Below are 56054 nucleotides of genomic sequence, written 5' to 3'. Positions count from 1 at the left end.
GTCGTGTTCAACACCTGCGCCGTGCGGGAGAACGCGGACAACCGCCTCTACGGCAACCTCGGCCAGCTGCGCGAGACCAAGGAGCGCCGGCCGGGCATGCAGATCGCGGTGGGCGGGTGCATGGCCCAGAAGGACCGCGACACGATCGTCAGGCGCGCCCCCTACGTCGACGTCGTCTTCGGCACCCACAACATGGGGTCCCTGCCGGTCCTGCTCGAGCGCGCCCGCCACAACCACGAGGCGCAGGTCGAGATCAAGGAGAGCCTGGAGGTCTTCCCCTCCACGCTGCCCACGAAGCGCGAATCGACCCACTCCGGCTGGGTGTCCATCAGCGTGGGGTGCAACAACACCTGCACCTTCTGCATCGTGCCGGCGCTGCGCGGCAAGGAGAAGGACCGGCGCCCCGGCGACATCCTCGCCGAAGTGGAGGCGCTTGCGGCCCAGGGCGTCATCGAGGTCACCCTGCTCGGCCAGAACGTCAACTCCTACGGGGCGGAGTTCCGCGACCGCGGCGCCTTCGCCAAGCTCCTGAGGGCCGTGGGGGCCGTCCAGGGCATCGAGCGCGTGCGCTTCACCAGCCCGCACCCCGCGGCGTTCTCCGCCGACGTCATCGATGCGATGGCCGAGACGCCCACGGTGATGCCGCAGCTGCACATGCCGCTGCAGTCGGGCTCCGACGCCGTGCTCAAGGCCATGCGGCGGTCCTACCGGACGAGCCGCTTCATGCGCATCCTCGACGCCGTGCGCGAGCGCATCCCCCAAGCCGCGATCACGACCGACATCATCGTGGGCTTCCCCGGCGAGACGGAGGAGGACTTCGAGGGCACCCTCGACATCGTGCGCCGGGCACGGTTCTCACAGGCCTTCACCTTCCAGTACTCGATCCGGCCGGGCACGCCCGCGGCGACGATGCCCGACCAGCTGCCCAAGGCCGTCGTCCAGGAGCGGTTCGAGCGCCTCACCGCGCTGCAGGACGAGATCTCCTGGGGGCTCAACCGCGAGCTCGTCGGTACCGAGGCCGAGGTGCTCATCACCGGCGCGGCCGATGCGCGGCACGGGCGCATGCCCGGCCGCGCCCGCGACAACCGCCTCGTGCACGTGATCGCCCAGGGCGCCGCGGCCGGGGCCCGGCCGGGCGACATCGTCACCACGTCGGTGACGGAGGCCAAGCCCTACTTCCTCATCGCCGATGCGCCCGCGGCGCTGCGGCGCACCCCGTCCGGCGATGCGTGGGATCTCGCGCAGGCCGCGTCGTGCGGCACGGGGGCGGGTGTCGGCGCGCCCGGGGCCACCGTCCTCGGCATGCCCACGATCCGCGTGGGCGCCTGAGCCCGGGATGAGCCCGGAGCCCGCCGCGGCGCCGGACGGCGATCGCGCAGTCCCGGCGGCCGGTTCGGCCGCGGCCCCTGAAGCCGCGGCAGCGTCTGCGGGCACCGCGGTGCGCATCGACATCGTCCCCGCCGCACCCTACTGGGCGCTCTGCGCCGCCAGTGCCGCGAGCCCTCCCGCCGAGGCCGTCCACCGCCGGCGCATCCGGGCGGCCTTCGCCCGCCCGGCCGTGCTGCCGGTGCCCGCCCTGCCTCCGGTGGCGGGCCTGGGCGCCTTCGGCATCGACGCCGGCGTTGACCTGCGCACCGGCCAGCGGCTCACCGGGCGTGAGTGGGAGCATCGCTGCGCACAGCTGACCGGCGATGAGCGCAGCGCGGCGCTCGCCGCCCATCCCGCCGTCGGCGTCGCCGCCGTCCTCGCCGCGCGCTCCGGCGGAGCACTCCGCCCGTGGCCGGTCAGCGCATCACCGGCCCGGCCGGGAGGGGCACCGCAGACCCATCCGGGCGGAGCGCCGGACCACCTCGTCCTCCCCATCGACCTGTCCGCGGCGAGCACCGCCGATGGCCCGCTGGCGGCGGTTCCCGGAGCGGAGGAGTTCGACGCCGCGGTGCTGGCCGCCCTCGCCCGCCGCGACGCGGCCGGCCTGCGGCGCTGCGCTGCGCAGGCCGAGCGGTTCGCCGCCGATCTCACCCTCCTGCTCGCCGCCCTCGAGCTGGCAGCGGCGGCAGGCCTGCGGTTCGCCGCCGAGCGCGGCGCGGCCGCGGAGGCGAGCTGCGAGCCCGTGCACGGTTCCCGCGTGTGCACCGCGACGGTGCATGGGCACTGGGAGGCCGCATGAGCCTCCCGGCCATCAGCGTGGTGGGCGCCACGGCCACCGGCAAGTCCGAACTCGCAATCGGGCTCGCCCGCGCGCTCGGCGGGGAGATCATCAACGCCGACGCCATGCAGTTCTACCGGGGCATGGACATCGGCACGGCCAAGCTCGCGCCGCACGAGCGCGGCGGAGTGCCCCACCACCTCATCGACATCCTCGACGTGCGCGAGGAGGCCACAGTGCAGGCGTTCCAGGCCGCGGCCCGCGCGCACATCGCGGACATCCGCGAGCGCGGCGGCGTGCCCATCCTCGTGGGCGGCTCCGGCCTGTACGTGCGGGCGGCCACGGACGACATCGCCTTCCCCGGCACCGACCCGGCTCTGCGCGCGCGGCTCGAGGCGATCGCCGCGACCGGCGGCGCCGCGCCTATGCACGCCCAGCTCAGCGAGCTCGACCCAGCCGCCGCGGCGAAGATCGCGCCCGCGGATGCTCGGCGCATCGTGCGCGCCCTCGAGGTCATCGCCCTCACCGGCGAGGAGTTCTCCGCGACCCTGCCCGCCTACCGCAGCGCCGTCCCCGCCGTCCAGCTCGGACTCGCCCTGGAACGCCCGGCCCTCCACGGGCGCATCGCCGGCCGGGTGCGCCGGATGTGGGGCGCCGGGTGGGTCGACGAGGTGCGCGGGCTGCGCCGCCTGGGCCTCGAAGAGGGCAGGACCGCCCCGCGGGCGATCGGCTACGCGCAGATCCTGGCCCACCTCGACGGGCGCCTGAGCCCGGAGGAGGCGCAGGAGCTCACGACCGTGCGCACCCGCCAGTTCGCCAAGCGCCAGGAGACCTGGTTCCGCCGAGACCCTCGCATCCGCTGGCTGCCCGCCGATGATCCGGGCCTGCTGCCCGCGGCGCTCGCGGCGATCTGCGCGGCCGCGGGCGAGTGAGCGTCCCCGGCGGGTGCCAACGCCGGCCGGCGTCTACACTGGGCGGCGTGATCACCCAGGCCAGCACCGGGCACGGCACCGGCAACGACTTCGTCCTCGTGCTCGACCCGCAGGGTGCGAACGACCCCACCGAGCTGCAGACCGCGCTGCTGGCCGACCGGCGCCGGGGCATCGGGGGCGATGGGGTGATCCGGGTGGTGCGCAGTGCGGACTCCGGCATCCCCGGTGCCGAGCAGGCCGCCGCCGCCGGCGCGGAGTGGTTCATGGACTACCGCAACGCCGACGGCTCGCTCGCGGAGATGTGCGGCAACGGCGTGCGGGTCTTCGCCCACTACCTCATGGAGCGCGGCCTCGTCGACGCGCACGACTTCCCTGTGGGCACCCGCGACGGGACGAAGCGGGTGGAGCGCATCGCGGACCCGCGCGGCGGCCCCGAGGCTTGGTACCGCGTCGACATGGGCGAATACCGCTTCCCGCGGGGCTCGGACGGTGCGGACTCCCTGGTCGAAACCGATGGGATCGCGGTGGCCCGGCCCGCGCTCAGCGTCGACCTGGGCAACCCCCACACGGTCCTCGCGCTTGCCAGCCGCGCCGAGCTCGACGCGGCGGACCTGCGGCGCCCGCCGCGGGTCGATCCGGTTCCGCCGGAGGGCACGAACATCGAGTACATCGTCGTCGATCCCGCCGCCGGCCACGAGCCGACGGGCGCCCAGGAGACGGGTGCCCAGGCGGCGGGCGCGGTGCGGATGCGCGTCCACGAGCGGGGGGTGGGCGAGACCTTCGCCTGCGGCACCGGGGCGTGCGCCGCAGCGCTGGCCGCCCGCAGCTGGGCCGGCGCCGGGGCCCCGGACTACTGGTTCGTCGAGCAGCCCGGCGGCACGGTGCGCGTCGAGGTCGCGGGCGGCCGCGCCTACCTGTCCGGTCCCGCCGTGCTCACGGCCGAGGTCACGCCGAGCCCGGAGCTCACGGCCGCGCTCGAGGCGCTGGCCGGCTGACCGATCGCTGGCCGGCAAACTGGGCTCCGGCAGGCTGAACAGCGTCGGCCTGCCGAGCGGCGCTGGCCGGCCGCAGACGCAGACGCAGACCAGGACTCGCCCGCAAGTACCTCAGCCGGCGCGGACCGCCCGCGTGATGACGAGGACGCGGAAGCCCTTGGCGGAGGCCCGGCGCTCCACGCCGTACTCCGCGCCGAGCTGCTCGGCCAGCCAGGCCTGCAGGGAGTCCGCGCCCAGGTTCTTCGACACGACGAGCCATGCCTGCCCCCCGGGAGCCAGCCGGGGCAGCCAGGCGAGCAGGAGGGCGTGGAGCTCGTCCTTGCCGATCCGGATCGGCGGATTGGACCAGATCGCCGCGAACTCGAGGTCGGCGGGCACCTCGGCGGCGGTGACGGGGCGGATGGAATGAATGCCCAGAGCCCGGGCGTTGTCTTCCGTGAGCGCCAGGCTGCGCGCATTGACGTCGAGCGCCCACACCCGGGTGCCCGTCCCCTCGGCGGCGGCCACGAGGCCGGCGTGGAGGCTCAGCGGCCCCCACCCGCAGCCCAGGTCGAGCAGGTTGCCCGGCGGGGGAGGCGGCAGGTGGCGCAGTAGCACCTGTGTGCCCAGATCCACGCGACCGGGCGAGAACACCCCGGAATCCGTGGTCACCTCGACGGTGCGACCGCCCAGCTGCGCGGCAATGGCCCGCGGCCGGCTGGCCGCACCTGGCTCGGCGGAGAAGTAGTGATCGCCCACGGCGCCATACTCTCACGCGGGCAGCGGAGCCGGGGCGCAGTGCCCCGCCCGCCGCGGCCCCGCATCCACAGGGCGCCCGCGCGCCGCCGGCGCGCGCCGGGCCTGTGGGAGAATCGACACGGACACGACAACAGGAAGAAGCGATGCTTGTGAGCGGATCCACGCAGGATTCCCCCAACGACACCACCCCGGAAGAGCAGCGGCGCGCCATGATCGACCGCGTGCTCTCCCACCGCGGCACCGCGCTCACCGACGAGCGCCTCGCCGCCGACGACTCCGACCAGGCCGATGTCCTCGACCGCGCGGCGCTGCGCCGAGTGGGCGGCCTGTCCACCGAGCTCGAGGACATCACCGAGGTGGAGTACCGCGAGATCCGCCTCGAGAAGGTGGTGCTCGCGGGCATCTGGACCTCGGGGACCGCCGCAGAGGCGGAGAACTCGCTGCGCGAGCTCGCCGCCCTCGCCGAGACCGCGGGCTCGACGGTGCTCGACGGCGTCCTCCAGCGCCGCGACAACCCCGACCCCGCCACCTACCTGGGCAGCGGCAAGGCCCACGAGCTCAAGGACATCGTCGCCGCCGTCGGCGCGGACACCGTCATCGTCGACTCGGAGCTGGCCGCCAGCCAGCGCCGCGCGCTCGAGGACGTCGTGAAGGTCAAGGTCGTCGACCGCGTCGCGCTCATCCTCGACATCTTCGCCCAGCACGCGAAGTCGCGCGAGGGCAAGGCGCAGGTGGAGCTCGCGCAGCTCGAATACCTCCTCCCGCGCCTGCGCGGCTGGGGCGACTCCATGTCGCGCCAGGCCGGCGGCCGAGTGGCGGGCGGCGCGGGCATCGGCTCGCGCGGCCCGGGCGAGACGAAGATCGAGCTCGACCGGCGCCGGATCCGCACGCGGATGGCCAAGCTGCGCCGCCAGATCAAGGAGATGGGGCCGGCCCGCGCGGCCAAGCGCGCAAACCGCGACCGCAACCGGGTGCCCGGCGCCGCGATCGTCGGCTACACGAACGCCGGGAAGTCCTCCCTGCTCAACCGCCTGACCGACGCCGGGGCGATGGTGCAGAACGCGCTCTTCGCCACCCTCGACCCCACCGTGCGCCAGGCCGAGGCGGCCGACGGGCGGACATACACGTACACCGACACCGTGGGCTTCGTGCGCAGCCTGCCCCACCAGCTGGTCGAGGCCTTCCGCTCGACGCTCGAGGAGGCGGGGGAGGCGGACCTCCTCGTCCACATCGTCGATGCCTCCCACCCGGATCCGGAGAGCCAGATCCGGGCGGTCCACGATGTCCTCGCCGACATCGACACCTCGGACATCCCCGAGCTCATCGTGTTCAACAAGGCCGATATCGCCGTGCCCGAGGTGCTGGCGGGCCTGCTGCTCAACCACCCGGGCTCGCTGGCCGTCTCCGCGTTCACCGGTGAGGGAGTGGGCGCGCTGCGCGCTCGCATCGAGGAGCTGCTGCCGCAGCCGGCGCATGAGCTCAGCGCGCTCGTGCCCTTCGACCGCGGCTCGCTCGTCTCCCGCATCCACGACGAGGGCACCGTGCTGGGCGAGGAGTACACGCCCGAGGGCACGCTCATCCGCGCGCGGGTCAACGCCGATCTCCTCGCCGAGCTGGAGGCCCTGCGCACCGAGCGCGAGCCGGCACCGGGGCCCGCGCAGCGCCTCGGCGGCGGGCAGTGACGAAGGTCGGGGACCTCCTCGACCATGCCGTCGCCGGCCTGGGCGGCACGCGCCGCGAGGGCCAGGACACGATGGCCCAGGCCGTGGGCTCCGCGCTGGACAGCGGCGTGCACCTGCTCGTGCAGGCCGGCACCGGCACCGGCAAGTCGCTGGCCTACCTCGTGCCCAGTGTGGAGTACGCGCTGCGCACGGGGGAGCGCGTCGTCGTCTCCACCGCCACCCTGGCGCTGCAGGCCCAGATCATCGACCGCGACCTGCCGCGCCTGACGAAGTCGATCGCCGGCGAGCTGGGCCGCAGGCCCACCGCGGCGGTGCTCAAGGGCCGGCGGAACTACGCGTGCAAGCACAAGCTCGAGGGCGGCTACCCCGACGACGGCGCCGGGATGCTCTTCGACCTGGGCGCGGACGGCGCCGCCGGCCGCGGAGGCGGCAACCCCACCGCCCTCGAGGCGGAGATCGCCCGGGTGCGCAGCTGGGCGAAGTCGACGGAGACCGGCGACCGCGACGACCTCATGCCCGGGGTCTCCGACCGGGCGTGGGCCCAGGTGTCGGTGAATGCGTTCGACTGCCTGGGCGCGAAGTGCCCGCTCTACGACGAGTGCTTCGCCGAGCTCGCTCGCGGCCGGGCGGGGGCGGCTGACATCGTGGTGACCAACCACGCGCTGCTGGCGATCGACGCCTTCGGCGATTCGCAGGTCCTACCCGAGCACGCCGCCGTCGTCATCGACGAGGCCCACGAGCTGCGCGATCGCGTGACGAGCGCGCTGACCGGGTCGCTCACCGCGGCGGTCCTCGCCGCCGCGGTGGCGGCCGGGCGGCGCCACACGCAGGTGCAGGAGGGCGTACTAAACCTGCTCGAGACCGCGGCGGCCGGGTTCGAGCGCGCGCTCGAGGCGTGCGAGGAGTGCCTTGTGCGGGTGTGGCCGGAGGCCCTGCAGGCCGCGGTGGTGGCCGTGCGCGACGCGGCGCGCCAGGTCGTCGCGGACATCGGCGGCGGTTCCGAGCGCGCCTCCGAGGCCGAGGCGGGCCGGCAGATGGCCCGCGCCCGCCTGCAGGAGGTCTTCGAGCTCGCGGAGCGGATGGCCGAGCACGGCGACTGGGACGTCGTGTGGGTGGCCCGCAGCGCCTACCGCGAGCAGGAGACGGTCGCGCTCGTCGTGGCGCCGCTGAGCGTGGCGGGCACGCTGCGTCGCGGGATCTTCGAAGACGCCACCGTCATCGCGACCTCGGCCACCCTGGCGCTGGGCGGCCGCTTCGAGGCAGTGGCCGCCTCGCTGGGCCTCGTGGGCCCCGAGGCCCCCCGCTACGACGCGATCGACGTGGGATCGCCGTTCGACTACGCCGCCCAGGGCATCCTCTACGCGGCCTCCCAGCTGCCCAAGCCGGGCCGCAGCGGGCTGGGGGAGGAGGCGCTCGCGGAGCTCGTCGAACTGGTCGAGGCCTCCGGCGGCGGGGCCCTGGGACTCTTCTCCTCGCGGGCGGCCGCCGCGCAGGCGGCGCAGGCGCTGCGCGAGCGCACGGACCTCACCGTCCTCGCGCAGGGGGAGGACACGCTGTCCTCGCTCGTGCGCCGCTTCGCCGCGGACGAGGACGCGTGCCTCATGGGCACGATGAGCCTGTGGCAGGGCGTCGACGTCCCCGGGCGCACGTGCCGGCTCGTCGTCATCGACCGGATCCCGTTCCCGCGGCCCGACGATCCGCTCTCGCAGGCGCGCACGCAGGCCGCGGCGCAGCGCGGGGCCAACGGCTTCATGGCCGTGAGCGCCACGCACGCGGCGCTGCGGCTGGCACAGGGGGTGGGCAGGCTCATCCGCAGCTCGGAGGACCGCGGGGTCGTCGCGATCCTGGATTCGCGCGTGCGCACGGCCCGCTACGGCGAGTTCCTCCTGTCCTCGCTGCCGCCCATGTGGCGCACCGAGAGCCCGGCGGCGGTGCGCGGGGCCCTGCGGCGGCTGCGCGGCTGAGCGCCGCGCCCGCCGCCTCAGACCCTGCGGATGACGGCGGTGACGATGCCCATGATCGTGGCGTGGTCGCCGTCGATGGGCTCGTAGTCCTTGTTCTGCGGCAGCAGCCACTGCTTGCCGCCGGTGCGCTTGAGCGTCTTGACGGTCGCCTCGTCGTCCAGGAGGGCTGCGACGATCTCGCCGTTGTCCGCGGTGGACTGGCGGCGCACCACGACGAAGTCCCCATCGCAGATCGCCGCCTCGAGCATCGAATCGCCCACGACCTGGAGCAGGAAGAGCTCACCGGAGCCCACCACCTGGCGCGGCAGGGCGAACATGTCGTCGACCGCCTGCTCGGCGAGGATGGGCCCGCCCGCGGCGATGCGGCCGATGACGGGCACGATCGCGGTGTTCGCCGACGTGTGGGCCTGGGATTCGAGCACATCGAGCTGCTCGGCGGGGCTCACGACCTCGATGGCGCGCGGCCGCTTGGGATCCCGGCGCAGGTAGCCGAGGCGCTCGAGCTGCGAGAGCTGGTGGGCCACCGAGGACAGCGAGGCGAGCCCGGCGGCCTCGCCGATCTCCCGCATGCTCGGCGGGTAGCCGTTCGTGTAGACCGCGTGCTCGATCGTCTCGAGGACGAGCCGCTGGCGGGGGGTGAGGCGGCGGTCGCCCTCCGCCGCCGAGGCCTGCGGGATCTCCACGACATCCGCGCGGTCGGCGCGGAACTCGTTGATCTCCTCGACGACGCTGTCGTTGCGGGGGCGTCCGCGGGGGCGGCGCTGCTGGGGGCTCATATTTCCTCATTCCCTCTCTGACCTGCGATGACTCCGACGTCGCTGCCCATGTCAGTGCCTCCGGGGAGACTTCCTGCAGAACATGAAGACGGTGACTTTTCGAATCCATTTTCACACACATGTTCGATGAAGAGTAGACATCTGTTCGAATGTCGGGTTCAATAGAACGTGAGTTCGAAACAGCAGTTCGATAAGCGTCGCGGGATCGCCCCGGCGCAGCTGGCAAGGAGGACGCCATGAGCACTGCAGCACTTCCCACGGCAACGCCGTTCCTGCACCGCCGGGCCGACGCGGGGCGCGGTGCGCGCGGCACCAGCCTCGTGCACACGGCGCGCGGCCCGCGCCGTACCGCGATCGCCGTGCGCCGGCTCGCGCTGCTCGCAGTCATTGCCGCACTCGGCCTCGGACTCGCCCTCGCGGTGCGCCCGGCGGCATTCGCCGGCGCCGGCGCCGCGCCCTCCGGCTCCAGCGCCCACACGCACAGCGTCGTCGTCGGCGAGGGGCAGACACTGTGGTCGATCGCCGTGCGGAACGCCGGCGGGGAGGACCCGCGCGACGTCATCGTCGAGATCCGCGACCTCAACGGCATCGAGGGATCGGTCGTCCACCCGGGCCAGCGGCTGGAGGTGCCCGCGCGATAGAATCGCCGGGTGCCCGAGTTATCCGATCTGCCCATCCGCGCGGACCTGCGCGGCCGCTCGCCCTACGGTGCCCCGCAGCTCGATGTGCCGGTGGCGCTCAACGTCAACGAGAACTCCTACCCCGTCCCGCCGACCGTCGCAGCCGACATCGCGCGGGCTGTCTCGGACCAGGCGGCCGGGCTCAACCGGTACCCGGACCGGGAGTTCACGGCCCTGCGGGGAAAGCTGGCGTCCTATGCGACCGGGGTGCTCGAGCGCCAGCCCAGTGACGGCGCGGCCGACGGCCCCGCGCGCATCGACCCCGGCCAGGTCTGGGCGGCCAACGGCTCGAACGAGGTCCTGTCCCATATCCTCCAGGCCTTCGCAGGGGCCGGCCGCACGGTCATGGGCTTCACCCCCAGCTATTCGATGCACCCGCTCATCGCCGCCTCCACCGGTGCCGCATGGCTTGAGGTGCCCCGCACCGCGGACTTCGAGATCGACCTGCCCGCGGCCCTGGCCGCCATCGAGGCCGAACAGCCCGACGTCGTGTTCGTGTGCACGCCGAACAACCCGACGGGGGGTTCGACCCCGCTGAGCGCCATCGGGGAGATCCTGGCCGTGAGCCCCGGTATCGTCATCGTCGACGAGGCCTACGCCGAATTCGCCCGGCCGGGCTTCGCGACCGCCCTCCACCTCCTGCCGCAGCATCCGCGCCTGGTCGTCTCGCGGACGATGAGCAAGGCCTTCGCGTTCGCCGGCGCCCGGGTGGGCTACGCCGTCGCCGCTCCCGCCCTCATCGACGCCCTGCGCCTGGTGCGCCTGCCCTATCACCTCTCCGCGCTCACCCAGGCCGCCGCCTGCGCCGCGCTCGACCACGCCCCGGAGCTGCTGGACAACGTCGAGCGCCTCGTGGCCAGCCGCGATGCGATGGCCGCCGCACTGGCCGCCGCCGGCTTCGAGCCCGTGCCCAGCGATGCGAACTTCCTGCTGTTCCGCGGTGCCGCGGACCCGGCCGAGCTCTGGCAGCGCTTCCTCGACCACGGCGTGCTGCTGCGCGACATCGGCATCCCCGGCTGCCTGCGGGTCAACGCGGGCACGGAGACGGAGACCGCCGCCTTCACCGCCGCCCTGCAATCCATCGTGAGAGCCCACCCGGAGGTGCGCGCATGACGAACAGCCCCCAGCCCCCCGGCCCCGCGGGGAGCACCGCGCCGGCGCGGCGCGCCGAGCGCGCGCGCTCCACCTCCGAGTCCCAGGTCAGCGTCAGCCTCGACCTCGATGGGACGGGCGCGGCGGCGATCGCCACGCAGGTGCCGTTCTTCGACCACATGCTCACGGCGCTGGCGAAGCACTCGCTCATCGACCTGGACGTGAGCGCGCGCGGCGACACGCACATCGACGCCCACCACACGGTCGAGGACACGGCGATCGTCATCGGGCAGGCGCTGCGCGAGGCCCTCGGGGACAAGGCGGGCATCCGCCGCTACGGCGATGCCGCGGTCCCGCTCGACGAGGCGCTCGCCCGCTGCGTCGTCGATGTCAGCGGCCGGCCCTACTTCGTCCACTCGGGGGAGTCCGCCGGCCAGCTCACCCACCTCATCGGCGGGCACTTCACCGGGTCGCTGACCGGCCACGCGCTCGAGTCGCTGGCGTTCGCCGCCGGGCTGACCGTCCACCTGGAGCTCGTGACCGGGCGGGACCCCCACCACATCGCCGAAACGCAGTTCAAGGCGTTCGCCCGTGCGCTGCGCACCGCGATCGAGCCGGACCCGCGCGTGGTCGGCGTGCCGAGCACGAAGGGGTCGCTGTGAGCCGAACCGTCGTCGTCACGCCCTTCGGCCGGGCAGATCAGCTCGCCGCCGCCTGCGTGCTCTCCGGCATCGGCGGCGACGTCGTGCCGGTGGGGGACTTCACCGCGATCGTCGCCTCGGGCACGGACGTGGAGGCCGGCAACGCTGCGGCCGCGAAGATCTCCGAGCTCGCCCGCGACCACGAGGTGCTCCTCCTCGTGCGCAGCGACGAGCAGATCGACGCCGGCCACTACCGCAACGGTGCCAGGGAGGCCGATGTGCCCGCCGGGCTCGCGCTGACCAACCTGCCGGGCGAGGTCGAGTCGCTGCTGCTCGAAGCGCTCGACCCGGCCGATGTCGAGGGCCGCATCGACACCGCGTCGATGTCGCGCATGCAGGCCTCGGCCGCGGCGATGACGCCCGCGCGCGCCGCCCTCGCCCGCACCGCCCTGCTGTGGATGGTCGTCGCGCTGCTCGCCGTCATCGCGGTCGTCGCCGGCGCCCTCGTCGCGCTGGCCGGGACCGGCCCCGCGTGGTTCGCGGTCGGCCTGGGCGCGCTCGTGCTGGGCTTCTCGCTGTTCCGCGTGAGCCGGCTGCTGGCGGGCCGGGCATGAGCGCCCCCGAGATCGTGGTGCTCGACTACGGCTCGGGCAATGTGCGCTCCGCGGTGCGCGCCCTCGAAGCCGCCGGGGCGAGCGTCGAGCTGACGGCAGACCCGGTGCGTGCCGAGGCCGCGCAGGGCCTCGTCGTCCCCGGGGTGGGCGCCTTCTCCGCGGTCATGGACGGCCTGCGCGGGGTGGGCGCGGTGGAGCTCATCCGCCGGCGCCACGCCCAGCAGCGGCCGCTCCTGGGGATCTGCGTCGGCCTCCAGGTGCTCTTCTCCTCCGGCACCGAGCACGGGCTGACCGACGCCGGCGTGGGCCTGTGGCCCGGTGAGGTCACCCGGCTGCGCGCGCCGATCGTGCCCCACATGGGCTGGGACACCGTGGCCGCGCCCGCCGGCTCCCAGATGTTCGCCGGCATCGAGGACGAGCGGTTCTACTTCGTCCACTCGTTCGCCGCCCACACCCCGCCGCCGGGGGCGCCCGCCGCCCTCACCCGGGCGGGGGAGGACTTCGTCGCCGCGGTCGAGGACGGCACCACGTGGGCCGTGCAGTTCCACCCCGAGAAGTCCGCCGACGCCGGCCTCCACCTCCTGCGCAACTGGCTGGAGGCGCTGTCTAGGATGGGCGCATGAGCGAAATCGCCAGCGCACCCGCACTCACGCTGCTGCCCGCCGTGGACGTCGCCGACGGCCGGGCGGTCCGGCTCGTTCAGGGCGAGGCCGGCACCGAGACCTCCTACGGCTCCCCGCTCGACGCGGCCGGCCAGTTCGAGCAGGCCGGGGCCGAATGGATCCACCTCGTCGATCTCGACGCCGCGTTCGGCCGCGGGTCGAACTACGACCTCCTGCGCCAGGTGACGAAGTCCGTGTCGATCAGCGTGGAGCTCTCCGGCGGCATCCGCGACACCGACTCGCTCGAGCGAGCGCTCGACACCGGGGCCGAGCGCGTGAACATCGGCACCGCCGCCCTGGAGAATCCCGCCTGGACCGCCGAGGCGATCGCCACGTACGGCGACCGGATCGCCATCGGCCTGGACGTGCGCGGCACCACGCTCGCCGCCCGCGGCTGGACGGAGGAGGGCGGCGAGCTCTGGGACGTCCTCGCCCAGCTGGAGGAGGCCGGCTGCGCCCGGTATGTCGTCACCGATGTGACGAAGGACGGGACCCTGCGCGGGCCCAACACGGAGCTGCTGCGCGAGGTCTGCGCTCGCACGGACCGGCCGGTCGTCGCCTCCGGCGGGATCTCCGAACTGGCCGACCTCGCGGCTCTCCGCGAGCTCGTCCCCGAGGGCGTCGAGGCCGCGATCGTCGGCAAGGCGCTCTACGCGGGCCGCTTCACCCTGCCCGAGGCGCTCGACGTCGCCGGCGCCCAGTGAGCCGGGCCGAGCGCACCCCCGGTGCGGGCGCCGCCGCGAGCGCGCCCGCCCCGGATGCCTCGGCGGCGCACGGCGCGTCTGCGGCCAGCGCGCCGAACATCGCGGATTCGGCCGGGACCCCCTGGGCCGGGCGCACCCTGCGCCCCAACCCGTTCTCCGGCGATGACGGTCGGGCCGATCCGGCCCTGCGGTCAGCACTCGAGGCCGTGGCCGCCGCGCCGCTGGACCCGGCGGCCCACACCGGCGTGCTCACAGCCCTGCGCGCAGCGCGCCTCTATGCGCCGGTGCTGCCCACGGCGGTCGAGCACGTGAGCGACGAGCGAGGCTTCGTCCACGACAACCGCTCGGAGATGGCCATGGTGCGCCTGGCCGCGGAGGACGGGCGGGAGGCCACCCCCTGCTTCACGGACATCCCCGCGCTCACTGCCTGGGCCGATGCCGCCCGGCCGGTGCCGATCGAGGCGGAGCGCATGGCGGCCGCCGCCATCGAGGAGGGCGCCCAGCTGCTCGTGCTCGATCCGGGCACCGCGCACACGTTCGTCGTGCGCCGCCCCGCGCTGTGGGCGTTCATCCAGGGCCGCGCATGGACCCCGGCGTGGGCGGATGAGGCAGTGGCCCGCGCGTGTGCGCGCGCCACGGCTGGCCTCGACTGGATCGACGCCGCCGGCGTGGGGCCGGGCACCGCACAGGTCGGCACCGCCGGGCCCGAGGTGGCGCTGACCCTCACCTGCTCGCGCCAGCCCTCCGCCGCGGAGCTGGGCGTGGTCCAGGAGCGCCTGTCCGCGAACGAGGTGCTCGCCGAGCGCGCGGACTCCCTCACCCTCTCCCTGCGCGCCTGAGCCCCGTCCGCCGCATCGCTCCGCGCGCCTCGGCCCGGAGCCCTGCCCGGTTCCGGCCGCGGCCCGGCTGACCGCCCGGTCCCCACTTCGGCCCGGCTGACCGCACAGCGGTACAGCAGCCGAGGTGCCCGCCCGGCCCGGCTGCTCGTGCAGCTCCGAGTGCCGCGCCCGGCTGCCGCCCATTTCGCCGACCGTGCGGGCGACGCGCGCGCGGGCCCGCAGCAGCGCAAGGGGGCCCGGGCGCCGAAGCGCCCGGGCCCCCTGGGTGCGGGACGGTGTCTGCGGTTCGCTCAGCTCGGCGCGTTGAGCGTGTCCGAGGTGTGCTCGTCGGACTGCGCGCCGCGCACGACGTTCTCGATGCGCCCGCCGAGCTCGGCGTCGACGTTCTTCCAGTACTGGAAGGCGCGGCTGAGCACCGGCTCGCGCACGCCGTTGAGCAGGTGGCCGGAGATGTTGCCCACCATCCGGTCGCGGGCGGCGTCGTCGAGCACGTTGCGCACGAGCTCGCCGGCCTGGTTGAAGTCACCGTCGTCGGGCCGCAGCGTCTCCACCGAGCGCATGACCGCGCCCTCGACGTCGACGAGGTTGTCCTCCGTCGTGCGCTGCGGGTCCGCGTGCGGGCCGCCGTAGCTGTTGGGGGCGTACTCGGCCTGGTCCTTCGGATAGTTCTCGTAGGACATCGAGCCGTGCATCGAGTAGCTGTGCTTGGCCGCGTTCTTGGGCCGGTTGACCGGCAGCTGGGCGTAGTTCGCGCCGATCCGGTAGCGGTGGATGTCGGCATAGGCGAAGATCCGGCCCATGAGCATCTTGTCCGGGCTCAGGCCCGTGCCGGGCACCAGGTTCGAGGGCGCGAAGGCCGCCTGCTCGATCTCGGAGAAGAAGTCCTCCGGATTGCGGTTGAGCTCGAAGCGGCCCACGTCGATGAGCGGGTAGTCCGAGTGCGGCCAGATCTTCGTCACGTCGAACGGGTTGATGTGGTAGTCGGCGGCCTCGGCGTAGGGCATGATCTGGACCTTGACGTCCCAGCTCGGGTAGTTCCCGGCCTCGATCGCCTCGTAGAGGTCGCGCCGGTGGTAGTCGGCGTCGATTCCGGCCATCTCGTTCGCCTCGTCGGCGGAGAAGCCCTCGTGGCCGTTGGCCTCGATGAACTCCTGCTTCTGGTTCGAGTGGAAGTGGTACTTCACCCAGTAGCGCTCGCCCTCGGCGTTGATCCACTGGAAGGTGTGCGAGCCGTAGCCGTTCTGCTCGCGCCACGAGCGCGGGATGCCGCGGTCGCCCATGAGGTAGGTGACCTGGTGGGCCGAGGCCGGCACCTGGGTCCAGAAGTCCCACTGCATGTTGTGATCGCGCAGGCCCGAGCCGGTCTTGCGCTTCTGGGAGTGGATGAAGTCGGGGAACTGGATGGCGTCGCGGATGAAGAACACGGGCGTGTTGTTGCCCACAATGTCGAGGTTGCCCTCGGTCGTGTAGAACTTCAGGGCGAACCCGCGCGGGTCGCGCCACGTGTCCGGGGAGCCCTGCTCGCCGGCCACGGTCGAGAAGCGTGCGAGCATCTCGGTCTGCGTGCCGGGCTGGAAGACCGCGGCGCGGGTGTACTTCGAGACGTCGTTCGTGATCGTCAGCGTGCCGAAGGCGCCGCCGCCCTTGGCGTGGACCACGCGCTCCGGGACCCGCTCGCGGTTGAAGTGGGCGAGCTTCTCGATGAGGTAGTGGTCCTGCAGGAGGATGGGGCCGTTGGGCCCGATGGTGAGCGAGTGCTGGTCGCTGCCCACTGGGATGCCGAAGTCGTTGGTCGTGAAGCTCTCCGTCATGGGTTCTCCTTAGGACGGGTGGTCGGCGAGTCCTCCTCGCCGGATTCCTGGCACTGCGGGCACCGGCCCCAGTAGACGACCTCGGTGGCCTCGAGGGCGAAGCCGTGGTCGGCGGAGGGGTGCATGCACGGCACCGTGTCCGCACCGCACTCGACGTCGACGATCCGCCGGCACGACGTGCACACCAGGTGGTGATGGTTGTCGTGCGTCTGGAGCTCGTAGCGCGCCGCCGGGGAGCCGGCCGGGTCGATGCAGCGGACCAGGTCCGCGCGCTCGAACGCGGCGAGCACGTCGTAGACGGCCTGCTGCGAGACGCGGCCCAGCAGCGCCCGCGCGGCGGCGGTGATCTGCTCGGCGTCGGGGTGGGCGCGGTCGGCGGCCAGTGCGTCGTAGACGGCCTGCCGTGGTGCGGTGACGCGCAGGCCGGCGGCGCGGATGGCCTCCGCGGCGGGGTTCGGTGTCGTCGTCACGTTCGCTACGCTAGGTAGTTTTCTGGAATGAATCAAGAAAGGTCTGCCTCAGTGAGGCAGACCTTTCCGGGCGGGGGCGGTGAGGGGCGGCGGGGCCGGGGCTGGGCCGCGGTGCGCGGCGGCAGCGTCGTCGCGCCGTTGTGGCGCGGTGGGCGCTGCGGGCTCAGGCGACGGGGCCCGTGTACTTCTCGCCCGGTCCCATGCCGGGGCGGTCCGGGTGCGCGGAGGCCTCACGGAAGGCCAGCTGAAGGCTGCGCAGCCCATCGCGCAGCGGGCGCGCGTGGTGGTCGCCGATCTCCGTCGACCCGGCCGTCACGAGTCCGGCCAGGGCGGTGATGAGCTTGCGCGCCTCGTCGAGGTCGGCGAGGTCGGCCCCCGACCCCTCGGGCCCGTCCTCGGCGAGCCCGCACTTGACCGCGGCGGCGCTCATGAGGTGGACGGCGGCCGAGGAGATGACCTCGACGGCGGGCACCTCGGCGATATCGCGCAGCGCCTGCTGCTCGGCGGCGTGCTGCTGTGCCGCGTTATCTGCTCCGTCGGCTTCGAACCGGTGGGTGTGTTGGCTCATGCGCCCAGCTTCCCACAGCCCGGTCCTCCCAGCGCACCGGGCCGAGGCGCACCTCGGCCCGAGGAATGTGCCGGCCGAGGCGCGCCTCGGCCGGGGGGCCTGCGGGCCGCCGGGGTCCGTTCGGCCCCGGCGCGTGCGCCCATCGGCGATGCGTAGTACACTGGCAGGGTGCAAAGCGGAGCTCGCGCTCCCACCTGGATCGCCGCTGGCGATCGGGTACGGAATTCGCCTCTGTTTCACGCGGGGGCGCAGCGGTGATCGCACCGCGGTTCCTCTCGGGCTCCCTTCGCATGCGTCGCAGGGAGCCCTTTCCCATGCGGCGCGCGATCACCGCATTCGTGAGAAGGAGAGAACACATCAGCGAGCCGCGCATCAATGATCGGATCCGGGTTCCGGAAGTCCGCCTCGTGGGCCCCAATGGGGAACAGGTGGGCATCGTCGCCATCCGCAAAGCGCTCGATCTCGCCCGCGAAGCCGATCTCGACCTCGTCGAGGTGGCGCCGCAGGCCAAGCCGCCCGTGGTCAAGCTCATGGACTTCGGCAAGTTCAAGTACGAATCGGCCCAGAAGGCCCGTGAGTCGCGCCGCAACCAGGCCAACATGGCGCTCAAGGAGATCCGGTTCCGGCTCAAGATCGACGAGCACGACTACGAGACCAAGAAGGGCCACGTCACCCGGTTCCTCGCCGGCGGCGACAAGGTCAAGGTCATGATCATGTTCCGCGGTCGCGAGCAGTCCCGCCCGGAGATGGGCATGCGCCTGCTCAACAAGCTCGCCGAAGAGGTCTCCGACCTGGGCTCCGTCGAATCCGCGCCGCGGGTCGACGGCCGCAACATGGTCATGGTGATCGCCCCCAGCAAGTCGAAGGCCGACGCGAAGGCGGAGTCCCGCAAGGCGTCCGAGGGGGCCAAGGGCTCGACCGCCGAGGTCAAGTCGCGCCGTGAGCGCGAGGCCCAGGCCAAGGCCGGCAGCAAGAAGGCCCCGGCCGAATGATCCTCGCGCCGCGAGCCATCGCGGCGCTACCGCATTGCACGTCCAGCCGCGCTCGCGCGCGGCCAGGCAAGAAGGAGAACGGCACTATGCCGAAGCAGAAGACCCACAGCGGCGCCAAGAAGCGCCTGCGCCTCACCGGCAGCGGCAAGGTCATGCGCGAGCGCGTGAACAACCGCCACCTCGCCGAGCACAAGTCGTCGCGCCGCAAGCGCCGGCTCCAGCTCGATCAGGTCCTGTCCAAGGGCGATGCGGCCAAGGGGCTCAAGCTCCTCGGCAAGCGCTGAGCACCCTTCGGTCCAGCTGGCTGCCGCCAGAGACGCAATTTTCTAAGGAGTACACGTGGCACGTGTGAAGAGGGCGGTCAACGCCAAGAAGAAGCGCCGGGTCATCCTCGACCGGGCAAGCGGCTACCGCGGGCAGCGCTCGCGCCTGTACCGCAAGGCCAAAGAGCAGGTCATCCACTCGCTCGTCTACAGCTACCGCGATCGCCGCGCCCGCAAGGGCGACTTCCGCCGGCTGTGGATCCAGCGCATCAATGCCGGCGCGCGCGCCAACGGCATGACCTACAACCGGTTCATCCAGGGCCTCAAGGCCGCCGGTGTCGAGGTCGACCGCCGCATGCTCGCCGAGCTCGCGGTCAACGACCCGGCCGTCTTCGCCTCGCTCGTGGCGACGGCCAAGGCCGGTCTGCCGGCCGACGTCAACGCGCCGAAGACCTCGGCGGCGTGACCCTCGCGGCCGCCCGAGCGGCCGCACGGCCCGGCGCGCAGCCGGTCGCCGCACCCGAAGCGGGGCGGCGGGAGCACAGCTCCCGCCGCCCCGCTTCGCATGCCCGGGCGCCCGCGGCCGCTAGGGTGGCGGGCATGAGCACTCCTGCCGTCTCCGAACTCCACCCGGGCCTCCAGGGCCCCGTGGTGACCTCCGCCCAGTCCCGCCGCCTCAAGGAGGCCGCGAAGCTGCACGCGCGCACCTGGCGGGCGAAGTCGAAGCGCTTCCTCATCGAGGGGCAGCAGGCCGTGGGCGAGGCGCTCGCCCACGAGGCCGAGGTGCGCCCCGCGCGCGTGACGGTCAACGGCGCCGCCGGGGGGCGCCCGGCCGGCGCACTCGTCGACCTATGGGCCACGGCGCACGCCGCCCGGCGCCACCCGGAGCTGCTCGCGGCCGCTGCCGCGGGCGGGGTGCGCATCCGCCAGGCCGAGCCCGAGGCGCTGGCCGGGGTGGCCGACACCGTCGCCTCGCAGGGACTTGTGGGCGTCTGCGAGCACCTGGATGTTGAGCTTTCCGATGTCCTCACCCGCGACGCCCGCCTGGTCGTCGTGCTCTCCCAGGTGCGCGACCCCGGCAACCTCGGCACCGTGCTGCGCGTGGCCGATGCGGCCGGTGCCGACGCAGTCGTGTGCACGTCCTCGAGTGTCGATGTCTACAACCCGAAGGCGGTGCGGGCCACCGCTGGGTCGCTGTTCCACGTGCCGGTGGTCACAGGGGTCGGCCTGCCCGAGGTGGTCGAGCTCGGCCGCGCTCGGGGCCTGCAGGTGCTCGCGGCCGACGGCCACCCGCCGGCGCACGACCTCCATGTCCCGTGGGAGAGCGGTCTGGACCTCACCCGCCGGACGATGTGGGTCTTCGGCAACGAGGCGTGGGGGCTGCCGGAGGCCGACCGCGCGCTCGCCGATGCTGCGGTGGCCGTGCCGATCTACGGCAGGGCGGAGAGCCTCAACCTCGCGACCGCCGCGAGCGTGTGCATCTACGAGTCCGCGCGCAGCCTGGCGCCGTGAACGGCACCGCTGCGGCGCAGCGCCGCAGTGCCGCGCATGGCTGCGCGGGGGTGGGCTGGAGCGGCGGTTCCGCGTTCGCAGGAAAAGAGTGATCGTTCGCTCAGTGTGCAACGCCGCTGGTGACCGCCCCGCTGGATAGAATCTGGGGGCGGGCTGAGAGCCCGCACGGGGCGGCCGAAGTCCGAACATCCCCACCGTTCGGCCACGAAGCCGGAGTCACGCATGAGCACACACGCACAGCCCAAGAAGAACCGCCGCGCAGCCAAGGCCGTCGCCGCGGCCGCCGTGGGCATCGCCCTCCTGGCCGGCGGCGCCACGACGTTCGCCAAGTGGTACGAGGAGCAGGAGATCGGCGGGGGCAACCTCCAGTCCGGCCACCTGAACTTCACGGTCGCCAACCCCAAGTGGGTCGACTCCAACCACGGCGACAAGACCATCGACCCCACCGCGTTCAAGATGGTCCCCGGCGACAAGGTCACCTACACCGCGACGGTCACCCCGGACCTCGTGGGCGACAACCTCACCGCCACGCTCAAGGTCAACACGGCCAACACGGTCACCGGCGACCTGGCGAAGATCGTCAAGGTCACGACGAAGGTGGGAGGCGAGGACGCGGCGAAGCAGGTCAAGTCCGGCGATTCGACCGCGGTGAACGTCTCCGCCGTCATCGAATTCCCGCTCACCACCGATGGCGCGAAGCCGGCGGACGACAAGTCCAACTGGTGGAAATCCCAGGGCGAGGACGGCAGCGTCAACCTCAAGGAGACGAAGGTCGAGCTCATCCAGGACAACAACCCGGCCTGACCCTGACCGCCGTTCCACAGCCTGAGGACTCCCATGCGACTGCGCCGCATCCGGCCGTGGGCCGCCGCCTGCGCGGCCGGCTGCGCGCTGCTGCTCCTCGGGCCGACCGGCACCACGCTCGCCCGCTGGACAGCCGCGAGCCCGGTCGGCTCGGCAGACATCGGAACCGGCCACCTGAGCGCGACGTCCACGCGGGTGGGCTACGAACTCCAGAGCATGATCCCCGCCGGTCAGCGGACCGCGCTCGACACGGGCACGGCCTGCACCCCGGCCGCGGGCTACCAGGAGTGCCGGTCGTTCACCCCCGCCCAGCTGGCCGACGTGGCGCTGGTGCCCGGTGACCGGATCGTCATCGCCAACGAGTTCACGGTGAGCGCGGCGGGCGACAACCTCGCCGCCGACGTCACCCTGGACGGCGAGCCCGCCAAGGCCGGGCTGCCCCCCGAGACGACTGTCACCTCGACGCTCACCCGCGCCGGAACGGCGGTCACCCCGCCGGTGCGCGTGCGCGGCAGCGATCCGGCCAGCGCCCAGCAGGCGACCTGGCGCGCCGTCACGACCGTGACGACCCCCAAGCAGTGGCCGGCGGCCTACGCATCGAAGGCCTACAGCCTGGGCGCGCTGTCCGTCAGCGTCACCCAGGCCGGATGAGCCCCGCCCGCCCCCGCCGCACCCCCGCAGTCCCAGCAGGAAGGCACACCATGAGCAGACGCAGCTGGGTGGTCCCCGCCACCGCCGTCGCGATCCTGCTGCTCCTGTGCGCTGCGGTGCTGGGCTCCCAGGTGTGGTTCCCCCCGAATCGTGGAGGACTTCCTATGCGGCCTCGGGCAGCGTAGCCGCGTTGCTGGTCTCGTAGTCGACGGGGCTCATCATGTTTGCTGAGCTGTGCCGACGGTCGTGGTTGTAGAACCCGTAGCACCAGTCCAGTACGACGGCCTGGGCTTGGCGAGTGTCGGTGAACTGGTGGCGTGAGAGGACCTCCCACTCCAGGCTGGAGAAGAATGCCTCGGCGGCGGCGTTATCGAAGCACGAGCCGACGCGGCCCATGGACTGCCGGATGCCCATCGTGCGGCACAGCAAGGTGTGCGAGTTCGCCGTGTAGGTCGAGCCGCGGTCGGTGTGGAAGATGACCCGCTGGCTGTCGTCCTCGCGCCAGCCGGGGCCGTTGACGGCATCGACACCGCCACGGGCAGCGACGGCCATCTTGATCGCCGAACAGGCCAGCTCGGCGTCGGGATGCAGACCTGTCGCTGCTCCGAGGAGTCGGCGTGAGTAGAGGTCGATCACGCTCGCCAGGTACAGCTTCGGGCCCGGCCGGCCGTGCTCGTCGACGGTGGGGATCTCGGTCATGTCGCCCACCCAGCGGGCGTTTGCACGGTCTGCGGTGAAGTCCCGGCGCAGCAGGTTGAAGCGCCCTGGGTTTGGTTCCGACTCATCTGAAGGAGAATCGGATCATGCCCAAGAAGTACGACCAGCAGTTGCGTGAGCACGCCGTCAGGATGGTGCTCGACAAGCGCGCCGCCGAAGCATGCTCACAGCGCGTCGCGATGGACGCCGTCGGAGCCTCGCTCGGTATCGCGCCGGCGACCATCCGTAACTGGATGCCCCGTGCCGGCGAACAACTAGCCATGGCGGGCGCGGCAGCGCCGCGTGAGTCGCTCGAGGAAGAGAACCGGCGCCTTCGCCGCGAACTCGCAGAGACACGGCGCGCGAACGAGATCTTGAAGAAAGCATCGGCTTTTTTCGCAGCGGAACTCGACCGCCCCACGACGAGATGATCCGGTTCATCGACGAACACAAGGGTCAGTTCGGGGTCGAGTCCATCTGTCGCGTGCTGGGCGCGACGGAGTGTGGGTTCATCACGTCGCGCGGCTACCGGGCAGCGAAAGCCCGCCCGCGCTGCGCGCGAGCGATCCGTGACGAGGTCCTCATCGACGAGATCCGGCGCGTCCACCAGCAGAATTACGGCGTGTATGGCCACCGCAAGATGTGGCACGCGATGCGCCGCCAGGGCTGGATGATCGGACGCGACCAGACCGCCCGGCTCATGAGAGTCGCTGGGCTGCACGGTGTTCGGCGCGGGCGTCGCCCGTTCACGACCGTCGCGTCGAAGCTGCCCGATCACCGCCCGGACCTGGTCGAGCGTGACTTCCACGCGTTGGCGCCGAACGAGCTGTGGGTGGCGGACATCACGTACGTGCGCACCGTCGGTGGGTTCGCGTACACGGCGTTCATCACCGATGCGTGCACAAGGAAGATCGTCGGTTGGTCGGTCGCGTCGTCGCTGACGACGCAGGCGTTGCCGATGATCGCGTTGCAGCAGGCGATCACCACGACCCCGGCGGCGCGTCAGAGCGGACGGCTCGTGCATCACAGCGACCGCGGAGTCCAGGGTGAATTCAACTGGTCGTCGCAACACCTTGACCGTGGAGGTGTTCAGCTGTGGCGACGAGGGACTGGGCCGCGAAGACGAGCGATGTGCCCGAGGGTGCGCGTCGGCAATGGCGTGCGGATCGGGCGTTGCGTCCGCCGATGCGTTCGCCCGGGCGGCCTGAGCCCTCGCGGGCGGTGCAGCGGCAGTTCTGGCGTCTGATCGCGACGGGCATCACCTCAGCCGAAGCGGCTCTGAAGGTGGGCGTGTCTGTGCCGGTCGGGTCCCGTTGGTTTCGCCACGCTGGCGGCATGCCACCGATCTCACTTGCCGAGCCCAGCGGCCGTTACCTGTCCTTCGAGGAGCGTGAGGAGATCGCGCTCCTGCGCGCCAAGCAGGTCGGCGTGCGTGAGATCGCGCGCAGGATCGGCCGCGACCCGGGAACGATCTCCCGCGAACTGCGCCGCAACGCGGCCACGCGCAGCGGGAAGCAGGAGTACCGGGCGTTGGTAGCGCAATGGAAGGCTCAGCAGACAGCGAAGCGCCCGAAGACGGCGAAGCTCGCGACCAACGACCGGTTGCGTGAGTACGTTCAGGAGCGCCTCGCCGGAAACGTCCGTCGGCCTGACGGCAGCATCGTCGTGGGGCCGGAACCGCCGGCATGGAAGGGGCTGAACAAACCTCACCGGCAGGACCGGCGGTGGGCGACCGCGTGGAGCCCGGAGCAGATCTCGCACCGGCTGAAGGTCGACTTCCCGGATGATGAATCCATGCGCATCAGCCACGAGGCGATCTACCAGTCGCTGTTCATTGAGGGCCGTGGTGCGCTCAAACGCGAGCTCGTCACGTGCCTGCGCACCGGCCGCGCCCTCCGGCAGCCGCGGGCTCGAGCACAGAACCGCCCGCAAGGTCACGTCACCGCCGATGTCGTGTTCTCCGAACGGCCCGCAGCAGCCGCGGACCGCGCCGTGCCCGGGCATTGGGAGGGCGACTTGATCATCGGCACGGGCCGGTCCGCGATCGGCACTCTCGTCGAACGCAAGAGCCGGTCGACCCTGCTGGTGCACCTGCCGAGGCTGGACGGGTGGGGCGAGGCGCCGCCGATCAAGAACGGGCCCGCGTTGGGCGGCTACGGCGCAGTCGCGATGAACGCCGCGCTCATCGCGTCGATGATGAAGCTCCCCGAACAGCTCCGCAAGACGCTCACCTGGGACCGCGGCAAAGAACTCTCCGCGCACGCCCAGTTCGCGCTCGAGACGGGCACGAAGGTGTTCTTCGCCGACCCCCACTCGCCCTGGCAGAGGCCGACGAACGAGAACACCAACGGGTTGCTGCGGCAATACTTCCCGAAGGGCACCGACCTTTCACGATGGTCCGCTGAAGACCTCGAAGCAGTCGCCCTCGCACTGAACAACCGACCCCGCAAGAGCCTCGACTGGAAGACCCCCGCCGAAGTATTCCAGGAGCAGTTACACTCGCTCCAACAACCCGGTGTTGCAACGACCGGTTGAACCCAGGCAGTACGTTTCGCTGGCGTACACCGACACGTTGGCCGAGCACGGCGTCGCGCCTTCGGTTGGGACAGTAGGCGATTCGTATGACAACGCCTTGGCTGAGACGGTCAACGGCTTGTACAAGGCCGAGCTGATCTACTCACGCACGACGTGGCCGTCGACATCGGCGGTCGAATTGGCGACGCTGGAGTGGGTCAGCTGGTGGAACCGTCAACGCCTGCACGAAGCTCTCGACTACCGCACGCCCGCCGAGGTCGAAGCGGCCTACGATCAATCCCAGGCGAGAGCCCTCGTCACCACATAAGCGCGGAACGAAACCCAGGGCGCTTCAGGTCGGGGAACTTCGAAGCTGTCTTGTCCTGCCGTGTGAGCCCGTTCCGGCGCTTGATCCGGCGCGCGACCAGCCCCTGGCGGCGCATGGAGTCCGCGACCGTCTTCTCGCTGACCTCCCACCCGTCGTCGCGCAGGTCGGCGTGCAGCCGAGGCGAACCGTGTAGACCACGCTTCTTGGCGAACATCACCTTCACGGCCCGGTCGATGGTGTCGCGGCGTCGGTCCATCGCGGTGAACAGGCCGCTGGACGCGGCCGGGCCCAGTGCTCGGTCGCGCCATTTGTAGAACCACGCCAGGCTGACGCCGAGCAGCAGGCAGGTCACGGTGTGTGGCACCCGGTAGTTGGTCCTCTGGTCGGCGATGAAGCGTGCCACGCTCACTTCGTCGCCTCCTTGACCCACAGGACCACGGATCGCTTGAGGACATCACGCTCCATGCGGAGCTCGGCGTTCTCGGCCCGCAGGCGCTTGAGTTCGTCGGAGTCGTTCTTGGACAGGCTCGATGAGTCGTCCCGCTCCGCCCGCGCACGGTTCACCCAGTTGCCCAGGGTGCCCTCGTTCACGCCAAGGTCGCGCGCGATCTGCGCGATCGGCTTCCCGGTCTCTTCGACGATCCGGACAGCTCCCTCACGGAACTCCCGGTCGTACTTCTTCCGCTTCTCTGGCATCTCGATCCTCATTGTCGATGCCTCTACGGTCCGGGGGAACCTCACAGGGCAGCACCGCAGCGAAGTGGTTCGCCCGGCCCGGCGGCGACGGCGCCTCGGGCACCTCAGACGGTTTCACGATCTCCGCGGCGGATGCCTCGACCCAGAGAGCGAACAACGATCCCGCCGGCCGCGTGTGGAACGACACGGACTTCGCGCTCGTCAACGACTCGCGGACGCTCAGCCGCCGCGTGCTCATCCAGTCCTCGACGGTCTCCTCCCGCTACGCCTATCCGGACAAAACGCTCGATCCGGTCTTCCGCGCGAAGATCACGTACAACCTCGCGGCGCAGGGCAAGGACTGCACCGACTGGACCCGCACCGAGCTCTGGCCGATCAAGGGCGCGGACAGCGCAGCCGCCTCGGGCGGGAAGTACACCGCTCCGGCCGGCACGGCCGTCACCCTGGCACCGGGGGAGACCCGGCACGTCTGCGTCGACTTCGCGCTGGCCCTGGGCTCCGACAACGGCGCGCAGCGAGCGGAGATCCTCAAGCAGCTGGCCGGCGGCGGCATCAAGGTGCAGACCGCGTACAAGACGGAGCAGCAGTACTCCACCACCACCGGCGCCGAGTCGGGCACCGTTCCCGCGTACTACCGCATCGGGCTGCCGCAGCCGGTGCCCAATGCGGCAAAGGCGGACGCCAGTGCCGTGCCCGGGTGTGTACGAGATGGCTCGCGCAGTCGGCTCTACTGGAACGGGACTGATGCACGATCAGGTGTCAGCTTGGTTTAGGCCGCCAGGGTGACGGTCGGGTTCATGATGGTCTCGTATTCGATGGGGGTCAATCGGCCCAGGCGGGCCTGACGCCGGCGGCGGTGGTAGGTCCGTTCGATCCAGGTAATGATCGCGATCCGGAGTTCCTCACGGGTGCGCCAACGGCGCCGGTCCAGGACGTTCTTCTGGAGTAGCGAGAAGAAGGATTCCATCGCCGCGTTATCACCGGCAGCACCGACTTGGCCCATGGATCCGATGAGGTGATGCTGGTTCAGGGCGTGGACGAACTTCCGGGATCGAAACTGCTTGGGCTCAATCGGTCGTTGCAACACCGTGTTGTTGAAGCGAGCGTAACTGCTCCTCGAAGACTTCCGCGGGAGTGCGCCAGTTCAGGCTTTTCCGTGGCCGGTTGTTGAGCGCGAGAGCGACGGCTTCGAGGTCCTCGGCCGACCACCGCGAGAGGTCCGTGCCCTTCGGGAAGTACTGACGCAGCAACCCGTTTGTGTTCTCGTTCGTCGGCCGCTGCCAGGGCGAGTGGGGGTCGGCGAAGAACACCTTCGTGCCCGTCTCAAGCGCGAACTGGGCATGCGCAGAAAGCTCCTTGCCGCGATCCCAGGTGAGTGTCTTGCGAAGCTGTTCTGGAAGCTTGGTCATGGTCGCGACGAGAGCAGCATTCATCGCGACGGCGCCGTAGCCTCCCAGTGCAGGACCGTTCTTCACATATGGGTTCTCGCCCCAGCCCTCCAGGCGGGGCAGGTGCACCAGCAGAGTCGAGCGGCTCTTGCGCTCGACGACAGTGCCGATCGCCGATCGGCCCGTTCCGATGATCAGATCCCCCTCCCAGTGCCCAGGAACGGCGCGGTCCGCCGCCTCCGCAGGACGTTCGGAGAACACGACATCGGCGGTGACATGCCCTTGCGGACGGTTCTGCGCTCGAGCTCGTGGCTGCCGGAGTGCGCGACCGGTTCGCAGGCAGGTGACGAGTTCGCGTTTGAGCGCGCCACGGCCCTGGATGAACAGCGACTGGTAGATCGCCTCGTGGCTGATGCGCATGGACTCATCATCCGGGAAGTCGACCTTGAGGCGGTGTGAGATCTGCTCCGGGCTCCACGCGATCGCCCACCGCCGGTCCTGCCGATGTGGCTTGTTCCGCCCCTTCCATGCCAGCGGCTCAGGGCCGACGACCACGCTGCCATCGGGTCGGCGGACGTTGCCGGCGAGACGGTCCTGGACGTACTCGCGCAGCCTAGCGTTGGTCACCAACTTCGCCTTCTTCGGCCGCTTCGCCGCCTGCTGCGCCTTCCACTGCGCCACCAGCGCCCGGTATTCCTGCTTGCCGCTGCGCGTAGCGGCATTGCGGCGCAGCTCGCGGGAGATCGTTCCCGGGTCGCGGCCGATCCTGCGGGCGATCTCACGCACGCCGAGCTGCTTGGCGCGGAGAAGCGCGATCTCCTCGCGTTCCTCGAAGGACAGATAACGACCTGTGGGCGGGGCGAGGCTGATCGGCGGCATGCCGCCAGCGTGACGAAACCAACGGGTCCCGACCGGCACAGACACGCCCACCGTCAGCGCCGCTTCGGCGGAGGTGATACCCGTCGCGATCAGACGCCAGAACTGCCGTTGCACCTCCCGCGAAGGCTCAGGCCGCCCGGGCGAGCGCATCGGCGGACGCAACGCCCGATCCGCACGCCACTGCCGACGCGCACTCACGGGCACTTCGCTGGTCTTCTTGCTCCAATCCGCCGTCACCATCGTTGAACACCTCTCGATCGAGGTGTTGCGACAACCAGTTGAATCCGCCCTGCGACCCGCGGTCTGAGTGAACAATGCAGCCAGCAACGTCGCCGCGCCGCGTTGCCGCGTTGGCCAGGGCGTTCACCGCCAAGCGGGCCTTCATCCGGTCACTCATGGAGTAGCCGACGATCCGGCCGGAGAAGGCGTCCTTGATCGCGCAGAGGTAGAGCTTGCCCTCATCAGTCCAGTGCTCGGTGATGTCGGTCAGCCAGAGCTCGTTGACGTCATCGGCAGTGAAGTCCCTCTGGACGAGGTCATCGTGGACAGGCGGTCCCGGACGTTTCCCGTTCTTGGCGCGCTTCTTCCCGAAAACGGACCACCACTGGTTGTCGTGGCAGATCCGCCACGCGGTCCGCTCGCACATGACCTCACCAGCCTCAGCGGCTTCGCCGGCGAGGAATCGGTACCCGAACTCCGGGTCGTCGCGGTGAGCGTCCAATAGCGCGTTGGCTCGATAGGCCTCGACCAGCTCGGCCTCGGTGACCTGCTGTTTGCGCCAGCGGTAGTAGGGCTGGCGAGAGAGCTTTAGGACCCGCAAGGACACCGCAACGGGGATCCCGTCGGCGGCGAGCTCGCTCACGAGCGGGTAGAGGATTTTCCCGGCAGATTCGCCTGGGACAGGTATGCAGCAGCACGGCGGAGCACCTCGTTCTCCTGCTCCAGCAGCCGGTTCCGGCGTCGGAGCTCGCGCAGCTCGGTGGAATCCTCACGGGTCTTCCCAGGCCGGTTGCCGTCCTCGACGTCCGCTTGGCGCATCCAGTTCGTCAGGCAGGACTCGGAGATCCCGAAGTCCTTCGCGATCACGGAGAGCTTCTGGCCGGGTTCACGGTTCCTCGCGACGCGGACGACGTCCTCACGGAACTCTTGGGGATAGGGAGCGGGCATGGCGCACATCCTTCCCTGCAACGCCGCACGGCGCCACAGATCATGTGACACCTGATCGTGCATCAGTCCCAACTGGTTGGGGGAGTGGGAGAGTTCAGTTTCTGCGAGCACCGTGAGCGCTGTCGACCACTGGGAACTGTGGACGAGCGCCAACGGTCAGAGCTTCAGCAAACTGACGTCGAACCTCTACAGCTACGAGGGCAAACTCAACGGCACGAATATCCCCACCGGTGCACGCTCGATCGGGGTGGACCGCGCACAGATGAGCGGTGGGACCACCGCCAGCCCGGTGAAGCGGGCCTTCCTCGTCGTCGGCGTGCTCGCCGGTACGAACGGTGGTTCGCCGGTTCGATTCGCCGCGTCGAAGACATGAACGCTGAGCTGGAACGGCGTGAACAACGGCAACCTGTGCGCGGGCACCGCAACCGTGCCGGACGCGGTCACCGGCCAGCCGAACATGCCGGGGCCCACGTGGTGATGGCGCGCACCGGCAGGGCGGTCCTGTGGGGGCTCGCGGCTCTGCTGGCCGCCCTGCTGCTGGCCATGGTCATCGTCCCCCGCCTGTGCGGGTGGGTGCCGCTGACCGTGCTCACCGGCTCCATGGAGCCCACGATCCCGCCGGGCTCCCAGGTCTACGTCAAGCCCATCGACGAGAGCACGCAGATCTCCGCCGGGCAGGTCATCACGTTCATGCCGAACCCCGACGACCCGACGCTCGTCACCCACCGCGTCGTGGGCGTCTCGCAGGACGGCAGCGGGACCCCCTCCTACGTCACGCAGGGCGATGCGAACAACGCCGCGGACCCGGAGCCGGTGGCGCGCAAGCAGGTGCGCGGCACGCTCGTCTACCACCTGCCGTTCGTCGGGGGCCTCGCGCTGGCGATCGGCGGCAAGGCGAAGCTGGGCGGCATCATCGCGCTGGACGTGCTTGCCCTCCTCTATGCCGCGTGGCAGGTCATCCGCCTGATGGTCGAGCGCCGTTCTGCCCGCGCGCCGCGGGGGCGGCCGGGCTCAGGCGCGCCGAGCGCAGAGCCCAGGGAATCAGCCCCGAGCGATGCCCTCGGCCGGTCCGCGCACACCCCTGCCGCCAACCGGCCCGCCCGGCAGGGAGGCGGTCGTGAGAGCTAGGGGGCGCCGCGTCCAGCGCGCCGCGAGCAGCGCGGCGCTCGCCTGCCTGCTCGTCGGCGGGGCAGCGGGCGTCGGCACGGGGGGAGTGGCGATGGCGGCTTCCGGTGCCGGTGCGGCCCCTCGTGCCCGCGTCTCGGTGGACGGCACGCACTTCGCGGCGAACCTGCCGCACCCGCTCTTCTCCCGGAAGCCGCGAATGGCCCCCGGCGCTGAGGAGACGGAGACCCTGTGGGTGAAGAATGTCAGCGACCAGCCCCTCCGGGCGGCGCTCAGGATGGCCTGGAACGGCGGCCGCAATCCGCGTGGCTTCGACGACGACCTGGTGTTTCGGGCCGGCAGCCGCCACAGCACCGCGGCTGCGCTGCGCCACGAGCCGCTGACGATCGACCTCGGCACACTGGCACCCGGACATGTCGCCCGCGCCAGCGTCACGGCCGCACTGCCGCTGGGGTCCGGCAACCGCAGCGAAGACGCAGACATCCGCGTGGCGCTCTCGCTGCTGCTGTCGGGGTCTGACCAACCTGCTCCCAGCCCGAGCAGCCCCGCACCGACGTCATCGCACTCGCGCCCGCCCCAGCCGTCCTCGGACACGCCCGACCGCCGACCGTCCAGCGGGCCGAGCGCCACCGCAGCCGAACCAGGGCACCCCACCGCCACCGCCGGCCCGAATCGCCCGGCCGAGGTCGGCCCGGACCCCGGCCCCGGCTCCCCGCTGCCGCGCACGGGCGCGCAGGCGCTGTCGACCCTGCTCGCCGCGGCGGCGTGCGTGGGCGTCGGCCTGCTGCTCGTCGTCCTGGGCCGCAGGCGCCTGCGGCGCTGACTCAAAGCTCGCCGCTGAGTCCCAGCTCGCCGCGCAGGCGCCCCCCCCGCGGCCGACTCGCACACCGCCGCACCCGTGGTGCAGCCGCTCGGCCGCTCAGGGCACGGGATCGCCGATCCGGATGCCGAACTCCGCGGCCAGGGCCGGTGCGAGCAGGGCGACCTGCTGCTCGTCGAGCGTGGCGCCGGCCAGCCCGCGCAGCCCCGTGATGCGCCCGATGCTCGCGCCGCGCAGGTCGACGTCGGCCAGCGCTGCCCCCACCACCTCGAGCGCCTCGAGCTCGGACTGCGGGCACGCCGCGCGCGCGGCCGTGGCCTGGCCCAGATCGAGCTCGCCGATCCGGCACTGCTCGAAGCGCACATCGCGCAACACGGCCCCGCGCAGGTTCACATACCCCAGCCGGCACGCGGCGAACTCGACGCGCTCGAACGCGGCGCCGTAGGCCTCGAGGCTGCCCACCCGGCACCCGTCGAAGCGCACATTGGACAACCGGGAGGGCACGAGCGCCAGGCCGGCCGCGGCGCAGCGGTCGAAGGCGCAGCCCGTGAGCGCGGCGAGCTCGAGATCGAGGCCGGCGAACTCGCACGAGGCGAACCGGCAGTCGAGCACGCTGGCGGCCCGGGCGCTGCCCGGGCCCAGCTCGGGGTCGGCGAACTCGAGGCCGTCCACCCGGTCCTCGGGCCCGAGGTCGCCGGGCAGGCCGGGGCTGAGGGCAGGCAGGCTGACAAGCGGTGGCCGAGGCACGGCGGGAGCGGACATGCGCCCATTGTGCCCGGCCCGCCCGCCGCGCATCCGGCGGGGCACCGTGGCCGACGCGGACGGCGCCGCGCCCACCGGGGCGCACTCGCTAGACTGGTGCGCGGCCCGCGCCGTGCAGCCGGCGCCCGCCCGAGTCCAGCACCGCCACCGCAGCGCCCGCGCTGCAGCCAGGAGGAACACCGCGCATGTCAGAGCCCCTCAGCCCGCTCGACGAGGCGGGAGTCGGCGCAGCCGTCGACGCGGCGCTGGCGGCCTTCGCCGCGGCGCGCACCCTCGACGAGCTCAAGGCCGCGAAGATCGACCACACGGGCGACCGCTCGCCGCTGGCGCTGGCCAACCGGGCGATCGGCGGTCTCGACAAGGCGGACAAGGCGCGCGCGGGCAAGCTCGTCGGCCAGTCGCGCGGGCGCGTGAGCCAGGCCCACGCGGCCCGCCAGGGTGAGCTCGAGGCGCAGCGCGAGGCCGAGGTGCTCGTCGCCGAGGCCATCGACGTCACCCTGCCGAGCGGCCGCCGGCCCGCCGGGCACCGCCACCCGCTCCAGCTGCTCCAGGAGCAGATCGCCGACCACTTCGTCGGCCACGGCTGGGAGGTCGCCGAGGGCCCCGAGGTCGAGAACGAGTGGCTGAACTTCGACTCCCTCAACTTCGGCCCGGACCATCCCGCGCGCCAGATGCAGGACACCTTCTTCGTCGACCCGCCCGCCTCCGGCCTCGTGCTGCGCACCCACACCTCCCCGGTCCAGTCGCGCAGCCTGCTCACGCGCGGCGTGCCGCTCTACGTCGTGTGCCCGGGCAAGACCTTCCGCACCGATGAGCTCGACGCCACCCACACGCCCGTCTTCCACCAGGTGGAGGGCATCGCGATCGACCGGGGCCTGACGATGGCCGACCTCAAGGGCACGCTCGACGCGTTCGCCCGGGCCATGTTCGGCCCCGAGTCGCGCACCCGCCTGCGGCCCAGCTTCTTCCCGTTCACCGAGCCCAGCGCGGAGATGGACTTCTGGTTCCCGCAGAAGGTCGGCGGCCCCGGCTGGATCGAATGGGGCGGCTGCGGCATGGTGCACCCCAATGTGCTGCGCGCCGCCGGGGTCGACCCCGCCGAATACCAGGGCTTCGCGTTCGGCATGGGCATCGAGCGCACCCTCATGCTCAAGGAGGGCATCAACGACATGCACGACATGGTCGAAGGCGATGTCCGCTTCTCCGCCACGTTTGGAGTGATGTCCTGATGCGCGTCCCGCTGGAATGGCTCGGCCAGTACGTCGACCTGTCCCCGTACGCCGGCGACTGGCACCGCCTCGCCGCGGACCTCGCCGGCATCGGCCTGGAGGAGGAGGACTTCTTCGGCCCCGCCGTGACCGGTCCGCTCGTCGTCGCGCGCGTGCTCGCCATGGAGCCGGAGGAGCACTCGAACGGCAAGACCGTCAACTGGTGCCAGCTGGACGTGGGAGAGGACTCGCCCCGCGGTATCGTGTGCGGCGCCCACAACTTCGCCGTCGGCGATCTCGTCGCCGCCGCCCTGCCCGGTTCGGTGCTGCCCGGAGGGTTCGCGATCGCGGCCCGCAAGACCTACGGCCACGTCTCCGACGGCATGATCTGCAGCGCGCGCGAACTCGGCCTGGGCGAGGACCACGACGGCATCATCGTGCTGGCCGACTGGGGCCTGGACGCCTCGCCCGGAGACGATGCGAAGGCGCTGCTCGGACTCGACTCCACCACCCTGGACGTCAACGTCACCCCCGACCGCGGCTACCAGCTGTCCATGCGCGGGATCGGGCGGGAGTACGCGATGCTCACCGGCCAGTCCTTCGCGGACCCCGCCGACGGCGAGGCACTGGCCCCCGCCCCCGACGGCTTCCCCGTCGAGCTCGCAGACACGGCCCCCATCCACGGCACCGCCGGCTGCGATCGCTTCACCGCGCTGCGGGTCAGCGGCGTCGATCCCACCGCCCGCACCCCGTTCTGGATGGCCAAGCGCCTCCTCGACGCCGGCATGCGGCCGATATCCCTGTGCGTCGACGTCACGAACTACGTCATGCTCGAGCTCGGCCAGCCGCTGCACGCCTACGATGCGGCGAAGCTGCGCGAGCCCATCGTCGTGCGCCGTGCCCGGCCCGGGGAGAAGCTCACCACCCTGGACGGCGCCGAGCGCTCCCTCGACCCCGAGGACCTCCTCATCGCGGACGCCGGCGGCGAGCGGATCATCGGCCTCGCCGGCGTCATGGGCGGCGCCGACACGGAGGTCGAGGCGGACACCGACACCGTCATCGTCGAGGCCGCGCACTTCGATCCCATCACCGTGGCCCGCACGAGCCGCCGCCATCGCCTGCCCAGTGAGGCCGCGCGCCGGTTCGAGCGCGGCGTCGACCCCGCACTGGGCCCCGCGGCAGCTCGCCGCTGCGCGCAGCTCATCGCCGACCTCGGCGGCGGTACGATCGGCCCGGCCACCGTCGTCGGCGAGGCGCCCGCGCCGCGCACGATCGAGCTGCCCGTGGCCGCCCCGGCGCGCCGGGTGGGCGTCGCCTACACCCCTGACCAGGTCGTGGCGGCCCTCGAGGCCGTCGGCTGCCGGATCGCGGACAAGGCCGAGGCGGCGGCCCCCGACGCCGTGCTCGCCGTCACCGTCCCCACCTGGCGGCCCGACCTCACGGCAGCCGAGGACCTCATCGAGGAGGTGGCCCGGGTCTGCGGCTACGAGCAGATCCCGTCCCGGCAGCCGCAGGCGCCCGGCGGTGCCGGGCTCAGCCGTGCCCAGCGCGCCCGGCGCACTGTCTCGCAGCTGCTGGCGGCCCTGGGCCTCACCGAGGTGCTGACCTACCCCTTCACCTCCGAGGCGCGCAGCGACGCGCTGCTCATCCCGGCCGACGACCCCCGGCGGGCGAGCCTGCGCCTGGCCAACCCGCTCGCGGAGGACCAGCCCCTGCTGCGCACCTCGCTGCTGCCCACGCTCGTCGACGCTGTGGCGCGCAACACCGGTCGCGGGTTCAAGGACGTCGCGGTCTTCGAGGCGGGTCTCGTCACGCTGCCGGGCGGCGCCCTGCCCGAGGGCCTGACCTTCGAGCCGGGCTACCACCCCACGGAGGACGAGCTCTCCCGGATCTTCGCCTCGGTGCCCGCCCAGCCCTACCATTACGCGGGCGCGATCACCGGCCACTGGGACCTCCCGGGCAGCTGGGGGAGCGGCCGGCGCGCCGAGGCGGCCGACGCCATCGACGTCGTGCGCCGGGCAATCGCCGCACTGGGCCTGCGCGCCGAGGTCGAGGCGGCCGCGCACGCGCCGTTCCACCCCGGCCGGTGTGCGCGGTTCGCGCTCGCCGACGGCTCCACCGCAGGCTACGCCGGCGAGCTGCACCCCAAGGTCCTCGAGAACCTCGGCCTGCCCGCCCGCACGGTGGCGTTCGAGTTCGACCTCGACGTCCTGCTGGCGCAGGCGCCCGAGCGCGACTGGGACGGGGCGCTGTCGGCCTACCCGGTCTCGCGCCAGGACGTGGCGCTGCTCGTCGCCTCCGATGCCCCCGCCGCCGAGGTGGCGCGGGCCCTGCGCGCCGGCGCCGGCGCCGAGCTCGAGGACATCGAGCTCTTCGACGTCTACACGGGCGACCAGGTGGGCGAGGGACAGAAGTCGCTGGCGTTCCGCCTGACGTTCCGCGCCGCCGACCGCACGCTCACCGCCGCTGAGGCCTCGGCGCTGCGCGAGGCGGCCACCGCCGTCGCGGCCGAGCGCTTCGGCGCGACGGTGAGGAGCTGAGCATGGACCACGGGCAGGACCTCGCCGTCATCACCGGTGGTGCGCGCGGCATCGGCCGCCACCTCGCGGACGCCTTCGCCCGGGCCGGCTATGCGGTCCTCCTCACGGCCACCGACGGCCAGCGCGCCTCGGCGGCCGCGGCCGAGCTGGCCGCGGACACGGCCGGGCGGGTGAGCGGCGCCGCGCTCGATGCGGGCGACCCGGCCTCCGTCGCGGCCCTGGCCGCGCGGGTCGACGAGGCGCAGGAGGCCCTGGGCGCGCGGCTGCGGGTGCTCGTCAACAACGCCGGGCGCATCGAGTCCACGGAGGGCCCCGTCTGGGAGGCCGATCCCGCGTCCTTGGCCGCGGTCGTCGCGGCCAATGTGGCCGGCCCGCTGCTGGTCGTCAACGCCCTGGCGCCGCTTTTGCTGGCCACGGCCGAGGCCACCGGCCGGCCCGCGCGCATCATCGACCTCAACTCCGGGTCCGGGGCGCAGGGCACGAACGCCTACGCGGCGTACTCGGCCTCGAAGCTCGCGCTCTTCCGGCTCGCGGACTCCGTCCAGCACTACGGGTTCGACCGCGGCCTGCGGATCTTCGAGCTCAGCCCCGGCGTCATCCGCTCCGACATGACAGGATCGATGCCCGTCCACGCCGAGCGCACCGAGTGGACGGACCCGGCGGAGGTCGCGGCGCTCGCGCTCGCCCTGGCGGGCGGAGAGCTCGACGCGTGGTCCGGCCGCTATGTGCGCGCCGGCCTCGACACACCGGAGTCGCTGGCGCGCCGCGCGACCGCCGGGCCCCTGCCCGCCGGCCTGCGCCGGGCCACCGTGGAGATGTGACCCGCCGGGCGCGCCCGGTGCGTGCCGTAGGCTGGGCGTGGCCGCGAGCTGAGAAGAGGGAGCCTGCGTGAACCTGCTCTGGACGATCCTGCTGGGCCTCATCAACGCCGTCGTCGTGGGGGTGCTGGTCCGCCGGGTCATCACGGTGGGCACGGGCTGGGTGCGCAACACCGTCGTCTCCCTCGTCATCGGCCTGTCGCTGTGGCCCATCACGCTGCAGGCGTTCTCGATCCTCGGCATCACCGATCACGGCGCCGTGCCCTGGGTGGGCCTGGGCTTCCAGGCGGCGATGGTCTTCCTCCTGCTCTACGGCTGGTTCATCGTCGTCCAGATGTTCGTCCTCCTGGCCATCGAGCTCGTGGTGCCCTCGGGGTCGTTCACGACCGTCGCGCGCTCGGCCAGCCGGCTGCCCACCTGGTACCGGCGGGTCCGGCGGCTCATCCAGATCCAGCGGATCCTGCTGAAGTTCGGGCTGGGCCGCTACCTGCGCCCGCGCCTGCCCTCCCTGCGCCTCAACCGCCGCGAGATCGCGAAGACGACCGCGGAGGCGTTCGCCGCCGCGGGCGTGACGTTCGTCAAGCTCGGCCAATTCATCGCCACCCGCGCGGACATGGTGCCCATCGAGTTCGTCGAGGAGTTCTCCAAGCTGCAGTCCGAGGTGCCCCCGGTGCCGTTCTCCCAGCTCGAGCCCGAGCTCGTGCGCGCGTGGGGCAGGCCCGTCGACGAGGTCTTCGCGGAGTTCGACACGGTCCCGCTGGCCGCTGCCTCCGTCGCCCAGGTCCACCGGGCCGTCATGTTCGACGGTGCCGAGGTGGTGGTCAAGGTCCAGCGGCCCAAGCTGCGCCGGCAGGTGCGCGCGGACTCGGACATCGTGCTCACGCTCGCCCAGCAGGTCGAGCGGCGCGCGGGCTGGGCGCGCAAGGTCGGCATCGTCAAGCTCGCCGCCGCGTTCGTCGATTCCCTGGCCGCGGAGCTCGACTACCGGGGCGAGGCCGCGCAGACGATCGCACTGCGCCGGGCCGACATCGCCCACGACGACTCGCTCGTGCGCATCCCGGAGGTCTACACCGAGCTCTCCGGGCCCACGGTGCTCGTCCTCGAGCGGATCGAGGGCGTGCCGCTCGCCCGGGCGGGCGCCCGCCTGGACAGGCTCTCGGCGCTGGCCCGCCGCGACCTCGCCGAGCAGCTGTTCGAGATCGTCGCGCGCCAGGTGCTCACGACCGGGATCTTCCACGCGGACCTGCATGCCGGCAACATCATCATCGACGGGGGCGGCCGCGCCGGCCTCATCGACTTCGGGGCGGTGGGCCGCCTCGACAAGCGCGACCGGCGCGATGTCGCGATCCTCCTCGTCGCCTTCGAGCAGCAGAACTCGCAGGCCGCGACCTCCGCGGTGCTCGACATGCTGGGCGCCCCCGTGGGCGTCGACGTGCGCGAGCTGCAGCGCGATGTCGGGCAGATCATGATGCAGTTCCAGACCGCGCCGGGCGGCTACTCCGCGCTGTTCAGCCAGCTCATCGAGTTCTTCGTCGACCACGGCTTCGCGATGCCCTCGACGATCGCCACCGCGTTCCGCGCGATCAGCACGCTCGAGGGCAGCCTCAAGCTCCTCGACCCCCAGCTCGACCTCCTCGACCTCGTCCGCGAGCACGGGGAGGGCCTCCTCGCGGAGACCCGCAGCATGAGCGGGACCATCGAGGACGCCAAGCTCTACGCCGCGACGACGGCCCCGCTCTTCGCGGAATTCCCCGCCCGCGTCTCCCGCGTCGTTCAGCACCTCGAGGACGGCACGCTCGACATCGGCACGAGCGGCCTGGGCCTCGACTCCATCAAGGAGCTCGTCCGCTCGCTCGTCGACAGCCTCGTCCAGGTGGTCCTGTCCACCGCGCTCATCCTGGGCGGCGTCGTCATGATGGCCGCGAACTTCGGCCCACAGCTCACGAGCGAGCTCAAGCTCTTCACGTACTTCGGCGGCTGGATCCTGCTGGGCGGCTGCACCCTCGCCGCGATCGTGCTGGCGCCGTCGCTGAAGAACCGGTCGCTCTAGACCGGGCCGCCGCCCCCACTCCACGGCCGCAGGCGGCTGTGTTGGACAGAAGCTGTGCTGGACAGAAGGAGAACGAGATGGTCGCGCGCACGTCGGTCAGCAGGGCCGCCGGAATCGCGTTCATCGGGGCCAGCTCGCTGCAGTGCGCCAAGCGCGAGGTGTTCGTCGAGCTCGTGCCCGTGCGGTCGCCGGCTGCGGCGCGCCGCATCCAGGCGGCGATGGCGGCCGCGCTCGGCGCCATCGGGGTGGCGCTGGTGGTGCCCGCACTGCGCCGGCGCGCCCGCTGGCCGGCCGTGGCCGTCCTCGCCGGCTCGCTGCCGGCGGCGGTGCGGCAGGTCGTCCGCCCCGCGCAGCTCCAGGGCGCGGGCCTGCCGCCCGAACTCACACCGGTGCGCATCGCCGCCCAGGCGGCGATGATCGCCGTCGTGTGATACGCGACCGGGGAGCCGGCTCGCACCCCGTCGCCGCGCGCCCGGGAGGGCGCGCGGCGCGGCGAGTAAGGCGAGCGGGCCCTCCCGGCCGATCGGCGCGCCGCCGGCCTCAGACCGTGAGCACGACCTTGCCGGTGGTCTGGCGCCCCTCGAGTGCCCGGTGGGCCTCGGCCGCCTGCGCCAGCGGGAAGGCCGTGCCCACCCGGAAGTCGAGCCAGCCCTGCTCCAGGCCCTCCATGACCATGGCCGAGCGCTCGGCCAGCTCCTCGGGCGTGCGGGTGAACCACACGAGCGAGGGGCGGGAGAGGAAGAGGCCGCCCTCGGAGTTGAGGCGCTGGATGTCGAACGGGGGCACCTGGCCCGACGCGCCGCCGAAGAGCACCATGGAGCCGCGGACCCGGAGGGAGGCCAGCGACGCATCGAACGTGTCCTTGCCGACGCCGTCGTAGGCGACGTCGACGCCCTCGCCGCCCGTGAGTTCGCGGACCGTCGCCGCGATGTCGACGTCGGGACCGTAGAGGAAGACCTCGTCCGCGCCGGCGGCGCGGGCCAGCTCCGCCTTCTCCTGGGTGGAAACGGTGCCGATCACGCGGCCGCCCAGGTGCTTGACGAACTGGGTGAGGATGAGGCCCACCCCGCCGGCCGCCGCGTGGATGAGGGCGGTCTGACCGGCCTCGATGCGGTGGGACCCGGTTGCGAGGTACTGCGAGGTCAGGCCCTGCATGGGGATCGCGGCCGCGGTCTCGAAGCCCACGGAGTCGGGCACGCGCATGAGCTCGTCGGCGCTCACGCACACGAGCTCGGCGTACGAGCCGTGGGCGTTGTGCCAGGCCACCCGGTCGCCCACGGCGACCTGCGTGACGCCCTCGCCCAGGGCCCGGACGACGCCGGAACCCTCGACGCCCACCGTGTGGGGGAACTCCATGGGGTAGACCCCGCTGCGGCGGTAGGTGTCGATGAAGTTGATGCCGGCCGCTTTGACCTCGACGAGCACCTCGCCGGCCTGGGGCTCGGGGTCGGGGACCTCGCGGTACTCGAGGACCTCGGGGCCGCCGGCCCTCATCGCCTGGACTGCGTGCATGGGGTGCTCCTGTCCCGCGGGCCTGCCGCGCGCCTCACCGGCAAGGGGGCCGATGTGAATAAAACTCGAGATCTATGTATAGTTATTCAAATGAGTGGGTTCACAGTCGCGGTCTCCGGTGCCACGGGCTATGCCGGGTCGGAGGTGCTGCGGCTCCTCGCCCACCACCCGGAACTCCACGTTACCGCCGTCCTCGGCCACGCGTCCGCCGGTTCCACGATGGGGGAGCACCAGCCCCGCCTCGGCGCCTTCGCCGACATGGTGATCGGGGAGTCCACCGCCCAGAGCCTCGCGGGCCACGACGTCGCCGTCCTCGCCCTGCCCCACGGGGCCTCCGGCCGGATCGCGGCCGAACTCGAGGCCACGAGCCCGCAGACGCTCATCGTCGACCTCGCCGCCGACCACCGGCTCGTCTCCGCGCAGGCGTGGGAGCGCTTCTACGGCAGCGCGCACCCCGGGACCTGGACCTACGGCCTGCCCGAGCTCATGACCGCGCAGGGCAGTCAGCGCGAGCGGCTCGCCGCCGCCCGCCGCATCGCCGTGCCGGGCTGCAACGTCACCGCCGTCACGCTCGGCCTGCAGCCGCTCATCGCCGCGGGGCTCATCGACGAAGCGCATCTCACCGCCGTGCTGGCCAACGGCGTCTCCGGGGCCGGCAAGGCGCCTAAGCCCCACCTCATGGCCGCCGAGGTGCTGGGCGGGGCCAGCCCCTACGGCACCGCCGGCACCCACCGGCACGTCCCGGAGATCATCCAGAACCTCAACGCCGTCCTCGGGCGCCCGGCCGACGACACCGGGGTGAGGATCTCCTTCACCCCCACCCTCGTGCCCATGGCCCGCGGGATCCTCGCGACCATCACCGCCCCGCTGGCGGGCGCCGCGCTCGACGACCACGGGGCCGTGCGCGCCGCCCTGGCCGCGGCGTACGCCGATGAGCCCTTCGTGCGCGTGCTGCCCGAGGGGCAGTGGCCCCACACCGGCGCCACGGTCGGGTCCAACGAGGCGCAGCTCCAGGCCGCCGTCGATCCGGCGGCCGGCACGGCACTCGTCTGCGTGGCGCTGGACAACCTCGTCCGCGGCACCGCTGGCCAGGCCCTGCAGTCCGCGCACCTGGCCCTCGGCCTGCCCGAGGCCCTGTCCCTGCCCACGGAAGGAGTCGCGCCATGAGCACGACCCACCCCCGCGGCTTCGCCGCCGCGGCCGCGACCGCCGGCCTCAAGCCCAGCGGCACCCCGGACCTGGCGCTCGTCGTCAACACCGGCCGCAGCGATGCCGTCGCGGCCGTCTACACGGCCAACCGGTGCAAGGCCAACCCCGTCCTGTGGAGCGAGCAGGCGACCGCGGACGGCCGTGCCCGCGCCGTCGTCCTCAACTCGGGCGGGGCCAACTGCTACACGGGAGCGTTCGGCTTCCAGACCTCCCACCAGACCGCCGAGGAGACCGCGGAGCTCGTGGGCGCCTCGGCCCAGGACGTCGTCGTGTGCTCCACCGGCCTCATCGGCGTGGGCGGCGAGGACTTCCGCGCGAAGATCCTCGCGGCCCTCCCCGGCCTGGCGGCGGACCTGGCAGGGACCCCGGCGGCGGGCCAGGCCGCGGCCCGGGCGATCATGACGACGGACACCGTGCCCAAGACGGTGGCACTCGATGGCCCCGGCTTCCGGATCGGGGGCATGGCCAAGGGCGCCGGCATGCTCGCCCCGGCGCTGGCCACGATGCTCGTCGTGCTCACCACCGATGCGCCGCTGAGCTCCGGGCAGCTCGATGCGGCGCTGCGCGCGGCCACCGCCGCGACGTTCGACCGGCTCGACACGGACGGGTGCATGTCCACGAACGACACCGTCGTCCTCCTGTCCTCGGGCGAGGGCGCCGAGGGCGACGGCGCCGCCGTGGACGAGGCGGCCTTCGCCCGCGCTCTCGCCGACGCCTGCGCGGACCTGGCGGGCCAGCTCCACCGCGATGCCGAGGGAGCCCACCACGACATCGCAATCGAGGTCGCGGGGGCGGCCACGGAGGAGGACGCGGTGGCGGTCGCCCGCGCGATCGCCCGGTCCAACCTGTTCAAGGCCGCGATCTTCGGCGAGGACCCCAACTGGGGCCGCGTCGTCGCCCAGGTGGGCACGACCGACGCGCAGTTCGACCCGCAGAACATCGACGTGGCGATCAACGGGGTGCAGGTGTGCCTCGGCTCCGCCCCGCACGCCGACCCCGCCGAGGTCGTCTTCGCCCGCCGGGTGGACGTGCGCGTCGACCTCCACACGGGGGGCGCCGCCGCCACCATCCTCACCTCCGACCTCACCCACGACTACGTCGAAGAGAACAGCGCGTACGCGACATGAGATACAACACGACCGCCGAGCCCCACGAGCCCAGCCCCGCCGAGCGGCTTGCCCGCGCGCAGGCCAAGGCAGAGGTGCTCACCGAGGCGCTGCCCTGGATCAAGGCCTTCGCCGGCGCCACGATCGTCATCAAGTACGGCGGCAACGCGATGGTCTCCCACGAGCTCCAGCAGAGCTTCGCCGATGACATCGCCTTCCTCCGCTTCGCGGGCATTCGGCCCATCGTCGTCCACGGCGGCGGCCCGCAGATCAACGCGATGCTCGAGCGCCTCGGCATCGAGTCCGAATTCCGCGCCGGCCAGCGGGTGACCTCCCCGGAGGCCGCGCAGGTCGCCCGGATGGTCCTCTCCGGCCAGGTCAACCGGGACATCGTCGCCCGGATCAACCAGAACGGCTCGAACGCCGTGGGCCTCTCCGGCGAGGACGCGGACCTCATGCTCGGGGAGCCGCTCACCGTCGAGGACGGCGGCCAGCTGGTCGACCTGGGCCGCGTGGGCCGCATCGTCGAGGTCAACACCTCGGTGCTCGACGAGTTGCTCGACGCCGGCCGCGTCCCGGTCGTGTGCTCGATCGCCGCGGAGCGCCGCGGGGCTCCGGACCAGCCGCTCAACGTCAACGCGGACCTGGCCGCGGCGGCCATCGCCCGCCACATGCGCGCGGACAAGCTCATCGTGCTCACCGACGTGCCCGGGGTCTACGCGAACTGGCCGGACCGCGACAGCCTCATCTCCCGGATCTCCCCGGACGAGCTGCGGGCCCTCCTGCCCAGTCTGGACTCCGGGATGATCCCCAAGATGACCGCCGCTCTCGAGGCCGTCGACCACGGTGTCACGCAGGCGCACATCATCGACGGCCGCACCGCGCACTCCGTGCTCCTCGAGGTCTTCACCGACCAGGGGATCGGCACGATGGTGCAGGCCCCGGGCGCCCGGCTGCGGACCCACCGCGAGCCCGGCCACGGCGCGGTCGAGGACCACGGCGGGCACGGCGCGGCGGGCGCCTCGGACCCCGCCGCGGAGAGCGCGGCTGCCCGCACCCAGCCCACCGATCCGATCACCGCCCCGCAGGAGGCACCCCATGGCTGAGCCCGCTCCCGCCGAGACCTGGCGGACCGCCCACGAAGCAGCGCTGCTGCCCGCGCTCGGCCGCCCGCAGCGCCTGCTCACCCACGGCAGTGGTGCCCGCGTGTGGGACGCCGAGGGCCGCGAATACCTCGACCTGCTCGCCGGGATCGCGGTCAACGCGCTCGGGCACGCCCACCCGGACTACGTGCGCGCCGTGAGCGAGCAGGCCGCCACGCTCGGCCAGATCTCGAACTACTTCGCCTCGGAGCCCCAGATCGCGCTGGCCGGCCGGCTGCTCGCCCTCGCCGAGGCGCCCGCCGGCTCCGCGGTCTACTTCTGCAATTCCGGGGCCGAGGCCAACGAGGCCGCGCTCAAGATGGCCCGGCGCGTGCCCGCCGGCCCCGGCGGCGCGCCGCGCACCACCATCGTCGCCGTCGAGGGCTCGTTCCACGGCCGCACCATGGGCGCGCTCGCCATGACCTCGAAGGAGGCGTTCCGGGCGCCGTTCGAGCCCGGCGTGCCCGGCATCCGGTTCGTCCCGTTCGGCGACGAGGCGGCGCTGCGGGCCGCGGTGGACGAGACGTGCCAGGCCGTCATCGTCGAGCCCATCCAGGGCGAGGGCGGTGTGCGCAACCACCCCGCCGGCTATCTGCGGGCCGCCCGCGAGGCCACGCGGGAGGCCGGCGCCCTGCTCGTGCTCGACGAGGTCCAGACCGGCATCGGCCGCTGCGGTGCCTGGTTCGCCTTGCAGCGCCCGGACATCGGCGAGGGGATCGTCCCGGATGTCGTGACGCTGGCCAAGGGGCTGGGCGGGGGCCTGCCGATCGGCGCGACGATCGCGTTCGGCTCCAGCGCCGCGCACCTCCTGCAGCCGGGCCAGCACGGCTCGACGTTCGCCGGCAACCCCATCGTCACCGCCGCGGCCGGGGCCGTGCTCGACGTCATCGAGCGCGACGGGCTCGTCGCCGCAGCCCAGGACCTGGGGGAGCGGCTCGCCTCGGCCCTCATGAAGGCCGACGGCGTGACCGCCGTGTCCGGCGCGGGCCTGCTGCGCGCGTTCGAGCTGCCGGAGCTCGACTCGCACGACGTCGTGGCCGCGGCGCTGGAGGCGGGCTTCATCTGCAACGCCGTGAGCGCGCACCGCGTCCGGCTCGCCCCGCCGCTCATCGTGAGCGCCGAGCAGCTCGACGCGTTCACCGCCGCCCTGCCGGACATCATCGCCGCAGCCGCCCGGCGGGCGAAGGACAAGGAGAAGGAGGCCGCAGCATGACCCGTCACTTCCTGCGCGACGACGACCTGAGCCCGGACGAGCAGGCCGAGGTGCTCGACCTGGCCGCCCGCCTCAAGGCCGCGCCGTACTCCGCGCGCCCGTTCGAGGGCCCGGAGACCGTCGCGATCGTCTTCGACAAGACCTCGACCCGCACCCGCGTGTCCTTTGCCGCGGGCGTCGCGGAGCTGGGCGGCAGCCCGCTCATCATCAACCCCGGCGAGTCGCAGCTGGGCCACAAGGAGTCGATCGCGGACTCCGCCCAGGTGCTCAGCCGCATGGTCGCGACGATCGCGTGGCGGACCTATGCGCAGGCGGGCCTCGAGGAGATGGCCGCCCACGCGACGATCCCCATCATCAACGCGCTCTCCGATGACTTCCACCCCTGCCAGCTCCTCGCCGACCTGCTCACGATCCGCGAGCACCGCGGCACCGGGCAGGGCAACGGGCTGGCCGGGCTGGCGCTGAGCTACTTCGGCGACGGGGCGAACAACATGGCCCACTCCTACCTGCTGGCCGGCGCCACCGCGGGCATGGACGTGCGCATTGCGGCCCCGGACGGCCACCAGCCGGACCCGCAGGTGCTCGCCCGCGCCCAGGAGATCGCCGCGGCCACCGGCGGCTCGGCCGCCGTGACCGCGGACCCGGTGCGGGCCGCGCAGGGCGCAGACGTCCTCGTGACGGACACGTGGGTCTCGATGGGCCAGGACCACGCGGGCCGCGACGACGCCGCCTCGCCGTTCACCGCCTACCAGGTGACCGAGGAGCTCATGGCCGCCGGCCGCGACCCGATCTTCCTCCACTGCCTGCCCGCCTACCGCGGAAAGGAGGTCGCAGCCACCGTCATCGACGGCCCCCGCTCCGTCGTCTTCGACGAGGCGGAGAACCGCGTGCACGCCCAGAAGGCGCTCATGACGTGGCTGCGGGAGCGATCATGAGCGCGGCCGCGCCCCAGCGCGGCTGCGAGAGCCCCGCGACGAAGACCGCCCGCCAGCAGCTGCTCGCGGACATCATCCGGCGCAACCGGGTCCATTCGCAGTCCGAGCTCGTCGACCGGCTTGCGCAGGCCGGCGTGACCGTGACGCAGGCAACCCTGTCGCGCGATCTCGTCGAGCTCGCCGCCGTCAAGGTGCGCACCGCGGACGGCTCGGTCTACGCTGTTCCGGGCGAGGGCGGGGACCGCACGCCCCAGCAGGGGATGGGGGCCGAGGTCCTCGACGCCCGCCTCCACCGTCTTCTCGAGGAGCTGCTCGTCTCCGCGGTGGCCTCCGGGAACTTCGTCGTGCTGCGCACCCCGCCGGGGGCCGCGCAGTACCTCGCGTCCTCGCTCGACCACTCGTCGCTGCCCGCGGTCATGGGCACGATCGCCGGGGACGACACCGTCCTCATCATCGCGGTCGACGAGGAGGGCGGCGCGAAGCTCGCTGAGACCCTCATCGAACTCGCCACCGGACGCGGCTGACCCGCCCGCGCCTGAACCGCCGGACGCGGCTCAGGCGCCGCACACCCCAGGATTTCCCACGCACGGACGAAGGAGAAGAACCACCATGACAGAACGCATCGTGCTCGCCTACTCGGGCGGACTCGACACCTCCGTGGCCATCGGCTGGATCCAGGAGGCCACCGGGGCCGAGGTCGTCGCCATGGCCGTCGACGTCGGCCAGGGCGGGGAGGACCTCGAGACGATCCGCCAGCGCGCACTTGGCTGCGGCGCCGTGGAGGCCTACGTCGCCGATGCCCGCGATGAGTTCGCCGAGGAGTACTGCATGCGCGGGCTCAAGGCCAACACGCTCTACATGGACGCCTACCCCAACGTCTCCGCCCTCTCCCGCCCGCTCATCGCCAAGCACCTCGTGGCCGCGGCCCGCCAGTACGGCGCGGGCACGGTGGCGCACGGCTGCACCGGCAAGGGCAACGACCAGGTCCGCTTCGAGGTCGCGATCACGTCGCTCGCCCCGGACCTCACGTGCATCGCCCCGGTGCGGGACCTGGCGCTGACCCGCGAGGCGGCCATCGAGTACGCCCAGCGCAACGACCTGCCCATCGTCACGACGAAGAACAACCCGTTCTCCATCGACCAGAACGTCTGGGGCCGCGCCGTGGAGACCGGCTTCCTCGAGGACATCTGGAACGGCCCCACGAAGGACGTCTACGACTACACCGACGATCCGGAGTTCCCCCCGCCGGCCGACGAGGTGACGATCGCGTTCGCGCGCGGCATCCCCGTCGCGATCGACGGCGCCCCCGTCACCCCCCTGCAGGCCATCGAGCAGCTCAACCAGCGCGCCGGCGCCCAGGGGATCGGGCGCATCGACATCGTCGAGGACCGGCTCGTGGGCATCAAGAGCCGCGAGGTCTACGAGGCGCCGGGCGCCATGGCGCTCATCGCCGCGCACCGGGAGCTGGAGAACATCACGCTCGAGCGCGAGCAGGCCCGCTTCAAGAAGCTCGTCGACCAGCGCTGGACCGAGCTCGTCTACGACGGCCAGTGGTACTCCGAGCTCAAGGACTCCCTCGACGCGTTCATTGACGACAGCCAGGAGCACGTCTCCGGTGAGATCCGCATGACGCTGCACGGTGGGCGGGCCACCGTCACCGGGCGCCGCTCGGATGACTCGCTGTACGATTTCAACCTCGCGACCTACGACGAGGGCCAGTCCTTCGACCAGTCCGCAGCCCGCGGCTTCATCGACATCTACGGGCTGTCCTCGAAGCAGGCCACGGCGCGCAACCAGCGCCGCGGCTGAACCGCGCCCGAGGAGCGGGCCGGGCAGACCCGGCCCGCGCCTCGGCGGCACAGGCGGGCGCTGCCAGGCGGCAGAGCCCGCCTGGCCGCACGCGCACCCAGCGTTCCGCGCGCGGAGGCATCCGCGCACCCAGCAGTCCGAGCACCCGCGTTCCGCGAACCCAAGGAGAGCCCCGTGTCCGATCGCATCAGCCTGTGGGGCGGCCGCTTCGCCGACGGCCCCGACGACGCGCTCGCCCAGCTGTCGAAGTCCACGGACTTCGACTGGCGCTTCGCCCGCTACGACATCGCGGGCTCGCGCGCCCACGCCCGCGTGCTACACACCGCGGGGCTGCTCGACGACGCGGAGCTGGCCGGGATGCTCACGGCGCTCAACACGCTCGAGGACCGGGTGGTGAGCGGGGCGTTCACCGCCGCGCAGGCCGATGAGGACGTCCACTCGGCGCTCGAGCGGGGGCTGCTCGAGATCGCCGGTGCGGACCTGGGCGGCAAGCTGCGCGCGGGCCGCTCGCGCAACGACCAGATCGCGACGCTGGGCCGCATGTACCTGCGCGACGCCGCGCGCACGCTCGCCGGCGGCGTCCTCGATGCCGTCGATGCGTTCATCGACCAGGCCGAGGCGCACCGGGACGTGCCCATGCCCGGGCGCACCCACCTCCAGCACGCCCAGCCGGTGCTGCTGGCCCACCACCTCCTCGCCCACGCGTGGCCGCTCATGCGCGACGTCGAGCGCCTCGTCGACTTCGACCGCCGCGCGGCGCTCTCGCCCTACGGGTCCGGGGCGCTCGCCGGCTCCTCGCTCGGCCTGGACCCGGAGGCCGTGGCCGCGGAGCTCGGGTTCGCCGGCGCGGTGGAGAACTCGATCGACGGCACGGCCTCGCGCGATGTGTTCGCGGAGTTCCTCTTCGTGGCGGCGATGATCGGCATCGACCTCTCCCGCCCCAGCGAGGAGATCATCGTCTGGGCGACGAACGAGTTCTCCTTCGCCGTCCTGGACGACCGCTTCTCCACCGGCTCGTCGATCATGCCGCAGAAGAAGAATCCGGACGTCGCGGAGCTCACCCGCGGCAAGTCCGGCCGGATCATCGGCGACCTGGCGGGCCTGCTCGCCACCCTCAAGGGCCTGCCGCTGGCCTACAACCGGGACCTCCAGGAGGACAAGGAGCCCGTCTTCGACGCGGTCGACACGCTCACGCTCCTGCTGCCCGCCTTCACCGGCATGGTCGCCACGCTGCGCTTCCACACGGAGAAGATGGAGCACCTGGCCCCGCGCGGCTTCGCGCTGGCCACCGACGTCGCCGAGTGGCTCGTGCGCCAGGGCGTGCCCTTCCGCGTCGCCCACGAGCTCTCCGGGGAGGCCGTCCAGCTCGCCGAATCCCGCGGGGTCGAGCTGTGGGACCTGAGCGATGAGGACTACGCCGGCATCTCCGAGCACTTCACCCCGGCCATGCGGGAGGTGCTCACCACCCGCGGGTCCATCGACTCGCGCAGCGCCAAGGGCGGCACCGCCCGCTCCGCCGTGGACGCGCAGCTCGAGCGGGCGCGCGCCGAGTCCGCGCGGCTGCGCGCGTTCGCGGATGCGCCGGTGCGCTCGGCGGACTCTGACGCGCCGGTGGGCTCGGAGGACTGAGCCGGCAGGGCCTGCACCGCACCCGAGGCGCCGGCGAGGTCGGCCGCGCCCGCGCCTCGGTCGCCGATGAGGGCGCGGGCCGCCCGCGCCTCGGGCGCCGGTGAGAGCGCGGGCTGCGCCCCGCTAGGATGGGCGCGGGCGCGCGCCCGGCCCGTGCCCCGCAGCCGCGGGGACAGCGGGCGCATCCTCACCAGCGCAGTTTCGAAAGGCAGACCGTGACGGACATCCTCGGCGACCTCCAGGCCCGCGACATCGTCGCGCAGACCACGGACGAGGACGCGCTGCGCCGCGACCTCGACGCGGGGCCGCTGACGTTCTATGTGGGCTTCGACCCCACGGCGCCCAGCCTGCACATGGGCAACCTCGTCCAGCTCCTCGTGGCGCGCCGCCTCCAGCTGGCCGGCCACAACCCGCTCGCGCTCGTGGGCGGTGCGACGGGCCTCATCGGGGACCCGCGGATGAGCAGCGAGCGCAACCTCAACTCCCGCGAGGTCGTCGCGGAATGGGTGGGGCGCATCCGCGGCCAGGTGGAGAAGTTCCTCGACTTCGACGGCCCGCACGCGGCCCGCATGGTCAACAACCTCGACTGGACCGGCGGGGTCTCCGCGATCGACTTCCTGCGCGACATCGGCAAGCACTTCCCCGTCAACCGGATGCTCGCGAAGGAGGCCGTCTCCGCCCGCCTGAACTCCGAGTCGGGCATCTCGTTCACCGAGTTCAGCTACCAGATCCTCCAGGGCAACGACTACCTCGAGCTCTACCGCCGCTACGGCTGCACGCTGCAGACCGGCGGCTCGGACCAGTGGGGCAACCTCACCTCCGGCACGGACCTCATCCGCCGCGTGGAGCAGGGCCACGTGCACGCGCTGTCCACGCGCCTCATCACGAAAGCCGACGGCACGAAGTTCGGCAAGACGGAGTCCGGCACTGTGTGGTTGGACTCCGCGCTGACCTCGCCGTACGCGTTCAGCCAGTTCTGGCTCAATGCCGCCGATGCGGATGCCCCGGGCTACCTGCGGGTGTTCTCCCTGCGCCCGCTGGAGGAGATCGAGCAGCTCATCGCCGCCTTCCGCGCGGCACCCCACACGCGCCTCGTGCAGAAGGCGCTGGCCGAGGAGGTCACCGCGCTCGTCCACGGGCCCGAGGCGACCGCGCAGGCCTTCGCCGCGGCCGATGCGCTCTTCGGCACGGGCGATCTCGCGGCGCTGGAGCCGGCGACGCTCTCTGCGGCCGTCGACTCGCTGCCCACCGCTCGGCTGCCGCGCTCGGCGCTCACGGCAGGGATCCCCGTGCTCGACGCCTTCGTCGAGGCCTTCGCGGGCTCCGGCAGCCTCAAGTCCAAGGGCGAAGTCCGCCAGGCCATCAAGCAGGGCGGGGCGTACATCAACAACGCGAAGGTCGACTCGGATGCCGCTGTCATCGACGCGCAGCGGGTCCTCGACGCGGGGGAGTCCGCCGTGGCGGTGCTGCGCCGCGGGAAGAAGACCCTGGCCGCGCTGCGGTTCGCGTGAGGCCGCACGGGGCCGATCCCCGGTCCGATTTGCACGCGCCCCGCACGAGGGGGTAGATTCGTCTCTCGCCGCTGCGGACGGGAAACCGAACGCGGCGGCGGGATTTCGATCGGGCTCATGACACTTCTTCGGAGTGTGTGGTGAGGGTCACGGCGGAGCGGCTTGCTTCGCAGTGAAGATCGGGTCTAAGCTAGGTGATTGTTCGCCTCGAGCAGCGCGACCGGCCCGCACGGGTCCGGTGGAGCGGAAGTCGGGGCACCCGGCATCCTTCTGTGGGTCTCGCACGCCGTGTGGGGCTCGGGTTGGTGTGCCTGTTCTTTGAGAACTCAATAGCGTATTCGTACATACAAGTCTTTCTGCGATGCCAGTATTTTTGTTGTATTGGCTGGCAGAAGTATTTAGTTATTTGATTGACGTAACGGACACCCGGCTGCCTGCCCTTTGTGGTGGGTTGGTGGGGTGTTGTTCTTGTCAGTGATTCTTTTGTCGGCTGGGGTCTTTTTTGACTCGCACATTTTTTTGTGGAGAGTTTGATCCTGGCTCAGGACGAACGCTGGCGGCGTGCTTAACACATGCAAGTCGAACGCTGAAGCCTGGTGCTTGCACTGGGTGGATGAGTGGCGAACGGGTGAGTAACACGTGAGTAACCTGCCCCTGACTCTGGGATAAGCCCGGGAAACTGGGTCTAATACCGGATATGACGCGCTGCCGCATGGTGGTGTGTGGAAAGTTTTTTCGGTTGGGGATGGGCTCGCGGCCTATCAGCTTGTTGGTGGGGTGATGGCCTACCAAGGCGACGACGGGTAGCCGGCCTGAGAGGGCGACCGGCCACACTGGGACTGAGACACGGCCCAGACTCCTACGGGAGGCAGCAGTGGGGAATATTGCACAATGGGCGCAAGCCTGATGCAGCGACGCCGCGTGGGGGATGACGGCCTTCGGGTTGTAAACCTCTTTCAGTAGGGAACAAGCCCCTTCGGGGGTGAGGGTACCTGCAGAAGAAGTACCGGCTAACTACGTGCCAGCAGCCGCGGTAATACGTAGGGTACAAGCGTTGTCCGGAATTATTGGGCGTAAAGAGCTCGTAGGTGGTCTGTCGCGTCTGCTGTGGAAACGCATCGCTCAACGGTGCGCGTGCAGTGGGTACGGGCGGACTGGAGTGCAGTAGGGGAGTCTGGAATTCCTGGTGTAGCGGTGAAATGCGCAGATATCAGGAGGAACACCGGTGGCGAAGGCGGGACTCTGGGCTGTAACTGACGCTGAGGAGCGAAAGCATGGGGAGCGAACAGGATTAGATACCCTGGTAGTCCATGCCGTAAACGTTGGGCACTAGGTGTGGGGTCCATTCCACGGATTCCGTGCCGTAGCTAACGCATTAAGTGCCCCGCCTGGGGAGTACGGCCGCAAGGCTAAAACTCAAAGGAATTGACGGGGGCCCGCACAAGCGGCGGAGCATGCGGATTAATTCGATGCAACGCGAAGAACCTTACCAAGGCTTGACATGCACTGGACCGGATCAGAGATGGTTCTTCCCTTTGTGGCCGGTGCACAGGTGGTGCATGGTTGTCGTCAGCTCGTGTCGTGAGATGTTGGGTTAAGTCCCGCAACGAGCGCAACCCTCGTTCTATGTTGCCAGCACGTGATGGTGGGAACTCATAGGAGACTGCCGGGGTCAACTCGGAGGAAGGTGGGGATGACGTCAAATCATCATGCCCTTTATGTCTTGGGCTTCACGCATGCTACAATGGTCGGTACAGAGGGTTGCGATGCCGTGAGGCGGAGCGAATCCCATAAAGCCGGCCTCAGTTCGGATCGTAGTCTGCAACTCGACTACGTGAAGTCGGAGTCGCTAGTAATCGCAGATCAGCAACGCTGCGGTGAATACGTTCCCGGGCCTTGTACACACCGCCCGTCAAGTCACGAAAGTCGGTAACACCCGAAGCCGGTGGCCCAACACTTTGTGGGGGAGCCGTCGAAGGTGGGACTGGTGATTGGGACTAAGTCGTAACAAGGTAGCCGTACCGGAAGGTGCGGCTGGATCACCTCCTTTCTAAGGAGCTGTCACTGATAGCCGCGCGCGGCCTGCCCCTCTTTGTGGGGTGGGTGTTGGTGTGTGGTGGTGGCGCCGTCTGCTCGCCCGTTCGTGGTGGGGGCGGTTGCTCATGGGTGGAACGTCGTAGGAGGCGCCCTTTTTGTGGGGGGTGTGTGTGCGCTGCTGGTCGTGGATGGCTGGTGGCGTGTGCTGCTGTGTGTGTGCGGATGCGCTGTTGGGTCCTGGGAGAACAGGCCCCCCTTGTTGTGTGGGGGTGTGTTGTCCGGGATGCCGCCGCCTGGCGCGGGGCTGGCCTGTGGCTGGTTCTTGTGTGGGTGTGTGGTGGTTGTGTGGTTTGTCAATAGTGGACGCGAGCATCTGGATGTCGCGCGTGTGTGCCCCCTGTCGTGTGGTGGTGCTGCCCTGTGTTTGCGGGGTGGTTCTGCTGTCGGGTGGGTGTGGGCGTGGCGGCATTCTGTGATTTTGTTGTTGTAAGTGTTTCTTGTGTTATCCGACTCGCTGCCCCCTTGTTTTGTGTGGGGTGGTGGTGAGTGTACAAGGGCGCATGGTGGATGCCTTGGCATCAGGAGCCGATGAAGGACGTGGCAACCTGCGATAAGCCTCGGGGAGTTGGTAAGCGAACGGTGATCCGAGGGTGTCCGAATGGGGAAACCCGGCTGTGTGTTGTGCGCAGTCACCCGTGTCTGAATGTATAGGGCATGTGGAGGGAACGTGGGGAAGTGAAACATCTCAGTACCCATAGGAGAAGAAAATAAGAATGATTCCGTGAGTAGTGGCGAGCGAAAGCGGAGGAGCCTAAACCGTGTGTGTGTCAAGCGTGTCGGCGTTGCATGTGCGGTGTTGTGGGGCTGCTTGTGGGGATTCGGCATGGTCCCCGCGTGGGTGCGTGTGCGTAGTCGAATGATCTGGGAAGGTCGACCGGAGTGGGTGAGAGTCCCGTAGGCGAAACGTGTGCGTGCTGCGTTGAGTGGTTCCCGAGTAGGACGGGACTCGTGTAATCCCGTGTGAATCTGCCAGGACCACCTGGTAAGGCTGAATACTTCCTGATGACCGATAGCGGATCAGTACCGTGAGGGAATGGTGAAAAGTACCCCGGGAGGGGAGTGAAAGAGTACCTGAAACCGTGTGCCTACAATCCGTCAGAGCCTCCTTTGTTGGGGTGATGGCGTGCCTTTTGAAGAATGAGCCTGCGAGTTAGTGGTGCGTGGCGAGGTTAACCCGTGTGGGGGAGCCGTAGCGAAAGCGAGTCCGAAGAGGGCGTTTGAGTCGCGTGTCCTAGACCCGAAGCGGAGTGATCTAGCCATGGGCAGGGTGAAGCGTCGGTAAGACGTCGTGGAGGCCCGAACCCACTTCAGTTGAAAATGGAGGGGATGACCTGTGGTTAGGGGTGAAAGGCCAATCAAACTCTGTGATAGCTGGTTCTCCCCGAAATGCATTTAGGTGCAGCGTTGCGTGGTTCTTGCTGGAGGTAGAGCTACTGGATGGCTGATGGGCCCCACCGGGTTACTGACGTCAACCAAACTCCGAATGCCGGTAAGTGTCAGCGTGGCAGTGAGACTGCGGGGGATAAGCTTCGTAGTCGAGAGGGAAACAGCCCAGACCATCAACTAAGGCCCCTAAGCGTGTGCTCAGTGGGAAAGGATGTGGAGTTGCGAAGACAACCAGGAGGTTGGCTTAGAAGCAGCCATCCTTGAAAGAGTGCGTAATAGCTCACTGGTCAAGTGATTCTGCGCCGATAATGTAGCGGGGCTTAAGCACACCGCCGAAGTTGTGGCAGCGCCATGTATAGCCCTAACGGGTGTGGTGCTGGGTAGGGGAGCGTCGTGTGGCCGGTGAAGTCGTCGAGTGATCGAGCGGTGGAGGCTATGCGAGTGAGAATGCAGGCATGAGTAGCGAATGACGGGTGGGAAACCCGTCCGCCGGATGACCAAGGGTTCCAGGGCTAGGCTAATCCGCCCTGGGTAAGTCGGGACCTAAGGCGAGGCCGACAGGCGTAGTCGATGGACAACGGGTTGATATTCCCGTACCGGCGAAGAACCGTCCGTACCGAGGCGTGTGAGACTAACCGCCCAAGCCTCCACCGGGGACTCTTTGAGTTCTTGTGTGGGTGGTGATGGTGGGACCTGAGCGCGTAGTAGGTAAGCGTATTAACAGGTGTGACGCAGGAAGGTAGTCGGGCCCAGCGATGGTTGTCTGGGTCTAAGGCTGTAGGGTGTCCGGTTGGCAAATCCGCCGGGCGTGAGCCTGAGAGCTGATGGGCGCCCCATTTTGTGGGGTGATCCGATGATCCTATGCTGCCGAGAAAAGCATCGGCGTGAGGTTCGAGCCGCCCGTACCCCAAACCGACTCAGGTGGTCAGGTAGAGAATACTGAGGCGATCGAGAGAATCGTGGTTAAGGAACTCGGCAAAATGCCCCCGTAACTTCGGGAGAAGGGGGGCCGCCCCCGTGAAGCCGCCTTTGCGTGGTGATGTGTGGGTGGTGGCCGCAGAGACCAGAGAGAAGCGACTGTTTACTAAAAACACAGGTCCGTGCGAAGTCGTAAGACGATGTATACGGACTGACGCCTGCCCGGTGCTGGAAGGTTAAGAGGACCTGTTAAACACCTTTGGGTGTTGAAGCGGAGAATTTAAGCCCCAGTAAACGGCGGTGGTAACTATAACCATCCTAAGGTAGCGAAATTCCTTGTCGGGTAAGTTCCGACCTGCACGAATGGCGTAACGACTTCTCTGCTGTCTCAACCGCGAACTCGGCGAAATTGCATTACGAGTAAAGATGCTCGTTACGCGCAGCAGGACGGAAAGACCCCGAGACCTTCACTATAGTTTGGTATTGGTGTTCGGTGTGGCTTGTGTAGGATAGGTGGGAGACGTTGATGCGGCATCGCTAGGTGTTGTGGAGTCGTTGTTGAAATACCACTCTGGCCATTCTGGATTCCTTAACTTCGGACCCTGATCGGGTTCAGGGACAGTGCCTGATGGGTAGTTTAACTGGGGCGGTTGCCTCCTAAAGAGTAACGGAGGCGCCCAAAGGTTCCCTCAGCCTGGTTGGCAATCAGGTGTCGAGTGTAAGTGCACAAGGGAGCTTGACTGTGAGACGGACGTGTCGAGCAGGAGCGAAAGCTGGGACTAGTGACCCGGCCGTGGATTGTGGAATCGCGGTCGCTCAACGGATAAAAGGTACCTCGGGGATAACAGGCTGATCTTGCCCAAGAGTCCATATCGACGGCATGGTTTGGCACCTCGATGTCGGCTCGTCGCATCCTGGGGCTGGAGTCGGTCCCAAGGGTTGGGCTGTTCGCCCATTAAAGCGGTACGCGAGCTGGGTTTAGAACGTCGTGAGACAGTTCGGTCCCTATCCGCTGCGTGCGTATGAAATCTGAGAAGGGCTGTCCTTAGTACGAGAGGAC

The 56054-nt window shown here is 70.9% G+C and carries 53 protein-coding genes, 2 rRNA genes and 2 pseudogenes (2 of these 57 cut by a window edge); 43 read left to right on the top strand and 14 right to left on the bottom strand.

The window, feature by feature from the left end:
- The 4 genes in view from miaB to dapF are tightly spaced (at most 47 nt apart) and all read left to right on the top strand, a layout consistent with a single transcriptional unit that may run on beyond the window.
- Positions 1-1329 carry the 3' portion of a tRNA (N6-isopentenyl adenosine(37)-C2)-methylthiotransferase MiaB gene (gene miaB, locus BRM1_RS05015; protein WP_160952919.1) on the top strand. It extends 150 nt beyond the left edge of the window, so the window shows 1329 of its 1479 coding nt (coding positions 151-1479); its start codon lies off the left edge, out of view; the stop codon is at positions 1327-1329.
- 7 nt (positions 1330-1336) lie between these two features.
- Positions 1337-2167, top strand: a complete 831-nt coding sequence (locus BRM1_RS05010; RefSeq protein WP_268528917.1) for a hypothetical protein — start codon at positions 1337-1339, stop codon at positions 2165-2167.
- A complete protein-coding gene (miaA, locus tag BRM1_RS05005; protein ID WP_268528915.1) occupies positions 2164-3078 on the top strand; it encodes a tRNA (adenosine(37)-N6)-dimethylallyltransferase MiaA in 915 nt (304 codons plus the stop codon). The genes BRM1_RS05010 and miaA overlap by 4 nt, the downstream gene beginning before the upstream one ends.
- A 47-nt stretch (positions 3079-3125) precedes the next feature.
- The gene (gene dapF / locus BRM1_RS05000; protein ID WP_268528912.1) at positions 3126-4073 is read left to right on the top strand and encodes a diaminopimelate epimerase; all 948 of its coding nucleotides are present in this window, start codon (positions 3126-3128) and stop codon (positions 4071-4073) included.
- A 111-nt stretch (positions 4074-4184) separates the two neighbouring features.
- Here the strand turns inward: dapF and BRM1_RS04995 are convergent, their stop codons facing one another.
- Positions 4185-4811 carry a class I SAM-dependent methyltransferase gene (locus BRM1_RS04995; RefSeq protein WP_160952915.1) on the bottom strand — a complete coding sequence of 209 codons (627 nt, stop codon included), beginning with the start codon at positions 4809-4811 and terminating at the stop codon, positions 4185-4187.
- Between the two features lie 143 nt (positions 4812-4954).
- Between BRM1_RS04995 and hflX the strand changes: the two genes are divergently transcribed.
- Positions 4955-6493: a GTPase HflX gene (gene hflX / locus BRM1_RS04990; RefSeq protein WP_407925009.1), complete on the top strand. Its 1539-nt coding sequence runs from the start codon at positions 4955-4957 to the stop codon at positions 6491-6493.
- Entirely contained in the window at positions 6490-8457 is a 1968-nt protein-coding gene (locus tag BRM1_RS04985) for an ATP-dependent DNA helicase (RefSeq protein ID WP_268528909.1), read from the top strand. The genes hflX and BRM1_RS04985 overlap by 4 nt, the downstream gene beginning before the upstream one ends.
- A gap of 17 nt (positions 8458-8474) precedes the next feature.
- On the opposite strand, the gene lexA is transcribed toward BRM1_RS04985, so the two are convergent.
- Positions 8475-9233, bottom strand: coding sequence for a transcriptional repressor LexA (gene lexA / locus BRM1_RS04980; protein WP_202410842.1), 759 nt, complete (start codon positions 9231-9233; stop codon positions 8475-8477).
- Positions 9234-9469: 236 nt separating this feature from the next.
- Here lexA and BRM1_RS04975 point away from each other — a divergent pair, with 236 nt between their 5' ends.
- Genes BRM1_RS04975 through BRM1_RS04945 form a run of 7 tightly spaced genes read left to right on the top strand, consistent with a single transcriptional unit; the run spans position 9470 to position 14465 of the window.
- Positions 9470-9874 carry a LysM peptidoglycan-binding domain-containing protein gene (locus tag BRM1_RS04975; RefSeq protein ID WP_160952913.1) on the top strand — a complete coding sequence of 135 codons (405 nt, stop codon included), beginning with the start codon at positions 9470-9472 and terminating at the stop codon, positions 9872-9874.
- A gap of 9 nt (positions 9875-9883) precedes the next feature.
- Complete coding sequence (locus tag BRM1_RS04970) at positions 9884-11026, top strand: histidinol-phosphate transaminase (protein WP_268528900.1); 1143 nt, start codon at positions 9884-9886, stop codon at positions 11024-11026.
- Entirely contained in the window at positions 11023-11667 is a 645-nt protein-coding gene (hisB, locus tag BRM1_RS04965; protein WP_268528897.1) for an imidazoleglycerol-phosphate dehydratase HisB, read from the top strand. Before BRM1_RS04970 ends, hisB begins: the two co-directional genes overlap by 4 nt.
- Complete coding sequence (locus BRM1_RS04960) at positions 11664-12260, top strand: hypothetical protein (RefSeq protein ID WP_160952911.1); 597 nt, start codon at positions 11664-11666, stop codon at positions 12258-12260. The genes hisB and BRM1_RS04960 overlap by 4 nt, the downstream gene beginning before the upstream one ends.
- Entirely contained in the window at positions 12257-12883 is a 627-nt protein-coding gene (hisH, locus tag BRM1_RS04955; RefSeq protein ID WP_268528893.1) for an imidazole glycerol phosphate synthase subunit HisH, read from the top strand. Before BRM1_RS04960 ends, hisH begins: the two co-directional genes overlap by 4 nt.
- Positions 12880-13626: a bifunctional 1-(5-phosphoribosyl)-5-((5-phosphoribosylamino)methylideneamino)imidazole-4-carboxamide isomerase/phosphoribosylanthranilate isomerase PriA gene (gene priA, locus BRM1_RS04950; protein ID WP_160952909.1), complete on the top strand. Its 747-nt coding sequence runs from the start codon at positions 12880-12882 to the stop codon at positions 13624-13626. Before hisH ends, priA begins: the two co-directional genes overlap by 4 nt.
- The gene (locus BRM1_RS04945; protein WP_268528889.1) at positions 13623-14465 is read left to right on the top strand and encodes an SseB family protein; all 843 of its coding nucleotides are present in this window, start codon (positions 13623-13625) and stop codon (positions 14463-14465) included. The genes priA and BRM1_RS04945 overlap by 4 nt, the downstream gene beginning before the upstream one ends.
- A 290-nt stretch (positions 14466-14755) precedes the next feature.
- Here the strand turns inward: BRM1_RS04945 and BRM1_RS04940 are convergent, their stop codons facing one another.
- The 3 genes from BRM1_RS04940 to BRM1_RS04930 form a co-directional block, all read right to left on the bottom strand.
- The gene (locus BRM1_RS04940) at positions 14756-16276 is read right to left on the bottom strand and encodes a catalase (protein WP_160952908.1); all 1521 of its coding nucleotides are present in this window, start codon (positions 16274-16276) and stop codon (positions 14756-14758) included.
- The gene (locus BRM1_RS04935; RefSeq protein ID WP_160952907.1) at positions 16273-16746 is read right to left on the bottom strand and encodes a Fur family transcriptional regulator; all 474 of its coding nucleotides are present in this window, start codon (positions 16744-16746) and stop codon (positions 16273-16275) included. Before BRM1_RS04935 ends, BRM1_RS04940 begins: the two co-directional genes overlap by 4 nt.
- Positions 16747-16909: 163 nt before the next feature.
- Complete coding sequence (locus BRM1_RS04930; RefSeq protein ID WP_235936319.1) at positions 16910-17314, bottom strand: DUF1844 domain-containing protein; 405 nt, start codon at positions 17312-17314, stop codon at positions 16910-16912.
- Between the two features lie 314 nt (positions 17315-17628).
- Here BRM1_RS04930 and infC point away from each other — a divergent pair, with 314 nt between their 5' ends.
- The 6 genes from infC (at position 17629) to BRM1_RS04900 (ending at position 21536) form a co-directional block, all read left to right on the top strand.
- The gene (infC, locus tag BRM1_RS04925) at positions 17629-18306 is read left to right on the top strand and encodes a translation initiation factor IF-3 (protein WP_268528884.1); all 678 of its coding nucleotides are present in this window, start codon (positions 17629-17631) and stop codon (positions 18304-18306) included.
- 86 nt (positions 18307-18392) lie between these two features.
- On the top strand, positions 18393-18590 hold the full coding sequence (rpmI, locus tag BRM1_RS04920) for a 50S ribosomal protein L35 (RefSeq protein WP_160952905.1): 198 nt from the start codon (positions 18393-18395) through the stop codon (positions 18588-18590).
- Between the two features lie 55 nt (positions 18591-18645).
- Complete coding sequence (gene rplT, locus BRM1_RS04915; RefSeq protein ID WP_160952904.1) at positions 18646-19035, top strand: 50S ribosomal protein L20; 390 nt, start codon at positions 18646-18648, stop codon at positions 19033-19035.
- 134 nt (positions 19036-19169) lie between these two features.
- Positions 19170-20081: a TrmH family RNA methyltransferase gene (locus BRM1_RS04910; RefSeq protein ID WP_160952903.1), complete on the top strand. Its 912-nt coding sequence runs from the start codon at positions 19170-19172 to the stop codon at positions 20079-20081.
- Between the two features lie 222 nt (positions 20082-20303).
- Positions 20304-20885, top strand: a complete 582-nt coding sequence (locus BRM1_RS04905) for an alternate-type signal peptide domain-containing protein (RefSeq protein ID WP_160952902.1) — start codon at positions 20304-20306, stop codon at positions 20883-20885.
- Positions 20886-20918: 33 nt separating this feature from the next.
- Positions 20919-21536 carry a hypothetical protein gene (locus tag BRM1_RS04900; protein ID WP_268528877.1) on the top strand — a complete coding sequence of 206 codons (618 nt, stop codon included), beginning with the start codon at positions 20919-20921 and terminating at the stop codon, positions 21534-21536.
- 162 nt (positions 21537-21698) lie between these two features.
- Here the strand turns inward: BRM1_RS04900 and BRM1_RS04895 are convergent, their stop codons facing one another.
- Entirely contained in the window at positions 21699-22286 is a 588-nt protein-coding gene (locus BRM1_RS04895; RefSeq protein WP_268529711.1) for an IS3 family transposase, read from the bottom strand.
- Between the two features lie 53 nt (positions 22287-22339).
- Between BRM1_RS04895 and BRM1_RS04890 the strand changes: the two genes are divergently transcribed.
- From BRM1_RS04890 to BRM1_RS04875, 4 genes and pseudogenes are all read left to right on the top strand, one after another.
- Complete coding sequence (locus BRM1_RS04890; RefSeq protein ID WP_160954402.1) at positions 22340-22663, top strand: transposase; 324 nt, start codon at positions 22340-22342, stop codon at positions 22661-22663.
- Entirely contained in the window at positions 22660-23478 is an 819-nt protein-coding gene (locus tag BRM1_RS04885) for an IS3 family transposase (protein ID WP_268528875.1), read from the top strand. Before BRM1_RS04890 ends, BRM1_RS04885 begins: the two co-directional genes overlap by 4 nt.
- The gene (locus tag BRM1_RS04880) at positions 23418-24767 is read left to right on the top strand and encodes an IS30 family transposase (protein ID WP_442864345.1); all 1350 of its coding nucleotides are present in this window, start codon (positions 23418-23420) and stop codon (positions 24765-24767) included. Before BRM1_RS04885 ends, BRM1_RS04880 begins: the two co-directional genes overlap by 61 nt.
- 7 nt (positions 24768-24774) lie before the next feature.
- Positions 24775-25074: pseudogene (locus BRM1_RS04875) on the top strand (integrase core domain-containing protein); the annotation flags it as partial.
- Here the strand turns inward: BRM1_RS04875 and BRM1_RS04870 are convergent.
- Together BRM1_RS04870 and BRM1_RS04865 are read right to left on the bottom strand one after the other, a co-directional pair.
- Complete coding sequence (locus BRM1_RS04870; protein WP_268528870.1) at positions 25064-25477, bottom strand: IS3 family transposase; 414 nt, start codon at positions 25475-25477, stop codon at positions 25064-25066. The pseudogene BRM1_RS04875 and the gene BRM1_RS04870 sit on opposite strands and share 11 nt — an antisense overlap.
- A 2-nt stretch (positions 25478-25479) precedes the next feature.
- Positions 25480-25770, bottom strand: a complete 291-nt coding sequence (locus BRM1_RS04865; protein WP_160954404.1) for a transposase — start codon at positions 25768-25770, stop codon at positions 25480-25482.
- Between the two features lie 17 nt (positions 25771-25787).
- On the opposite strand from BRM1_RS04865, the gene BRM1_RS04860 reads away from it, so the two are divergent.
- Positions 25788-26543, top strand: a complete 756-nt coding sequence (locus tag BRM1_RS04860; protein ID WP_268528865.1) for a hypothetical protein — start codon at positions 25788-25790, stop codon at positions 26541-26543.
- On the opposite strand, the pseudogene BRM1_RS04855 reads toward BRM1_RS04860, so the two are convergent.
- The 4 genes and pseudogenes from BRM1_RS04855 to BRM1_RS04840 form a co-directional block, all read right to left on the bottom strand.
- Positions 26540-26830 (bottom strand): annotated as a pseudogene (locus tag BRM1_RS04855) (IS3 family transposase); the annotation flags it as partial. The gene BRM1_RS04860 and the pseudogene BRM1_RS04855 sit on opposite strands and share 4 nt — an antisense overlap.
- Positions 26831-26837: 7 nt before the next feature.
- A complete protein-coding gene (locus tag BRM1_RS04850; protein WP_442864352.1) occupies positions 26838-28187 on the bottom strand; it encodes an IS30 family transposase in 1350 nt (449 codons plus the stop codon).
- Positions 28165-28899 (bottom strand): DDE-type integrase/transposase/recombinase, encoded by a 735-nt coding sequence (locus BRM1_RS04845; RefSeq protein ID WP_268524916.1) that lies wholly within the window; start codon positions 28897-28899, stop codon positions 28165-28167. The genes BRM1_RS04850 and BRM1_RS04845 overlap by 23 nt, the downstream gene beginning before the upstream one ends.
- Positions 28896-29204 (bottom strand): transposase, encoded by a 309-nt coding sequence (locus BRM1_RS04840; RefSeq protein ID WP_202411138.1) that lies wholly within the window; start codon positions 29202-29204, stop codon positions 28896-28898. Before BRM1_RS04840 ends, BRM1_RS04845 begins: the two co-directional genes overlap by 4 nt.
- A 112-nt stretch (positions 29205-29316) precedes the next feature.
- On the opposite strand from BRM1_RS04840, the gene BRM1_RS04835 reads away from it, so the two are divergent.
- The 3 genes from BRM1_RS04835 to BRM1_RS04825 all read left to right on the top strand — a co-directional run bounded on the left by BRM1_RS04835 (position 29317) and on the right by BRM1_RS04825 (position 31152).
- Positions 29317-29577, top strand: coding sequence for a hypothetical protein (locus BRM1_RS04835; RefSeq protein ID WP_268528862.1), 261 nt, complete (start codon positions 29317-29319; stop codon positions 29575-29577).
- Between the two features lie 104 nt (positions 29578-29681).
- Positions 29682-30332 carry a signal peptidase I gene (locus tag BRM1_RS04830; RefSeq protein ID WP_268529707.1) on the top strand — a complete coding sequence of 217 codons (651 nt, stop codon included), beginning with the start codon at positions 29682-29684 and terminating at the stop codon, positions 30330-30332.
- Entirely contained in the window at positions 30322-31152 is an 831-nt protein-coding gene (locus BRM1_RS04825; RefSeq protein ID WP_160952899.1) for an LPXTG cell wall anchor domain-containing protein, read from the top strand. Before BRM1_RS04830 ends, BRM1_RS04825 begins: the two co-directional genes overlap by 11 nt.
- 96 nt (positions 31153-31248) lie before the next feature.
- Here the strand turns inward: BRM1_RS04825 and BRM1_RS04820 are convergent, their stop codons facing one another.
- Entirely contained in the window at positions 31249-31911 is a 663-nt protein-coding gene (locus BRM1_RS04820) for a pentapeptide repeat-containing protein (RefSeq protein WP_268528857.1), read from the bottom strand.
- Positions 31912-32096: 185 nt separating this feature from the next.
- On the opposite strand from BRM1_RS04820, the gene pheS reads away from it, so the two are divergent.
- The 5 genes from pheS (at position 32097) to BRM1_RS04795 (ending at position 38958) form a co-directional block, all read left to right on the top strand.
- Entirely contained in the window at positions 32097-33140 is a 1044-nt protein-coding gene (gene pheS / locus BRM1_RS04815) for a phenylalanine--tRNA ligase subunit alpha (protein WP_268528855.1), read from the top strand.
- Positions 33140-35659, top strand: a complete 2520-nt coding sequence (gene pheT / locus BRM1_RS04810; protein WP_160952896.1) for a phenylalanine--tRNA ligase subunit beta — start codon at positions 33140-33142, stop codon at positions 35657-35659. Before pheS ends, pheT begins: the two co-directional genes overlap by 1 nt.
- Before the next feature lie 2 nt (positions 35660-35661).
- A complete protein-coding gene (locus BRM1_RS04805) occupies positions 35662-36480 on the top strand; it encodes an SDR family NAD(P)-dependent oxidoreductase (protein WP_268528851.1) in 819 nt (272 codons plus the stop codon).
- Positions 36481-36547: 67 nt separating this feature from the next.
- Positions 36548-38527 carry an ABC1 kinase family protein gene (locus tag BRM1_RS04800; RefSeq protein WP_268528848.1) on the top strand — a complete coding sequence of 660 codons (1980 nt, stop codon included), beginning with the start codon at positions 36548-36550 and terminating at the stop codon, positions 38525-38527.
- Positions 38528-38604: 77 nt separating this feature from the next.
- On the top strand, positions 38605-38958 hold the full coding sequence (locus BRM1_RS04795; RefSeq protein ID WP_268528846.1) for a hypothetical protein: 354 nt from the start codon (positions 38605-38607) through the stop codon (positions 38956-38958).
- 109 nt (positions 38959-39067) lie between these two features.
- Here BRM1_RS04795 and BRM1_RS04790 read toward each other — a convergent pair whose 3' ends face one another.
- Entirely contained in the window at positions 39068-40039 is a 972-nt protein-coding gene (locus BRM1_RS04790; RefSeq protein ID WP_268528843.1) for a quinone oxidoreductase family protein, read from the bottom strand.
- Between the two features lie 90 nt (positions 40040-40129).
- Between BRM1_RS04790 and argC the strand changes: the two genes are divergently transcribed.
- The 11 genes from argC to BRM1_RS04735 form a co-directional block, all read left to right on the top strand.
- Positions 40130-41206 (top strand): N-acetyl-gamma-glutamyl-phosphate reductase, encoded by a 1077-nt coding sequence (gene argC, locus BRM1_RS04785; protein WP_268528840.1) that lies wholly within the window; start codon positions 40130-40132, stop codon positions 41204-41206.
- The gene (gene argJ, locus BRM1_RS04780) at positions 41203-42375 is read left to right on the top strand and encodes a bifunctional glutamate N-acetyltransferase/amino-acid acetyltransferase ArgJ (protein ID WP_268528837.1); all 1173 of its coding nucleotides are present in this window, start codon (positions 41203-41205) and stop codon (positions 42373-42375) included. The genes argC and argJ overlap by 4 nt, the downstream gene beginning before the upstream one ends.
- Positions 42372-43460 (top strand): acetylglutamate kinase, encoded by a 1089-nt coding sequence (gene argB / locus BRM1_RS04775; protein WP_268528834.1) that lies wholly within the window; start codon positions 42372-42374, stop codon positions 43458-43460. The genes argJ and argB overlap by 4 nt, the downstream gene beginning before the upstream one ends.
- The gene (locus tag BRM1_RS04770; RefSeq protein WP_268528831.1) at positions 43453-44709 is read left to right on the top strand and encodes an acetylornithine transaminase; all 1257 of its coding nucleotides are present in this window, start codon (positions 43453-43455) and stop codon (positions 44707-44709) included. Before argB ends, BRM1_RS04770 begins: the two co-directional genes overlap by 8 nt.
- On the top strand, positions 44706-45644 hold the full coding sequence (gene argF / locus BRM1_RS04765) for an ornithine carbamoyltransferase (protein WP_268528829.1): 939 nt from the start codon (positions 44706-44708) through the stop codon (positions 45642-45644). The genes BRM1_RS04770 and argF overlap by 4 nt, the downstream gene beginning before the upstream one ends.
- The gene (locus BRM1_RS04760) at positions 45641-46168 is read left to right on the top strand and encodes an arginine repressor (RefSeq protein WP_160952928.1); all 528 of its coding nucleotides are present in this window, start codon (positions 45641-45643) and stop codon (positions 46166-46168) included. Before argF ends, BRM1_RS04760 begins: the two co-directional genes overlap by 4 nt.
- A gap of 85 nt (positions 46169-46253) precedes the next feature.
- Complete coding sequence (locus tag BRM1_RS04755) at positions 46254-47453, top strand: argininosuccinate synthase (RefSeq protein ID WP_268528826.1); 1200 nt, start codon at positions 46254-46256, stop codon at positions 47451-47453.
- Between the two features lie 174 nt (positions 47454-47627).
- On the top strand, positions 47628-49082 hold the full coding sequence (gene argH / locus BRM1_RS04750; RefSeq protein ID WP_160952885.1) for an argininosuccinate lyase: 1455 nt from the start codon (positions 47628-47630) through the stop codon (positions 49080-49082).
- Between the two features lie 215 nt (positions 49083-49297).
- Positions 49298-50593 carry a tyrosine--tRNA ligase gene (gene tyrS, locus BRM1_RS04745; RefSeq protein WP_268528823.1) on the top strand — a complete coding sequence of 432 codons (1296 nt, stop codon included), beginning with the start codon at positions 49298-49300 and terminating at the stop codon, positions 50591-50593.
- 518 nt (positions 50594-51111) lie between these two features.
- Positions 51112-52643 (top strand): 16S ribosomal RNA (locus BRM1_RS04740).
- 527 nt (positions 52644-53170) lie between these two features.
- A 23S ribosomal RNA gene (locus BRM1_RS04735) occupies positions 53171-56054 on the top strand (it continues 221 nt past the right edge of the window).
- Together the 16S and 23S rRNA genes form the textbook arrangement of a ribosomal RNA operon.

It is taken from the genome of Brevibacterium sp. BRM-1 (genome assembly GCF_026802075.1).
GTDB lineage: Bacteria > Actinomycetota > Actinomycetes > Actinomycetales > Brevibacteriaceae > Brevibacterium > Brevibacterium rongguiense.
This window is presented reverse-complemented; position numbering and strand designations above follow the sequence as displayed.

What these genes read in the sequence shown, in the direction of transcription:
- BRM1_RS05010 (WP_268528917.1), top strand. Translation starts at nt 1,337, where the DNA reads ATGAGCCCGGAGCCCGCCGCGGCGCCGGACGGCGATCGCGCAGTCCCG.
- miaA (WP_268528915.1), top strand. Translation starts at nt 2,164, where the DNA reads ATGAGCCTCCCGGCCATCAGCGTGGTGGGCGCCACGGCCACCGGCAAG.
- hflX (WP_407925009.1), top strand. Translation starts at nt 4,955, where the DNA reads ATGCTTGTGAGCGGATCCACGCAGGATTCCCCCAACGACACCACCCCG.
- lexA (WP_202410842.1), bottom strand. Translation starts at nt 9,233, where the DNA reads ATGAGCCCCCAGCAGCGCCGCCCCCGCGGACGCCCCCGCAACGACAGC.
- BRM1_RS04975 (WP_160952913.1), top strand. Translation starts at nt 9,470, where the DNA reads ATGAGCACTGCAGCACTTCCCACGGCAACGCCGTTCCTGCACCGCCGG.
- hisB (WP_268528897.1), top strand. Translation starts at nt 11,023, where the DNA reads ATGACGAACAGCCCCCAGCCCCCCGGCCCCGCGGGGAGCACCGCGCCG.
- hisH (WP_268528893.1), top strand. Translation starts at nt 12,257, where the DNA reads ATGAGCGCCCCCGAGATCGTGGTGCTCGACTACGGCTCGGGCAATGTG.
- priA (WP_160952909.1), top strand. Translation starts at nt 12,880, where the DNA reads ATGAGCGAAATCGCCAGCGCACCCGCACTCACGCTGCTGCCCGCCGTG.
- BRM1_RS04940 (WP_160952908.1), bottom strand. Translation starts at nt 16,276, where the DNA reads ATGACGGAGAGCTTCACGACCAACGACTTCGGCATCCCAGTGGGCAGC.
- BRM1_RS04930 (WP_235936319.1), bottom strand. Translation starts at nt 17,314, where the DNA reads ATGAGCCAACACACCCACCGGTTCGAAGCCGACGGAGCAGATAACGCG.
- infC (WP_268528884.1), top strand. Translation starts at nt 17,629, where the DNA reads ATGCGGCGCGCGATCACCGCATTCGTGAGAAGGAGAGAACACATCAGC.
- rpmI (WP_160952905.1), top strand. Translation starts at nt 18,393, where the DNA reads ATGCCGAAGCAGAAGACCCACAGCGGCGCCAAGAAGCGCCTGCGCCTC.
- BRM1_RS04910 (WP_160952903.1), top strand. Translation starts at nt 19,170, where the DNA reads ATGAGCACTCCTGCCGTCTCCGAACTCCACCCGGGCCTCCAGGGCCCC.
- BRM1_RS04905 (WP_160952902.1), top strand. Translation starts at nt 20,304, where the DNA reads ATGAGCACACACGCACAGCCCAAGAAGAACCGCCGCGCAGCCAAGGCC.
- BRM1_RS04900 (WP_268528877.1), top strand. Translation starts at nt 20,919, where the DNA reads ATGCGACTGCGCCGCATCCGGCCGTGGGCCGCCGCCTGCGCGGCCGGC.
- BRM1_RS04890 (WP_160954402.1), top strand. Translation starts at nt 22,340, where the DNA reads ATGCCCAAGAAGTACGACCAGCAGTTGCGTGAGCACGCCGTCAGGATG.
- BRM1_RS04885 (WP_268528875.1), top strand. Translation starts at nt 22,660, where the DNA reads ATGATCCGGTTCATCGACGAACACAAGGGTCAGTTCGGGGTCGAGTCC.
- BRM1_RS04880 (WP_442864345.1), top strand. Translation starts at nt 23,418, where the DNA reads ATGCGTTCGCCCGGGCGGCCTGAGCCCTCGCGGGCGGTGCAGCGGCAG.
- BRM1_RS04865 (WP_160954404.1), bottom strand. Translation starts at nt 25,770, where the DNA reads ATGCCAGAGAAGCGGAAGAAGTACGACCGGGAGTTCCGTGAGGGAGCT.
- BRM1_RS04860 (WP_268528865.1), top strand. Translation starts at nt 25,788, where the DNA reads ATGCCTCTACGGTCCGGGGGAACCTCACAGGGCAGCACCGCAGCGAAG.
- BRM1_RS04850 (WP_442864352.1), bottom strand. Translation starts at nt 28,187, where the DNA reads ATGCGCTCGCCCGGGCGGCCTGAGCCTTCGCGGGAGGTGCAACGGCAG.
- BRM1_RS04840 (WP_202411138.1), bottom strand. Translation starts at nt 29,204, where the DNA reads ATGCCCGCTCCCTATCCCCAAGAGTTCCGTGAGGACGTCGTCCGCGTC.
- BRM1_RS04830 (WP_268529707.1), top strand. Translation starts at nt 29,682, where the DNA reads ATGGCGCGCACCGGCAGGGCGGTCCTGTGGGGGCTCGCGGCTCTGCTG.
- BRM1_RS04820 (WP_268528857.1), bottom strand. Translation starts at nt 31,911, where the DNA reads ATGTCCGCTCCCGCCGTGCCTCGGCCACCGCTTGTCAGCCTGCCTGCC.
- pheS (WP_268528855.1), top strand. Translation starts at nt 32,097, where the DNA reads ATGTCAGAGCCCCTCAGCCCGCTCGACGAGGCGGGAGTCGGCGCAGCC.
- pheT (WP_160952896.1), top strand. Translation starts at nt 33,140, where the DNA reads ATGCGCGTCCCGCTGGAATGGCTCGGCCAGTACGTCGACCTGTCCCCG.
- BRM1_RS04805 (WP_268528851.1), top strand. Translation starts at nt 35,662, where the DNA reads ATGGACCACGGGCAGGACCTCGCCGTCATCACCGGTGGTGCGCGCGGC.
- BRM1_RS04795 (WP_268528846.1), top strand. Translation starts at nt 38,605, where the DNA reads ATGGTCGCGCGCACGTCGGTCAGCAGGGCCGCCGGAATCGCGTTCATC.
- BRM1_RS04790 (WP_268528843.1), bottom strand. Translation starts at nt 40,039, where the DNA reads ATGCACGCAGTCCAGGCGATGAGGGCCGGCGGCCCCGAGGTCCTCGAG.
- argC (WP_268528840.1), top strand. Translation starts at nt 40,130, where the DNA reads ATGAGTGGGTTCACAGTCGCGGTCTCCGGTGCCACGGGCTATGCCGGG.
- argJ (WP_268528837.1), top strand. Translation starts at nt 41,203, where the DNA reads ATGAGCACGACCCACCCCCGCGGCTTCGCCGCCGCGGCCGCGACCGCC.
- argB (WP_268528834.1), top strand. Translation starts at nt 42,372, where the DNA reads ATGAGATACAACACGACCGCCGAGCCCCACGAGCCCAGCCCCGCCGAG.
- BRM1_RS04770 (WP_268528831.1), top strand. Translation starts at nt 43,453, where the DNA reads ATGGCTGAGCCCGCTCCCGCCGAGACCTGGCGGACCGCCCACGAAGCA.
- argF (WP_268528829.1), top strand. Translation starts at nt 44,706, where the DNA reads ATGACCCGTCACTTCCTGCGCGACGACGACCTGAGCCCGGACGAGCAG.
- BRM1_RS04760 (WP_160952928.1), top strand. Translation starts at nt 45,641, where the DNA reads ATGAGCGCGGCCGCGCCCCAGCGCGGCTGCGAGAGCCCCGCGACGAAG.
- BRM1_RS04755 (WP_268528826.1), top strand. Translation starts at nt 46,254, where the DNA reads ATGACAGAACGCATCGTGCTCGCCTACTCGGGCGGACTCGACACCTCC.